The sequence below is a fragment of the Streptomyces sp. LaBMicrA B280 genome, assembly GCF_049222185.1.
Classification (GTDB): Bacteria; Actinomycetota; Actinomycetes; order Streptomycetales; family Streptomycetaceae; genus Streptomyces; species Streptomyces murinus.
The window spans coordinates 57672-114878 of record NZ_JBMJCT010000002.1; the positions used below are offsets into that span (position 1 = coordinate 57672).

At 72.9% G+C, this 57207-nt stretch carries 47 protein-coding genes, 3 pseudogenes and 5 riboswitches (2 of these 55 running past the window's edge); of the genes and pseudogenes, 26 read left to right on the forward strand and 24 right to left on the reverse strand.

Annotated features, from left to right (window positions below; translation table 11 throughout):
- The 4 genes from ACLF5H_RS01555 to ACLF5H_RS01570 form a co-directional block, all read left to right on the forward strand.
- Positions 1 to 1344 carry the 3' portion of a xanthine dehydrogenase family protein molybdopterin-binding subunit gene (locus ACLF5H_RS01555; protein ID WP_421674265.1) on the forward strand. 762 nt of this gene lie to the left of the window's left edge, so only the last 1344 of its 2106 coding nucleotides appear in the window; its start codon lies beyond the left edge, outside the window; its stop codon occupies positions 1342 to 1344.
- A gap of 2 nt (positions 1345 to 1346) precedes the next feature.
- Complete coding sequence (locus ACLF5H_RS01560; RefSeq protein ID WP_421674266.1) at positions 1347 to 3731, forward strand: glycoside hydrolase family 65 protein; 2385 nt, start codon at positions 1347 to 1349, stop codon at positions 3729 to 3731.
- Between the two features lie 87 nt (positions 3732 to 3818).
- On the forward strand, positions 3819 to 4253 hold the full coding sequence (locus ACLF5H_RS01565; protein ID WP_421674267.1) for a cold shock domain-containing protein: 435 nt from the start codon (positions 3819 to 3821) through the stop codon (positions 4251 to 4253).
- A gap of 84 nt (positions 4254 to 4337) precedes the next feature.
- On the forward strand, positions 4338 to 5087 hold the full coding sequence (locus ACLF5H_RS01570; RefSeq protein ID WP_421674268.1) for a thioesterase II family protein: 750 nt from the start codon (positions 4338 to 4340) through the stop codon (positions 5085 to 5087).
- A gap of 34 nt (positions 5088 to 5121) precedes the next feature.
- Here the strand turns inward: ACLF5H_RS01570 and ACLF5H_RS01575 are convergent.
- A pseudogene (locus tag ACLF5H_RS01575) lies at positions 5122 to 5247 on the reverse strand (dipeptidase); the annotation flags it as partial.
- Between ACLF5H_RS01575 and ACLF5H_RS01580 the strand changes: the two are divergent.
- Positions 5246 to 5539: pseudogene (locus ACLF5H_RS01580) on the forward strand (dipeptidase); the annotation flags it as partial. The pseudogenes ACLF5H_RS01575 and ACLF5H_RS01580 sit on opposite strands and share 2 nt — an antisense overlap.
- 11 nt (positions 5540 to 5550) lie before the next feature.
- Here ACLF5H_RS01580 and ACLF5H_RS01585 read toward each other — a convergent pair.
- The 4 genes and pseudogenes from ACLF5H_RS01585 to ACLF5H_RS01600 all read right to left on the reverse strand — a co-directional run.
- Positions 5551 to 5644: pseudogene (locus ACLF5H_RS01585) on the reverse strand (dipeptidase); the annotation flags it as partial.
- Between the two features lie 57 nt (positions 5645 to 5701).
- On the reverse strand, positions 5702 to 6883 hold the full coding sequence (locus ACLF5H_RS01590) for a cytochrome P450 (protein WP_421674269.1): 1182 nt from the start codon (positions 6881 to 6883) through the stop codon (positions 5702 to 5704).
- Between the two features lie 25 nt (positions 6884 to 6908).
- Complete coding sequence (locus ACLF5H_RS01595; protein WP_421674270.1) at positions 6909 to 8264, reverse strand: NAD(P)/FAD-dependent oxidoreductase; 1356 nt, start codon at positions 8262 to 8264, stop codon at positions 6909 to 6911.
- Positions 8254 to 8463: a ferredoxin gene (locus tag ACLF5H_RS01600; protein WP_046420515.1), complete on the reverse strand. Its 210-nt coding sequence runs from the start codon at positions 8461 to 8463 to the stop codon at positions 8254 to 8256. The genes ACLF5H_RS01595 and ACLF5H_RS01600 overlap by 11 nt, the downstream gene beginning before the upstream one ends.
- A 225-nt stretch (positions 8464 to 8688) precedes the next feature.
- Between ACLF5H_RS01600 and ACLF5H_RS01605 the strand changes: the two genes are divergently transcribed.
- The 4 genes from ACLF5H_RS01605 to ACLF5H_RS01620 all read left to right on the forward strand — a co-directional run bounded on the left by ACLF5H_RS01605 (position 8689) and on the right by ACLF5H_RS01620 (position 11478).
- Positions 8689 to 9411, forward strand: a complete 723-nt coding sequence (locus ACLF5H_RS01605; RefSeq protein ID WP_421674271.1) for a FadR/GntR family transcriptional regulator — start codon at positions 8689 to 8691, stop codon at positions 9409 to 9411.
- Positions 9408 to 10241, forward strand: a complete 834-nt coding sequence (locus ACLF5H_RS01610; protein ID WP_421674272.1) for a sterol desaturase family protein — start codon at positions 9408 to 9410, stop codon at positions 10239 to 10241. Before ACLF5H_RS01605 ends, ACLF5H_RS01610 begins: the two co-directional genes overlap by 4 nt.
- A 72-nt stretch (positions 10242 to 10313) precedes the next feature.
- Positions 10314 to 10637, forward strand: a complete 324-nt coding sequence (locus ACLF5H_RS01615; protein WP_421674273.1) for a hypothetical protein — start codon at positions 10314 to 10316, stop codon at positions 10635 to 10637.
- A gap of 54 nt (positions 10638 to 10691) precedes the next feature.
- A riboswitch (cobalamin riboswitch) is annotated at positions 10692 to 10827 on the forward strand.
- Positions 10828 to 10989: 162 nt separating this feature from the next.
- Positions 10990 to 11478, forward strand: coding sequence for a DUF4430 domain-containing protein (locus ACLF5H_RS01620; RefSeq protein WP_421674274.1), 489 nt, complete (start codon positions 10990 to 10992; stop codon positions 11476 to 11478).
- Between the two features lie 12 nt (positions 11479 to 11490).
- On the opposite strand, the gene ACLF5H_RS01625 is transcribed toward ACLF5H_RS01620, so the two are convergent.
- Together ACLF5H_RS01625 and ACLF5H_RS01630 are read right to left on the reverse strand one after the other, a co-directional pair.
- Positions 11491 to 12411 carry a cobalamin-binding protein gene (locus ACLF5H_RS01625; RefSeq protein WP_421674275.1) on the reverse strand — a complete coding sequence of 307 codons (921 nt, stop codon included), beginning with the start codon at positions 12409 to 12411 and terminating at the stop codon, positions 11491 to 11493.
- A 74-nt stretch (positions 12412 to 12485) separates the two neighbouring features.
- Positions 12486 to 13898: a hypothetical protein gene (locus ACLF5H_RS01630; RefSeq protein ID WP_421674276.1), complete on the reverse strand. Its 1413-nt coding sequence runs from the start codon at positions 13896 to 13898 to the stop codon at positions 12486 to 12488.
- A gap of 125 nt (positions 13899 to 14023) precedes the next feature.
- Positions 14024 to 14097, reverse strand: a riboswitch (cobalamin riboswitch).
- Between the two features lie 341 nt (positions 14098 to 14438).
- Here ACLF5H_RS01630 and ACLF5H_RS01635 point away from each other — a divergent pair.
- The 12 genes from ACLF5H_RS01635 (at position 14439) to ACLF5H_RS01690 (ending at position 29033) form a co-directional block, all read left to right on the forward strand.
- Complete coding sequence (locus ACLF5H_RS01635; protein WP_421674277.1) at positions 14439 to 17234, forward strand: prenyltransferase/squalene oxidase repeat-containing protein; 2796 nt, start codon at positions 14439 to 14441, stop codon at positions 17232 to 17234.
- Complete coding sequence (locus tag ACLF5H_RS01640) at positions 17231 to 18136, forward strand: hypothetical protein (protein WP_421674278.1); 906 nt, start codon at positions 17231 to 17233, stop codon at positions 18134 to 18136. Before ACLF5H_RS01635 ends, ACLF5H_RS01640 begins: the two co-directional genes overlap by 4 nt.
- Positions 18133 to 19293: a CbiQ family ECF transporter T component gene (locus ACLF5H_RS01645; RefSeq protein ID WP_421674279.1), complete on the forward strand. Its 1161-nt coding sequence runs from the start codon at positions 18133 to 18135 to the stop codon at positions 19291 to 19293. Before ACLF5H_RS01640 ends, ACLF5H_RS01645 begins: the two co-directional genes overlap by 4 nt.
- Positions 19290 to 20930, forward strand: coding sequence for an ABC transporter ATP-binding protein (locus ACLF5H_RS01650; RefSeq protein ID WP_421674280.1), 1641 nt, complete (start codon positions 19290 to 19292; stop codon positions 20928 to 20930). Before ACLF5H_RS01645 ends, ACLF5H_RS01650 begins: the two co-directional genes overlap by 4 nt.
- Positions 20927 to 21772: an ECF transporter S component gene (locus ACLF5H_RS01655; RefSeq protein WP_421674281.1), complete on the forward strand. Its 846-nt coding sequence runs from the start codon at positions 20927 to 20929 to the stop codon at positions 21770 to 21772. Before ACLF5H_RS01650 ends, ACLF5H_RS01655 begins: the two co-directional genes overlap by 4 nt.
- A gap of 76 nt (positions 21773 to 21848) precedes the next feature.
- A riboswitch (cobalamin riboswitch) is annotated at positions 21849 to 22022 on the forward strand.
- Positions 22023 to 22254: 232 nt separating this feature from the next.
- Entirely contained in the window at positions 22255 to 23778 is a 1524-nt protein-coding gene (locus tag ACLF5H_RS01660) for a CoA-acylating methylmalonate-semialdehyde dehydrogenase (protein ID WP_421674282.1), read from the forward strand.
- Between the two features lie 8 nt (positions 23779 to 23786).
- Positions 23787 to 24935, forward strand: coding sequence for an acyl-CoA dehydrogenase family protein (locus tag ACLF5H_RS01665; RefSeq protein ID WP_421674283.1), 1149 nt, complete (start codon positions 23787 to 23789; stop codon positions 24933 to 24935).
- Positions 24932 to 26011: an enoyl-CoA hydratase/isomerase family protein gene (locus tag ACLF5H_RS01670; protein ID WP_421674284.1), complete on the forward strand. Its 1080-nt coding sequence runs from the start codon at positions 24932 to 24934 to the stop codon at positions 26009 to 26011. The genes ACLF5H_RS01665 and ACLF5H_RS01670 overlap by 4 nt, the downstream gene beginning before the upstream one ends.
- A complete protein-coding gene (gene mmsB, locus ACLF5H_RS01675) occupies positions 26008 to 26922 on the forward strand; it encodes a 3-hydroxyisobutyrate dehydrogenase (RefSeq protein ID WP_421674285.1) in 915 nt (304 codons plus the stop codon). Before ACLF5H_RS01670 ends, mmsB begins: the two co-directional genes overlap by 4 nt.
- Positions 26919 to 27698, forward strand: coding sequence for an enoyl-CoA hydratase (locus tag ACLF5H_RS01680; RefSeq protein WP_421674286.1), 780 nt, complete (start codon positions 26919 to 26921; stop codon positions 27696 to 27698). Before mmsB ends, ACLF5H_RS01680 begins: the two co-directional genes overlap by 4 nt.
- A 221-nt stretch (positions 27699 to 27919) precedes the next feature.
- Positions 27920 to 28135: a CbtB domain-containing protein gene (locus ACLF5H_RS01685; protein ID WP_085567776.1), complete on the forward strand. Its 216-nt coding sequence runs from the start codon at positions 27920 to 27922 to the stop codon at positions 28133 to 28135.
- Positions 28136 to 28160: 25 nt separating this feature from the next.
- On the forward strand, positions 28161 to 29033 hold the full coding sequence (locus tag ACLF5H_RS01690; protein WP_421674287.1) for a CbtA family protein: 873 nt from the start codon (positions 28161 to 28163) through the stop codon (positions 29031 to 29033).
- 82 nt (positions 29034 to 29115) lie between these two features.
- On the opposite strand, the gene ACLF5H_RS01695 is transcribed toward ACLF5H_RS01690, so the two are convergent.
- Together ACLF5H_RS01695 and ACLF5H_RS01700 are read right to left on the reverse strand one after the other, a co-directional pair.
- A complete protein-coding gene (locus ACLF5H_RS01695) occupies positions 29116 to 29712 on the reverse strand; it encodes a histidine phosphatase family protein (protein ID WP_421674288.1) in 597 nt (198 codons plus the stop codon).
- A 22-nt stretch (positions 29713 to 29734) separates the two neighbouring features.
- On the reverse strand, positions 29735 to 31180 hold the full coding sequence (locus ACLF5H_RS01700) for a short-chain fatty acyl-CoA regulator family protein (protein ID WP_421674289.1): 1446 nt from the start codon (positions 31178 to 31180) through the stop codon (positions 29735 to 29737).
- Between the two features lie 195 nt (positions 31181 to 31375).
- Between ACLF5H_RS01700 and ACLF5H_RS01705 the strand changes: the two genes are divergently transcribed.
- The 3 genes from ACLF5H_RS01705 to ACLF5H_RS01715 are packed head-to-tail and all read left to right on the forward strand — an operon-like array spanning position 31376 to position 34948.
- The gene (locus ACLF5H_RS01705; protein WP_421674290.1) at positions 31376 to 32884 is read left to right on the forward strand and encodes an MmgE/PrpD family protein; all 1509 of its coding nucleotides are present in this window, start codon (positions 31376 to 31378) and stop codon (positions 32882 to 32884) included.
- Positions 32884 to 33789 (forward strand): methylisocitrate lyase, encoded by a 906-nt coding sequence (gene prpB / locus ACLF5H_RS01710; RefSeq protein WP_421674291.1) that lies wholly within the window; start codon positions 32884 to 32886, stop codon positions 33787 to 33789. The genes ACLF5H_RS01705 and prpB overlap by 1 nt, the downstream gene beginning before the upstream one ends.
- Positions 33790 to 33808: 19 nt before the next feature.
- Positions 33809 to 34948, forward strand: a complete 1140-nt coding sequence (locus ACLF5H_RS01715; protein ID WP_421674292.1) for a bifunctional 2-methylcitrate synthase/citrate synthase — start codon at positions 33809 to 33811, stop codon at positions 34946 to 34948.
- Here the strand turns inward: ACLF5H_RS01715 and ACLF5H_RS01720 are convergent.
- From ACLF5H_RS01720 to aceA, 11 genes are all read right to left on the reverse strand, one after another.
- A complete protein-coding gene (locus ACLF5H_RS01720; RefSeq protein WP_421674293.1) occupies positions 34888 to 35838 on the reverse strand; it encodes an SDR family NAD(P)-dependent oxidoreductase in 951 nt (316 codons plus the stop codon). The genes ACLF5H_RS01715 and ACLF5H_RS01720 overlap by 61 nt on opposite strands.
- A gap of 118 nt (positions 35839 to 35956) precedes the next feature.
- Complete coding sequence (gene thiI, locus ACLF5H_RS01725) at positions 35957 to 37207, reverse strand: tRNA uracil 4-sulfurtransferase ThiI (RefSeq protein ID WP_421674294.1); 1251 nt, start codon at positions 37205 to 37207, stop codon at positions 35957 to 35959.
- A 3-nt stretch (positions 37208 to 37210) separates the two neighbouring features.
- Complete coding sequence (gene nrdF, locus ACLF5H_RS01730) at positions 37211 to 38233, reverse strand: class 1b ribonucleoside-diphosphate reductase subunit beta (RefSeq protein ID WP_421674295.1); 1023 nt, start codon at positions 38231 to 38233, stop codon at positions 37211 to 37213.
- Between the two features lie 41 nt (positions 38234 to 38274).
- Complete coding sequence (gene nrdE, locus ACLF5H_RS01735; RefSeq protein WP_421674422.1) at positions 38275 to 40410, reverse strand: class 1b ribonucleoside-diphosphate reductase subunit alpha; 2136 nt, start codon at positions 40408 to 40410, stop codon at positions 38275 to 38277.
- Positions 40407 to 40838: a class Ib ribonucleoside-diphosphate reductase assembly flavoprotein NrdI gene (gene nrdI, locus ACLF5H_RS01740; RefSeq protein ID WP_421674296.1), complete on the reverse strand. Its 432-nt coding sequence runs from the start codon at positions 40836 to 40838 to the stop codon at positions 40407 to 40409. Before nrdI ends, nrdE begins: the two co-directional genes overlap by 4 nt.
- A 174-nt stretch (positions 40839 to 41012) precedes the next feature.
- Positions 41013 to 41234: riboswitch (cobalamin riboswitch) on the reverse strand.
- Positions 41235 to 41299: 65 nt separating this feature from the next.
- Positions 41300 to 41647 (reverse strand): hypothetical protein, encoded by a 348-nt coding sequence (locus tag ACLF5H_RS01745; protein ID WP_421674297.1) that lies wholly within the window; start codon positions 41645 to 41647, stop codon positions 41300 to 41302.
- 48 nt (positions 41648 to 41695) lie between these two features.
- Positions 41696 to 44014: a 5-methyltetrahydropteroyltriglutamate--homocysteine S-methyltransferase gene (metE, locus tag ACLF5H_RS01750; protein WP_421674298.1), complete on the reverse strand. Its 2319-nt coding sequence runs from the start codon at positions 44012 to 44014 to the stop codon at positions 41696 to 41698.
- A 155-nt stretch (positions 44015 to 44169) separates the two neighbouring features.
- Positions 44170 to 44392: riboswitch (cobalamin riboswitch) on the reverse strand.
- 66 nt (positions 44393 to 44458) lie between these two features.
- Positions 44459 to 44968, reverse strand: coding sequence for a GNAT family N-acetyltransferase (locus tag ACLF5H_RS01755; protein ID WP_421674299.1), 510 nt, complete (start codon positions 44966 to 44968; stop codon positions 44459 to 44461).
- A gap of 150 nt (positions 44969 to 45118) precedes the next feature.
- Entirely contained in the window at positions 45119 to 45988 is an 870-nt protein-coding gene (locus ACLF5H_RS01760; RefSeq protein WP_421674300.1) for a 3-hydroxybutyryl-CoA dehydrogenase, read from the reverse strand.
- Complete coding sequence (gene aceB / locus ACLF5H_RS01765; RefSeq protein WP_421674301.1) at positions 45985 to 47568, reverse strand: malate synthase A; 1584 nt, start codon at positions 47566 to 47568, stop codon at positions 45985 to 45987. Before aceB ends, ACLF5H_RS01760 begins: the two co-directional genes overlap by 4 nt.
- A 40-nt stretch (positions 47569 to 47608) precedes the next feature.
- A complete protein-coding gene (gene aceA, locus ACLF5H_RS01770) occupies positions 47609 to 48895 on the reverse strand; it encodes an isocitrate lyase (RefSeq protein ID WP_421674302.1) in 1287 nt (428 codons plus the stop codon).
- Between the two features lie 375 nt (positions 48896 to 49270).
- On the opposite strand from aceA, the gene ACLF5H_RS01775 reads away from it, so the two are divergent.
- Together ACLF5H_RS01775 and ACLF5H_RS01780 are read left to right on the forward strand one after the other, a co-directional pair.
- Complete coding sequence (locus ACLF5H_RS01775) at positions 49271 to 50677, forward strand: short-chain fatty acyl-CoA regulator family protein (protein WP_421674303.1); 1407 nt, start codon at positions 49271 to 49273, stop codon at positions 50675 to 50677.
- 151 nt (positions 50678 to 50828) lie between these two features.
- Positions 50829 to 51878: an alpha/beta fold hydrolase gene (locus ACLF5H_RS01780; RefSeq protein WP_421674304.1), complete on the forward strand. Its 1050-nt coding sequence runs from the start codon at positions 50829 to 50831 to the stop codon at positions 51876 to 51878.
- A gap of 32 nt (positions 51879 to 51910) precedes the next feature.
- Here the strand turns inward: ACLF5H_RS01780 and ACLF5H_RS01785 are convergent, their stop codons facing one another.
- The 4 genes in view from ACLF5H_RS01785 to ACLF5H_RS01800 are tightly spaced (at most 34 nt apart) and all read right to left on the reverse strand, a layout consistent with a single transcriptional unit that may run on beyond the window.
- Positions 51911 to 52606 (reverse strand): formyltransferase family protein, encoded by a 696-nt coding sequence (locus tag ACLF5H_RS01785; protein ID WP_421674305.1) that lies wholly within the window; start codon positions 52604 to 52606, stop codon positions 51911 to 51913.
- Positions 52603 to 53850: a cytochrome P450 gene (locus tag ACLF5H_RS01790; protein ID WP_421674306.1), complete on the reverse strand. Its 1248-nt coding sequence runs from the start codon at positions 53848 to 53850 to the stop codon at positions 52603 to 52605. The genes ACLF5H_RS01785 and ACLF5H_RS01790 overlap by 4 nt, the downstream gene beginning before the upstream one ends.
- Complete coding sequence (locus tag ACLF5H_RS01795; protein WP_421674307.1) at positions 53844 to 55631, reverse strand: beta-ketoacyl synthase N-terminal-like domain-containing protein; 1788 nt, start codon at positions 55629 to 55631, stop codon at positions 53844 to 53846. Before ACLF5H_RS01795 ends, ACLF5H_RS01790 begins: the two co-directional genes overlap by 7 nt.
- Before the next feature lie 34 nt (positions 55632 to 55665).
- A protein-coding gene (locus ACLF5H_RS01800; protein WP_421674308.1) for a non-ribosomal peptide synthetase crosses the window boundary here: on the reverse strand, positions 55666 to 57207 show its 3' portion. 273 nt of this gene lie beyond the right edge of the window; the window shows 1542 of its 1815 coding nt (coding positions 274-1815); its start codon lies beyond the right edge, outside the window; the stop codon is at positions 55666 to 55668.

Here is a 57207-nt window from a genome sequence, read left to right on the forward strand (position 1 = left end):
GCCCGCCCGGTCACCCTCGCCTACCCCCGCCGCTACCTGCCCACCGTCGTCGGCCATCGCGCGCCCACCCTGCACCGGCTGCGCCTCGGCGCCGACCCGGACGGCCGGCTGACCGCGCTGGTGCACGAGGTGACCACCCAGACCTCACGGGTCAAGGAGTTCGTTGAGCAGGCCGCGGTGCCCGCCCGCGTCATGTACGCCACGCCCAACCTGCGCACCCTCCACCGCGTGGTCGCCCTCGATGTGCCGAGCCCCTCCTGGATGCGGGCCCCCGGCGAGTCGCCCGGCATGTACGCCCTGGAGTCCGCCATGGACGAACTCGCCGAGGCGCTCGGCATGGACCCGGTCCAGCTGCGCATCCGCAACGAGCCCGAGCACGAGCCGGGCACCGGCATGCCGTTCAGCAGCCGCCACCTGGTGCAGTGCCTGCGCGAGGGAGCCCGGCGGTTCGGCTGGGAGGACCGCGAACCACGCCCGGCCGCCCGCCGCGAGGGGCCCTGGCTGCTCGGCACCGGGGTCGCCGCCGCCACCTACCCGGCCTCCGCCGTCCCGGCCACCGCCACCGCGCGCGCCCTGCCCGACGGCACCTTCAGCGTGCGGATCAACGCGACCGACATCGGCACCGGGGCCCGTACCGTCCTCGCCCAGATCGCCGCCGACACCCTCGCCACCGCCCTGGACCGGGTGCGCATCGAGATCGGGCACAGCGATCTGCCCCCGGCCTGGCTGGCCGGCGGCTCCACCGGCACCGCGTCCTGGGGCTGGGCCGTCCACGACGCCTGCGCCGACCTGGCCGCCCGGCTCACCGTACGGGAAGGCCCGTTGCCCCCCGACGGCCTCGAGGCCCATGCCGACACCGCGGGCCGCGCGGATGCCGAAGTCCCCTACGCCCGGCACGCGTTCGGCGCCCACTTCGCCGAGGTGGCCGTCGACACCGTCACCGGCGAGACCCGGGTGCGCCGACTGCTGGGCGTGTTCGCCGCCGGGCACATCCTCAACTCCCGCACCGCGCGCTCCCAGTTCACCGGCGCCATGATCATGGGCCTGGGCATGGCCCTCACCGAGAACAGCACCCTGGACCCCGCGTTCGGCGACTTTCCCGAGTGCGACCTCGCCTCCTACCATGTGCCCGCGAACGCCGACGTGCCCGCGGTCGAGGCCCACTGGATCGACGAGGACGACACCCATCTCAACCCCATGGGCAGCAAGGGCATCGGCGAGATCGGCATCGTCGGCACCGCCGCCGCCATCGGCAACGCCGTGCACCACGCCACCGGCGTCCGCTGCCGCGAACTGCCCCTCACCCCCGACCGGGTCCTCGCCGGTCTGCCGGCCGTGCGGTGACGGTGGCCGGGCCGACCTGGGAGTACGACGGATACCAGGCCGAACGGGAGCGGCTGCGGGAGTCCCTGTGCACCCTGGGTAACGGGTATGTCGCGACCAGGGGCGCGCTGCCCGAGTGCACCGCCGACGAGATCCACTACCCGGGCACGTACGCGGCGGGCCTCTACAACCGGCTCACCTCCGAGATCGCGGGCCGCCGGGTCGAGAACGAGGACATGGTCAACCTGCCCAACTGGCTTCCCCTGCGCTTCCGTCCGGCGGCCGACGGAGCCGACTGGCTGACCCCGGACACCGCCACCGTCACCGAACACCACCTCACCCTGCGGCTCGACACGGGCCTGCTGGAGCGCCGTACCCGCTACTCCCTCGGCGCTCGCGGGGCCCTGCTGGTACGGCAGTGGCGCCTGGTCCATCTCGGCGATCCCCATCTGGCCGCGCTGCGCACGGAGTTCACCGCCGAGGGCGCGGCGCTCGACCTGGACGTCGAGGCGGCGCTCGACGGCGATGTCACCAACGCGGGCGTGGCTCGCTACCGCGATCTGGACGGCCGCCATCTCACCGACGTGCGCACCGGAGGGACCGGCGCCGCCACCGTGTGGCTGGACTGCCGCACCCGCACCTCCGACATCCGCGTCGCCCTCGCGAGCCGGCTCACCATCGCGCAGCCCCCGCCGCCCGTCACCGCCACCGCCGAACCCCGCCGCGCCGTACAGACCGTGCGTCTCGCCCTTCGCCCCGGCCGTACCGTCACCGTCGACAAGACCGTCGCCCTGCACACCTCCCACGACCCCGCCATCGGCGACCCGCTGCGCGCGGCCCTCGACCGGCTGGCCGACGCCCCCGGCTTTGCGGAGCTGCGGGAGTCCCACCGCGCCGCCTGGGCGCGGCTGTGGCGGCGCACCGTCCTCGACGTGCCCGGTGAGGCCGGGCGGATCCTGCGGCTGCACCTCTTCCATGTGCTCCAGACCCTCTCCCCGCACACCGCCGACCTGGACGTCGGGGTGCCCGCGCGCGGACTGCACGGCGAGGCGTACCGCGGCCATGTCTTCTGGGACGAACTGTTCGTGCTGCCCTGTCTCGACCTCCATCTGCCCGAGGTCTCCCGGGGGTTGCTCCGCTACCGGCACCGCCGCCTGGACGCGGCCCGGCACGCCGCGGCCCGGCTCGGCAGGCGCGGCGCGTGCTACCCCTGGCAGAGCGGCAGCGACGGCCACGAGGAGACCCAGGAACTCCATCTCAACCCCCGCTCCGGCCGCTGGCTGCCCGACAACTCCCGCCTTCAGCACCACGTCGGCTCGGCGATCGCCTACAACGTGTGGCAGTACTGCGAGGCCAGCGGAGACAGCGCCTTCCGCGCGGGCGAGGGCGCCGAGATGCTCCTGGAGATCGCCCGCTTCTGGGCCGACTCGGCGGTCTACGACGACCACCTCGGCCGGCACCGCATCCGGGGCGTGGTCGGCCCCGACGAGTACCACGACGCCTATCCCGGCGCCGACCGGCCGGGCCTGGACGACAACACGTACACCAACGCCACCGCCGCCTGGGTGCTCGCCCGCGCCCTGGACCTGCTGCGCACCCTGCCCGAACCGCGCCGCCGCGAACTCACCGAAGGCCTCGGCCTCGAACCCGGTGAGAGGGAGCGCTGGGCGGAGGTCGCGCACACCCTCCATGTGCCCCGGCACGACGGTGTGATCAGCCAGTTCGCGGGCTACGGCGACCTCGCCGAACTGGACTGGGGCGCCTACCGCGAACGCTACGGCGACATCCGGCGCCTGGACCGGATCCTGGAGGCCGAGGGCGACACCGTCAACCGCTACCGGGCCTCCAAGCAGGCCGATGTGCTGATGCTGGCCTACCTCTTCGCGCCCCGCGAACTGCACGCCCTGTTCCGGCAGTTGGGTCACGACATCGACGAGGACACCTGGTCCGCGACGGTCGACTACTACCTGGGCCGCACCAGCCACGGCTCCACCCTCAGCGGACTCGTGCACGGCTGGATCCTGGCCCGCGCCCGCCGCGCGGATGCCTGGCGGTACGTCCAGGAGACGCTGCGCGGCGACATCGCCGACATCCAGGGCGGCACCACGGGCGAGGGCATCCACCTCGGCGCGATGGCCGGCACCCTCGATCTGGTGCAGCGCGGGCTGACCGGTCTGGAGACCCGCGACGGCACCCTCTGGCTGGACCCCGTCCCGCTCCCCAAGGTCTCCTCCTACGGCTTCTCGATCCGCTACCTCGGCCACTGGGGGATCGGCGTCCGCCTCGCCCGCAAACAGCTGGAGATCGCCGTGCCCGACTCCGGGGGCACCCCCGTCGACGTACGCCTTCCGGACCGGGTGGTGACGGTGCGGCCGGGGCGCACGGTGCGGCTGGTGCTGCCGGAGTGAGCACCCCGGGGGGTCGAAACCGGGCCCGAAGCTGTGTAAGTTCACCTGCGTTGGTGTTGTGCTGGTGTTGCTGGAGGTGTGTGGGCTGTGCTGATGACCGGCAAGGTGCTGCGTTTCGACGAGGTCCGCGGATACGGGTTCATCGCCCCGTCCGAACCGGGCGAGGACGTCTTCATGCACGCGAACGACCTGCTGGACGAGAAGTACCTCTACCACGAGGGCAGCGAGGTCGAATTCCACATGGAGATGGGGGAGAAGGGCCCGAAGGCCTCCCAGATCCGGCTGGTCTACCAGCCCTCCTCGCACCGCCTGCCCAACCGCCCGGTCTTCTCCGACGGCTCCGGCACCGCCGAACGCCCCGCCGCCGCACCGGCAGGCGAGGGCACCGGCGCGGCCCACTTCCGTAGCGAGCTGACCGAGGTCCTGGTCACCTCGGTCGACTCCCTCACGGCCGCGCAGATCCGCCAGGTCAGGGAGCGGGTCATCGAACTGGCCCGGGAAAAGGGCTGGTTGACCGCCTGACCGGGTTCGCCGAGCGCCCTCGGCCGGACCGGCGAGTGCCCCTGCCCCCAACTCTCTTTCTCCCGGCCCCCCTTGGAGCACACCGTGACGACAGCCTGCCCGACCGGCGACCCCTGGGTGCGCCGCTTCCACCCGGCACCCGAGGCGTCCGCCCGGCTGGTGTGCTTCCCGCACGCCGGGGGTTCGGCCACCTTCTACTTCCCGCTCTCCGCGGCCCTGCGCGGCGTGGCCGACGTGGTCGCGGTGCAGTACCCGGGGCGGCAGGACCGGCACGCGGAGAAGGGCATCGAGACCATCGCGGAGCTGGCGGACCGCGCCCATGAGGCGCTGCAGCCGTACGCGGACCGGCCGTTGACGTTCTTCGGGCACAGCATGGGGGCCATCGTCGCCTTCGAGGTGGCCCGCCGCTTCGAACGCGACGGAGAGGGCCCCGTCCATCTCTTCGCCTCCGCGCGGCGCGCCCCGTCCGCCCACGCGGGCGAGAACGTGCACCAGCGGGACGACGACGGCATCGTCGCCGAGATGCGCCGGCTCAGCGGCACCGACGCCCGGCTGCTGGACGACGAGGAGATCGTGCGGATGATCCTCCCGGCGCTGCGCAGCGACTACACCGCCGTCGAGACCTACCGGGCCACGCCCTCCACCGTGATCGCCACCCCCGTCACCGCCCTCACCGGCGACACGGACCCCCGGGTCACCCCCGAGGAGGCGCACGCCTGGCGCGGCCACACCACCGGGACCTTCGACCTCCGGATCTTCCCGGGCGGTCACTTCTACCTCTCCGAGCAGATCCCCGAACTCTCCGAGCTCCTGCGGACCCGGCTGACGGCGTAGGGCCCCCGCGCGATCAGCCGGTCCGGCCGTCCTGCTACCCGAGTTCCCTCGGGCCGTAGAGCGCCGCCGGAGCCCCGGTCGCCAGGGCCCAGTACCGGTCGCCGTACGACCAATGCCACCATTCCGTGGGGTAGTTCACCAGCCCGGCGGCGGTCAGTGCCCTCCAGCGCCGCTATTTCGAGGAGTACGGCGCGGAGTTGAGCGCCGCCCACCCCGACTGGCCCGCCGAGCTGGTGCGTTCGGCGGCGAGCCGTTACGTCTCGCCGCCCGAGATCGCGCCGCACAGCGCCGGGGCGGCCGTCGATCTCACGCTCGTCGACGCCGACGGCCAGGAGCTGGACATGGGGACGGCGATGAACGCCAACCCCGAGGACAGCGCGGGCGCCTGCTACACGGGGGCGGTCGGCATCAGTGACACGGCCCGCGCCCACCGGGACGCCCTGGGGGCGGCCCAGGGGCAGCCGGCCGTCACGGCGCACATCCACCAGCCGCTCACCGCACTCCCGCACGGGCACGGCGGCGACCTTCGGATCGGACATCAAGATGATCTCTGCCATGGGCCGATCGTCTCAGCCCCCGGCCGCCACCGGGAGGTGTTCCAGCGGTCGGAGCCGTCAGCACCTCAGCGTCAGATGGCGCGGCCCCCGCAGCATCGCGTTCTGCCGGTACGGCGGCGGGTCCTCGACCAGTTCGGCCGTGCCCAGCCGGGGCAGCAGCGCGGTGAGCGCGGACTGCGCCTCCAGCCGGGCGAGCGGGGCGCCGTAGCAGAGATGGATGCCGGAGCCGAAGCCGAGGTGCTCGTTGTCGGCGCGGGTCGGGTCGAAGCGGTCGGGATCGGTGAAGCGGCGCGGGTCGCGGTTGCCCGAGGCCAGGGCCAGGAACACCGAGGAGCCGCGGGGCAGCGTGGTGCCCCCGACGTCGAGGTCGGCGAGCGGGATGCGCTCGCGCATGTGCACCGGGGGCTCGTAGCGCAGCAGTTCCTCCACCGCCCTCGGCATCAGATCGGGTTCGCGGCGCAGCCGGTCCAGCTCCTCGGGATGGCGCAGCAGGGTCAGGACCCCGTTGGTGATGAGGTTGACCGTGGTCTCGTGCCCGGCGATCAGCAACAGCACCGCCGTCTGGGCCAGTTCCTCCTGGCTGAGCCGCAACTCGGGGTCGGGCTCGGAGACGAACGCCGACAGCAGATCGTCGCGCGGATCGTCACGGCGCTGCTCGGCCAGGCCCACCAGATACCCGCCCATCTCCTGGCGGGCCCGCTCGGCCTCGTCGCGCGGTGCCGAACTCGCGTCCGGCCGTACGTCGGCGGCCGCCACCAGCGTGTCCGACCAGGCCCGGAAGAGCGGTTCGTCCTCGTGCGGCACCCCGAGCAGCCGGCAGATCACCGTGACCGGCAGCGGATAGGCGAAGTCGTCCACGACATCGAGCTGCCCGCCCGACTCGAACGGCGCGAGCAGCTCCTTGGTGATGTTCTCGATCTCGGCGCGCATCCCGTCCACCCGGTGCGGCGTGTGCGGCGGGCCGAACGGCCGCATGGCCAGGGTGCGCAGCCGGTGGTGCTCCGGGTCGTCCAGGCGCAGGAACGGCGGCTTGGCGGTCTCCAGGCCGCGGGTGCGGGGATCCGCGCTCATCCGCGGATCGTGCAGCAGCGCGGCGACCTCGTGATAGCCGCCGATCAGCAGGCTGCCGTCGGCCTGCGGGACGACGGCCCCGGCCTCGCGCAGCTCCGCGTACAGGGGATAGGGGTCGGGGCGGCTGGCGTAGTCGGTGATCCTGGCCAGCAGGGTGCCGGGGTCCATGTCGGCTCCTCGGAGTGGGGGTGGGCTAGACCACCGTCAGCCGGCGGTCCGGCAGATAGCCGGTCAGTGCGACGGTCGGGCCGTGGGACAGCACCGACGGGTCCGGTACGTCGGACGGGATCGGGATCTCGGCCGCGAGCGCCCGGTCGGCGGCGCCCGGCGGGGGCGGGAACGGCGCGCCGGTCTCGATCAGATGCTGGTAGTAGTCGAGCGACTTGGCCATGTCGACGGTGACCGCGGCGGTGACCCGGCCCCGGTAGCCGTAGACCATGGCGAGCCGGCGCGCCTCCAGCGAGCCCTGCGCGATGACCACGTGGTCGGAGTAGGTGGGCACCCCCACCGACTTGATGTTGAGCCCGAACTGGGTCGACCAGAACGTCGGCAGCGCCAGGTGCGGGCGCCGCAGCGGACCGGGGCTGACCATGTTGTGGGCGGCCACCTCGGCCTGGGTGACCGCGTTGCCCCAGTGTTCGAGGGACAGCAGCTGGTAGCCGAAGAGCGGATGCGGGAAGCGGGAGACGTCACCGGCCACGAAGACGTCGTCGGTGACGATGCCGTACATGGTGAAGGCCCGGCACCCGGCGTCGCAGGCCAGCCCGCGCGGGCCCGCCGCGAGCCCGGAGTCGGCGAGCCACTCCACATTGCGCACCGCGCCGAGCGCCACCACGCACACGTCCGCGTCCACCTGGTTGCCGTCGGACAGCTCCACGCCGGTGAAGGTCTTCTCGCCGAGCAGCCTGGTCACCGTCACCCCGGTGCGCAGGTCCACGCCGTGGTTGCGCTGCATCACGGCCGCGAGCTTGGAGAGGGTGCCGCCGAGCGCGCCGACCAGGGGCGCCGGGCCGCGCTCGGTGACCGTGACCTCCAAGCCGCGCTCCCGGCAGGCCGAGGCGATCTCGGAGCCGGTGAACCCGCCGCCGATCACCAGCACCCGCCGCGGCCCCGCGTCCAGCCGGGCCGCGAGCCCCGCCGCGTCCTCCTGGGTGCGCACGGTGAACACCCCGTCCAGCGCGGCCTCCGCCGGGTGGGGCCAGGGCCGGGCGCGGGTCCCGGTGGCGATCAGCACCCGGTCGTACGGCAGTGACTCCCCGTTGTCGAGCAGCACCCGCTTGCCCAGCGTGTCCAGGCCGGTGGCCCTTACACCTAGTACCCACTCCGCCTCGGGGTCGCGGCGCATCGGCAGCGCGGTGGAGTCGGCGGGCGCGACGCCCAGCAGGACCTGCTTGGACAGCGGCGGGCGGTCGTACGGCGGATGGGGTTCGTCCCCGACCACGGTCAGGGAGCCGGTGAAACCCTGCTCGCGCAGCGCCTCCGCGGCCCGCAGCCCGGCCAGCGAGGCGCCCACGACGACGATCCGGCCGGCCATGAGGTCATCGGGCACCGCCGCTCACCTCTTCCCCGAGGAGGATGGCCTGCACCGGGCAGGCCGCCGCGGCCTGGCGCACCCGTTCGACCTGATCGTCGGGGACGGCCGGGGCGTACAGCAGCCCTTCCTCGCCGTGCAGTCGGAACACGTCCGGTGCGAGGAACACGCACTGTGCGTAGCCCTGGCAGCGCGTGAGGTCGACAACGGTCTGCATCGCAACCACTTCCTCCTCCGCCGTACCGCCCCCTCACGTCCAGCATGGGGCGAGACCGGGGCGCTCGCACGGCCACCAGGGCGGCGGCCGGAAGCGGCGCGCCAACGCTCCGGGGACAAGCGCCCCTTGACGGACCCGGACGAACGCCGACATATCCGCGGGCCCGCGCGGAAAGACTGGTCCAACCAGTTGACCACTGTACGAACCGCGTCCACCCTGATCGCCATGACTGAGGGACACATACGGCGCGAGGCGGTCTCCGATCAGCTCTTCGCCGTGTTGCGGGACAGGATTCTCGGCGGGGCGCTGCCGGCGGGCGGCGCGCTCACCGCCGAGCGGGAACTGGCGGCCGAGTTCGGGGTGAACCGGCACGCCGTACGGGAGGCCGTCAAACGCCTCCAGCAGGCCCGGCTGGTCGAGGTCAGCCATGGCGGCCGTACCCAGGTGCTGGACTGGCGGCGCACCGCCGGTCTGGAACTCGCCGTGGGCATCGCCGCCGCCGACAGCGGGCCCACCGTGCAGGACATCGCCCGCGACGCCCTGGAGATGCGGGCCTGCATCGGCGCGGACGCCGCCCGGCTGTGCGCGCTGCGCCGCTCCGCGCGGGCCGCCGCCGAGATCGCCGCGGCCGTCGAGGCGCACGCGCAGGCCGGGCCCGATCTGACCGAGCTGGACGAGACCTACATCGCCTGGTGGCGGCTGATCGTGGAGGGCTCCGGGAACATCGCCTATCTGCTGGCCTTCAACAGCCTGGTCGACGGACTGATCCCGGTCGCCGACGTGCCCGCCGACCTCGGCGCGGGCGAGATCCTCGACGTGGAGGCCCACCGGCGCCTCGCCGGGCACATCACGGCCCGCGAGGCGGGCGCGGCCGAGCTGCTGGCCCGCGAGCTGCTGACCCGCAGCGTGCCCGCCGCCTCCCGCGCCGGGAAGGGGGCCCGCCGATGATCCCCACCGTGGTCTACGCGATCCCGGCGTTCGTGCTGCTGGTCGTGGTGGAGGCGCTGTCGTACCGCTTCCTGCCGGATGACGAGGAGCGCGGGTACGAGCTGCGCGACACCGTCACCAGCATGTCCATGGGCGCGGGCAGCCAGGTCATCGCGGTGCCGTGGAAGGTCGCGACGATCGTGGTCTACGCCGCCGCCTACACCGCCGTTCCCTGGCATCTGCCGCCGTCCTCCGGCTGGACCTGGCTGCTGCTGTTCTTCGGCGACGACCTGGCCTACTACGCCTACCACCGGGCCCATCACCGGGTACGGGTGCTGTGGGCGAGCCATGTGGTGCACCACTCCAGCCTGCGCTACAACCTCTCCACCGCGCTGCGCCAGACCTGGACGCCGATGACCGGCCTGCCGTTCTGGCTGCCGCTGGCGCTGCTCGGCGTGCCGCCGTGGATGATCCTGGTCGAGCAGGCGGTCAGCCTCGTCTACCAGTTCTTCCTGCACACCGAGCGGGTGGACCGGCTGTGGCGCCCGGTGGAGTGGTTCTTCAACACGCCCTCGCACCACCGCGTCCACCACGGCTCCAACCAGGTCTACCTGGACCGCAATTACGGCGGCATCCTCATCGTCTGGGACCGGCTCTTCCGCACCTTCGAGCCGGAGGGGGAGCGGGTGGTGTACGGGCTGACGAAGAACATCGGCACCCACAACCTGGTGCGGGTGGCCTTCCACGAGTACGCGGCCGCCTGGCGCGACGTCCGCGCGGCGGTGCGATGGCGGGACCGGGCCGGGTATGTGTTCGGGCCGCCGGGATGGTCACCGCGCGTCAGCCGATGAGATGATGATCGTCAAGTCGAACCGGAAGCCCGGGGGGTAGAAGTGGCCGGATCGGTCCCGTGCCGTGTCGTCGTGTGCCGTGACTGCTGCTGCGGCAGCCCGAAGGTGACCGGCGTCGACCACGCGGCGCAGACCGCCCGGCTGACGGCGGAGGTGCCCACGCGCGTCTCCGACTGCCTCGACGTGTGCGACCAGGCCAACGTCATCGTCGTGCAGCCCTCCGCCACCGGCCGCGCCGCCGGTGGCCGCCCGGTCTGGCTGGGCCTGGTCAACGACCCGGAGGCGACCGAGGACGTCATCACCTGGGTGCGGTCCGGCGGGCCGGGCGTGGCACCGCTGCCGGAGATCCTCGGGCTGTACGCCTTCGCACCGCCGGGGCGCACGGCGAACCCCTGAGACCCAAGGGTCGGAGAATAAGCCGGAGTTCTGGTTCATCTTCACCAACTGCCCCTAGAATGAACACCGTTCGCACAACAACCGCATAAGTGCGTGACTGGGGGAAGCCGGTGGGAATCCGGCGCTGACCTGCAACCGTGTGCGGCCGTGGGCCGCGAGTCGGGCTGCCCGGCACGCGCTGGAACCGCTTCCCACTGTCATGGTCCGCAGCGCGAAGCCGAGAGCCATGCCCGGAGCACCGGGCCCGGCCCGTCCACCGGTCCGCGCGAGCGGAGGTGCCCGGCGCCGCCCGGGTGCGCCTCGCGCGCCCGGCGACGAGGCCGCGGGCCGCCCGCCCAGGAAGGCTCAGCTCTTGCACGGCACCTTCGCACGCCGCACCCTGATCACCGCGACCGCCCTCGGCATGGCCCTCGTCGCCGCCCCGGCGACCGCCCACGCCCGGAGCGCACCGGGCACGAACGCCCCGGTCGCGGTGACGCTCACCGTCCAGGGGCCGGACGGGATCCTCTTCAAGGGGAGGATCAGAACCCGCGGCCACGACGTCACCACCGCGACCGGCGGCACGCACACCTGCGACGGCACCAACGGCGGCGCCAACCCCTCCGCCGTGCCGACGCCCACCGCTGCCCTCGACGACGCCGCCCACCGTCGGCACTTCACCTGGGACGGCGCCTGGTACGCGTCGTTCGACGACTACTCCGTCGACACCATCAAGAACGTCAGCGGCGGCGCCTCCGCCTACTGGAACATCTCCGTCAACGGCACGCCCACCCCGGTGGGCGGCTGCCAGTTCAAGCTGAACGCCGGGGACGCCGTGGCGTTCACCTGGACCGCGTTCTGATCCCGCCCCTTCTCACCGGCCGGGGAACGGACGCGCCTCGGCCGGTGTGACCGGCTCCCCGGCCCGCACCCCGTGCAGGACATGGGCCAGCACCTCCGCCCCGCGCACCACCCGTGGCCCCGGCCGGTTGTAGTACGACGGCCCGTCCAGTACCCAGACCCGACCCGACCGTACGGCGGGCAGCTCCGCCCAGCCCGGCAGCTTCGTGAGCAACTCGGCCTCGCGCAGGGTGCGTTCGGGCGGGAAGCCGCACGGCAGGACGAGCAGTACGTCGGGCCGTGCGGCGCGCACCGCCGACCAGGGCACCGGCTCGGTGTGCGCGCCGGGCGCGGCGAGGAGCGGTTCGCCCCCGGCGGCCGTGATCTGCTCCGGCACCCAGTGTCCGGCGGGCCACAGCGGGTCCAGCCATTCGATCGCCGCCACCCGGGGCCGGTCCAGACCGGCGACCGCGCCGCGCAACCGGTCCAGCCGGGCCCGCAGTTCGGCCCGGCGGCGCAGCGCGCGCTCGCGCACGTCCAGCAGTTCACCGACGGTGACCAGGCAGTCCAGCACGTCGTCCAGGGTGCGCGGCTCCAGGCTGAGCACCCGGGTGTCCGCGTCGAGCAGCCGCACGGCCCGGCTCACCCGCTCGTACGACACCGCGCACACGGCGCACAGGTCCTGGGTGAGCACCACATCGGGCCGCAGCGCCGCCAGCGCCTCGGTGTCGAGCGTGTACAGCGACGACCCCGAGTGCGCCGACCCGCCGACGGCGGCGGAGATCTCCCGGCTGGTCAGCACGTCCTGGTCCAGCTCCGCCCCGGTCACCACCGGCACCGACGCCACCTCCCGGGGCGGCCAGTCGCATTCGTGGGTACGCCCGACCAGGCTCGCGGAGAGGCCGAGCGCGGCGACGATGTCGGTCGCGGCGGGGAGAAGGGAGACGATCCGCATGCCCTGAGCCTATGCCGGGAGCGCACGCCCGGGGCCGCGGCTGCGCCGCCCGCTCTCCCCGGCTCGGCCCCCCGTCACGCCCCCCAGCGCACCGCGATCGTGTCGCCGACGCCGATGGCCGTCTCACGGGTGGCGGTGGCGAAGGCCGAGCCGTCGACGCTGACCTTCCAGGTGCCGGAGCCGCTGTTCGCCTTGCCGTTGAGGGTGGTGACGGCGCCGGTGCCGGAGGCCGGGGTGATGTCCGTGACACAGCCGGACGGGGTGGCCGCGCTCTTGGCGGCGTCGAGGACGGCGCCCAGCGTGGTCGTGGTGCCGGTCGGCGTGAGCGCCACGGAGCACACCTTCAGGCTGCCCGCCCCGTCGTCCACGCTGAGCGCCAGCTTCGTCGCCGTCCCCGAGGTGAACGAGCCCTGGCCCACCCACTGCGGGGCACCCGGCGTCGTGGGCGCGGGCGGCGCCGCGGTGAAGCCGCCGCCGGCCACCGCGCGCAGGGCGTCGATCGAGGAGTACGCCGTCGGCGAGGTGTCACCGGGCTGGTACCGGAAGCCGCCGCCGGGGTTGAACTGCTGCGCGATCAGGAAGTCCACCGGGGTCTTCCCCGCCGAGGTGAGGAAGTCACCGGTCTGCGGGTTGATGCCGCACGCGTTGAGGCCGGACACCGCCCAGCCGTTCGAGTCGGAGTTCACGCCGAACATCGCGTTGAAGGCACCGCTGTTCGCCACCAGCTTGCTCTTCAGGAACGCCTTGGCCCGGACGATCCCGCTGTCGGTGTTCGGCACCCCGGACGTGCACAGCGCGGCCATCGCGGCACCGGTCATGTCGATGTCGCTGGTCGCGGCGAGCTGGCTCGCGTCCCCCTCGGCCTTGCCGTAGTTCCAGCCGCCGTCGTTGTGCTGGTTGGCCCGGATCCGGGCGACCACGGAGTCACGCAGCGCCCCCGGTATCCGCGCCTGCCCGGACTGCGTCTTCGCGCCGTTCAGGGCGAGCGCGGCGAAGACGGTGCCGTTGAAGTTGGCCGACGGTCCGAAGTAGCCGGTCTCCGCGGTCTGCCAGTAGCCGTAGATGTCGGCGATCAGGTCCCGGGAGGCGGACACCCGGGCCGGATCGATGCCCGCGGCGTAGGCGTTCAGCACCGCGCGCTCGTAGTCCGTGACGACGGGGGAGGCGGACGGCCAGGCGGCGGTGGAGAGCAGATCGCGGTAGACGGTTCTCGCGTTCTTGCTGGTGTCGCCCCCGGGGGTCACGTCCACCGCGGCGGTCCCGGCCGAGGCGAGCGCGCTGAACGCCCACTCGTTGGACAGCCCCGACCCGGCGTACGAACCGTCCGCCGCCTGAAGGGACTTGAGGTAGCCGACCCCGTTCGTCTTCGAGGTGGTGATCTGCGCCGGGGAGGACGTGGCGGCGGCGGGCAGTGTGGCGAGGGTGAACGCGCCGAGCGCGGCGGCCGCGACGAGCGCGGGGCGGCGGAGGGACAGCGGACGGATCATGGCCTGCTCCTTGGATGGAGGACGCCGACCCGGCCCGGTGCCACGGCCCATCGAACCGGCGGAGCAGCGGGCACCGGCCGCCGTCCGGAACGCGTGGACCGGCTTCCAAAAGTGCTGCGCCGCCTGGGCATTCGGGCTCGGAACGGCCTCGCCGTCCCATACCGCTGCGCGTCAGCCCCGGACTCCCACCGGGTTCCCCCATTCGGCAGACCGAGACGGTACCCGACGGCCAACCCGCCCGCCAGCGCCCGCCCTTGCGCCCATGGCCGGGCCGCGGGGCCGCTCTTGACGCATTCCGTGAAGCGTGCTCAAATCCGGCTGATACGCAATGAGTTCCAGGGGAAGCCGGTCGAATTCCGGCGCTGACCCGCAACCGTAGGCCCGGCACCGTCCCGGGCGAGCCGGACTGCCTGGAGCGTGACATCTGCAACAGACGCCGTCGTGGACTGCGGCGTGGTGCGACGGCTTCCGGGTTCCTGCCATGCTTCCGGGGCCCCTTGGCCACGCCCGTGCCCCCGCCGGTCGACAGAGGGGGCCGTGGTGGGGACCGGGCAGCGAAGAGAGAAGCGGGCGAGGGCGATCCCGCCCCGCGGGGCGGCACTGGCGGCGGCCCTGTGCGTACTGCTCGCGGCCTGCACGGCCTTCCTCACGATCACGATCACACCCGCGACCGCGGACGGCACCGGCGGCTGCACCGCGACCAAGGGCGCACTCGTCGCCGTGGACTTCGGGCCCTTCGGCGGCCCGGTGGAAGAGGGCTGCGACCTCACCCCCACCACCGGCTACGACCTGCTGCACGACGCCGGTTTCAGCACCGCCGGCACCCAGCACGACGGCCCCGCCTTCATCTGCCGCATCGGGTACGGCTCCTTCGACTCCGGTACGCAGTACCCGACGTCGGACAAGGAGTCCTGCGTCCTGACCCCGCCCGCCACGGCGTACTGGTCGTACTGGATCGCCTCCCCGGGCCAGAAGGACTGGACCTACAGCCCGTACGGCGCCATGGACCGCAAGCTCAAGGACGGTGACGTCGACGCCTGGGTCTACGGCGGCACCGATGTCCAGGGCTCCACCGGCAAGCCCGCCTTCACCCCCGACGACGTACGCGGCGGCGACCCCTCCGGGCCCGGCACGGGCGAGCCCACCGGCGCCCTGGGCAAGATCGACACGAAGGCCGCCGCCACCTGGCTCACCGGTCAACTCACCGACGGTGAGCGGATCGTGGACGACGGCGCCACCACCCCCGACTACTCGCTGACCGCCGACACCGCGTTCGCGCTGGCCGCAGCGAACGGCAAGAGCGCCGCCCTCGACAAGGTCACCGGCTATCTCGCCGCCCGCACCGCGGACTTCGCCTACCCGAACGGCACCGACCAGGACCCGGACGCCACCGCCCTCGCCCGGCTCGCCCTCCTCGCCGAGATCACCGGCCGCGACCCGCGCGCCTTCGGCGGCCACGACCTGCTCGCCGCCCTCACCGGCGATGTGTGCGCGGCGGGCCCGGAGTCCGGCGAGGCCACCCCCGGCTGCACCGCCAAGGGCGACTTCCGCGCCTCCTCCTACGCCGAGGGCCAGGCCCTCGCGGTCCTCGCGCTGCTGCGGGCCGGGGTGACACCCCCGGCCGCGACGGTCGACCGCCTCACCCAACTCCAGTGCAAGGACGGCAGCTTCACCAGCATCCTCATCCGGCCCGGCGAGTACTGCGACCCGGACCCGGCCACCACCGGCCTGATCGCCCTGGTGCTGCACCGGGCGGGCGGCCACGAGGACGCGGTCACGGCGGCCCACACCTACCTCAGCGGCGCGCAGCGGGCCGACGGCGCCTTCCCCGGCTACACCGGCTCGACCACCGGATCCGTCAACGCCACCGCGTACGCCGCCCAGGCACTGGCCGCCCTCGGCGACACCACCCGAGGCGGCGCGGCCGTCGGCTGGCTGTCCCGGCAGCAGCTGAAGAGCGGCGGCTTCGGCTTCGAGGAGGGCGCCACCGACGCGGCCGTCTACGCGACCTCGCCCGCCGTCCTCGCCGGCACCGGCACCAGCCTGGTCGCCCTCACCACCAGGACCACCGAACCCACCCCGCCGCCGGCCTCCCCGAGCGGCACCCCGACCACCCCCGCCCCCGCCCCGGGCGCGGGCCCCGATCTGAAGAAGGGCGTCGCCTACCTCACCAGGGCGGCCAACCTCAAGCAGGGCCAGTACTACGGCGACGGCACCACGTCAGGCCGCGCCGACTTCGGCCTCACCATCGACGGCGCCTACGCGCTCGCCGCCACCGGCCTGGACAACGCCAAGCTGCGCGGCATCGTCGACTTCCTCGACCACCGGGGCAAGGACGGCGCGGGCCGCACGGTCGACGACTGGACCAACGTCGGCACCTCGTACGCGGCGGCCGGCTCCATCGGCAAGACCGCCCTGCTCGCCGAGGCCGTGGGACGCGACCCCCGGCACTTCACCGGACACGACCTCATCGCCGCCCTCGACCAGGCCGTCTGCGCCAAGGCCAGCACCGGAAGCGACCGCTCCTGCGCGGCGGCGGGCGCCTACACCTACGCGCCCTCCGTCTTCGCCCAGTCCCTCGCCGTCATGGCCCAGCTGCGCGCGGGCGACACCACGTCGGCCCAGCGGCCGATCGCCTACCTGGCGAGCCTCCAGGAGAGCAGCGGTGCCTGGCCCAGCCTGATCCCGTCCACCAAGGACTCCGACGTGGACTCCACCGCCATCGCCGCCATGGCCCTCGACCTCGCGGGCGGCGACACGGCGGACAAGGCCGTGGACAAGGCGCTGACCTGGCTCGCCTCCCGGCAGCTGGCCGACGGCGGCTTCCCCGGCACCGCGGGCGACTCCGTCAACTCGGCGGCTCTCGCCGTACAGGGCCTGTCGCTGGACGCGCCGAAGTACGCCGAGCAGATCGCCGAGGCCCGTAAGTTCCTCGCCTCCCAGCAGAACAGCGACGGCGGATTCGTGGTCGCCAAGGGCGGCGACGACCGCCGCTCCGACCTGCGCGCCTCCACCCAGGCCGTCGGCGGCGCCACCGGCATCTCCTTCGGCACCCTCGATCGGAGCCTGACCGGCACCTCCCCGCAGCCCGTCCCGAGCCCCAGCGGCAGCGCCCCGGACATCGTCACCACCGGAGACACGGGAGGCACCGGAGACACCGGAAGCTCCGGCGGCGCGGGCGACGGCGGGGCCACCGCGAGCGGCGGAGGCGGCATCCTCGCCGCCACCGGCGTCCAGGCCGGGGCCCTCGCCGCGATCGCCGTACTGCTGATGCTCGCCGGCTGGCGCACCGTGGTCGTCGCCCGCCGCCGCACCGGCACCGGGGGCGGACGATGAGGGCGGCGGCCCGCCCGATACGGGCCCTGGCCGCTCTCGGCCTGGGCGCCGCCGCGGTCGTGGCCACCGGCACCCCGGCCGCCGCCGACCCCCAGCCGATGGGCCGCTGCACCACCACCTCGGGCGTCGTGCTCGCCGTCGACCTCAGCCACTGGGGCGGCCCGATCCTGCGCTCCTGCGGCACCACCCCGACCACCGGCTACGAGCTGCTCAACCAGGGCGGCTGGAGCACCACCGGCACCGGGCACGACGGCCCCGCCTTCATCTGCCGCATCGGCTACAGCGGTTACCAGCACGGCCGGCAGTACCCGACCCCCGCCCAGGACGACTGCGTGCTCACCCCGCCCGCCTCCGCGTACTGGTCGTACTGGCACGCCGATCCCGGCGCCACCGACTGGACGTACAGCCAGCTCGGCGCGATGCTCTACAAGCCCAAGCCGGGCAGCGTCGACCTGTGGGAGTTCGGCGGCACCAACATCCAGGGCACCGAGGGCCGCCCGAAGGTCAGCCCCGGCCAGCTGCGCGCCCACAACACCGCGCCGCAGGGCGACGCGGGCAAGCCCGCCTCCACCAGCAGGGCCCCCCAGCTGCCGCCCGGCGTGAACACCGGACCGGCCCCGGAGAAGCGACCCGCCCCCTCCGCGCCGCCGTCGGCGAAGCCGAAGCCCGAGCCGAAGCCCAGCAAGAGCGCGAGCCCGTCGCCGTCGCCGAGCACCACCACGAGCGCCCCGGCGACCCCGGCCCCGTCCCCGAGCGGCGGCACCCGGGTGGTCGACGCCGCCCCCGCCGCCGAGGCCCGGCACGACGCCGGCTCGATCGTCCCCGTGGTCGCGGGCGCCGGTCTGGTCGCCCTGATCGGCGGCGCGGCCTACGCGGCACACCGGCGCCGCCGCTCCGAGTGACCGCCGTGTCCCGTACGACCGTCGAGGCACCCGCCGCCGAGGCGGCACCGGACCGGGGCGGCCGGCGGCTGCCCCGCACCCTGCACCCCATGGCCTGGTGGGTGTGGGCGCTCGCGCTCGCCACCGCGGTCAGCCGCACGGACAACCCGCTGCTGCTGCTCCTGGTGCTCGCCGTCCTCGGCTACGTCGTCACCGCCCGGCGCACCGAGGCGCCCTGGGCCCGCGGCTTCGTCTACTACCTCTACCTCGCCCTGTCGGTGGTCGCGATCCGCGTCGCCTTCCGGGCCGTGTTCGCCACCGGCATCACCCCGCACGACCACTTCCTCTTCTCCCTGCCGCACCTCCCCACCCCCGACTGGTACGCGGGCATCCGGATCGGCGGCCCGGTCTCGCTGGAAGCCCTGCTGTCCTCCGCCACCGACGGGCTGCGTCTCGCCTGCATGCTGGCCTGCGTCGGCGCCGCCAACACCCTCGCCAACCCCAAGCGCGCCCTGCGCGTCCTGCCGGGCGCCCTGTACGAGCTGGGCGTGGCCGTCACCGTCGCGATCAGCGTGGCGCCCCAGCTGGTGCAGAGCGTCCAACGCGTCGCCCGCGCACGGCGGTTGCGCGCGGGCCGGGCCAAGGGCGTCAAGGCGCTGCGCTCCATCGCGGTGCCGGTCCTGGAGGACGCCCTGGAACGCTCCCTGCGGCTGGCCGCCGCCATGGACTCACGCGGCTACGGCCGGGCGGGCAGCGCCACCCGCCGCTCCCGCCGGGTCACCGGCGCGCTGATGCTGCTCGGCATGTGTGGTCTGTGCGCCGGGGCGTACGGGCTCCTCGACGCCACCGCGCCCACCCTCCTCGGGCTGCCCGCGATGTCCTGCGGGGCCGCGCTGTGCGTGGCGGGCCTGCGGCTCGGCGGCCGGCGCGTCACCCGCACCGCCTACCGGCCCGACCCCTGGCGGCTGCCCGAGTGGTGCGTCGCGGGCAGCGGACTGCTCTCGGCCGTGCTGCTGTTCAGCGATCTCGGTTACGACCCCGCCCAGCTCAACCCCACCTACTATCCTCTCACCTGGCCGGGTCTGCCGCTGGTGCCGACCGCCGCCGTCCTGCTCGCCGGCACCGCCGGCTTCCTCGCCCCGCCGCCCGGCCCCGTCCCGAGAGCCACCGCACCGTGATCACCTTCGACCAGGTCACCGTCCATTACGACGACATGCCCGAGCCCGCACTGCGGGACGTCGCCCTCACGGTGGACGAGGGCGAACTCTGCCTCGTCGTCGGCCACACGGGCGTCGGCAAGTCGACCCTGCTCGGCGCCGTCAACGGGCTGGTCCCGCACTTCACCGGCGGCACCCTGTACGGCCGGGTCACCGTCGACGGCCGGGACACCGCCCACCATCCGCCCCGCGAACTCGCCGATGTCGTCGGCGTGGTGGGCCAGGACCCCATCGACGGCTTCGTGACCGACACCGTCGAGGAGGAACTCGCCTACGCCATGGAGCAGTTGGCGATCCTGCCTGCGACCATGCGCAAGCGGGTCGAGGAGACCCTCGATCTGCTCGGCCTCGCCGACCTGCGGCACCGCGCGCTGCACACGCTCTCCGGCGGACAGCAGCAGCGCGTCGCGATCGGCTCCGTGCTCACCGCCCACCCGCGCGTGCTGGTCCTGGACGAACCCACCTCCGCCCTGGACCCGACGGCGGCCGAGGAGGTCCTCGCCGCCGTCACCCGGCTCGTGCACGACCTCGGTGTCACCGTCCTCATGGCCGAGCACCGCCTGGAGCGGGTCGTGCAGTACGCGGACCGCGTCATCCATCTGCCCGGCGACGGCCGGGCCCGCATCGGCCCACCCGCCGAGATCCTGCGTACGGCCACGATCGCGCCGCCGATCGTGGAGCTGGGCCGGGCCGCGGGCTGGTCCCCGCTGCCGCTGTCCATCCGCGACGCCCGCCGCGCCGCCGCCCCGCTGCGTACCCTGCTGGCCGGGCGGACCCCGGCCCCCGTACGGCCGCCGGTCCCGGACGGCAAGGGGAACCGGCTGCTGGCCGCGCGCGGTGTCACGGTCGCCTACCGGGACGTCGCCGCCGTACGGGCCGTGGACCTCGATCTGCACGCGGGCGAGGTCATCGCGCTGATGGGCCGCAACGGCTCCGGCAAGTCCTCCCTGCTGTGGGCCCTCCAGGGCTCCGGACCCCGCCGGGCCGGAAGCGTCCGGGTGGACGGCGGACACGGCACGCGGGACCCGCACGCGGTGTCCGCGGCCGAGGCCCGCCGACTCGTCGGACTGGTCCCGCAGACACCCGCCGACCTGCTCTATCTGGAGAGCGTCGGAGAGGAACTCGCCCAGGCGGACGCCGAGTCGGCGGCCGGGGTGACGGCGCGCGAGCTGCTCGACCGGCTCGCGCCCGGCATCGAGGACGCCACGCACCCCCGCGACCTGTCGGAGGGGCAGAAGCTCGCCCTCGTCCTCGCCGTCCAACTGGCCGCCGCGCCCCGGGTCGTACTGCTGGACGAGCCGACCCGGGGCCTGGACTACCGGGCCAAGACGGCACTGACCGGCATCGTGGACGCGCTCGCGGCCGAGGGCCGTGCGGTCGTCATCTCCACCCATGACGTCGAGTTCGCCGCCCGCGCCGCCGACCGCGTCGTCGTCATGGCCGAGGGGGACATCGTCGCCGACGGCCCCACCACCGAAGTCATCGTCTCCTCCCCGACGTTCGCCCCGCAGACGGCCAAGATCCTCGCACCGCTGCCCTTCCTGACGGCGGATCAGGTCGCACGCGAGCTCGCGGACCCGGGCGAGGCGCGGTCATGAGCGGACGCGCGCGGACCGGCGGACCCGCCATCCGGCTGACCGGCCGGGCCGGGGTGGTCATGGCGCTGGCCGCCCTCCTCGGACTCGTCGCGTTCTTCTGGCCGTTCGTCGTCGCACCCGGCACGTTCGGCTCCTCCTACGCACCCCCGCTGATCTTCGGCGTGCTGCTGGTGCTCGTGCTCTGCGTGGTGCTCTCGGAGATCGCCGAGGGCGGCATCGACTCCAAGGCCCTCGCCATGCTCGGCGTGCTCTCCGCCGTCGACGCCGCCCTGCGCCCCCTCGGGGCCGGTACGGCGGGCATCGAGACGGTCTTCTTCGTCCTGGTCCTGGCCGGCCGGGTGTACGGTCCGGGCTTCGGCTTCGTCCTCGGCTGCACCTCGCTGTTCGCCTCCGCGCTGATCACCGGGGGAGTGGGGCCCTGGATGCCGTACCAGATGTTCGGCTGCGCCTTCGTCGGCATGCTCGCCGGATTCCTGCCCCGGGCGCGCGGCCGCCGCGAGGTGCTGATGCTCGCCGTCTACGGCTCGCTGTCCGGCTACCTCTTCGGCTTTCTGCTCAACCTCTCCTTCTGGCCGTTCTCCCTGGACCCGAACAGCTCGATCGCCTATCTGCCGGGCCTGCCCTTCACCGAGCAGTGGCACCGCTACGTCGCCTTCGACCTCGCCACCTCGCTGGGCTGGGACACCGGCCGGGCCGTCACCAACTTCGTGTGCGTGCTGCTGGCCGGTCCCGCGGTGCTGACCACCTTCCGGCGCGCCGCCCGCCGCGCCCGCTTCCGCGCGCCGGTGCGCTTCGCCGGACCCCGCGAGCGGCCCGCGGAGAGCGCGGACGGCGTGGCCTGAAGAGGCGTACCGGATCCCGTGAGGACGCACCGAATCCCCGGGGACACTGGATTTACTAGGACGTCCAACTATATATTCGGGGGAGAAGGCCCGCGGTGCAGGGAAGCCGGTGTGAATCCGGCGCGGTCCCGCCACTGTGACCGGGGAGTACGCCGTCGAGCAGGACGCCACTGACGAGCAGGATGTCGGGAAGGCGGACGGCGCGCGCTGATCCGGGAGTCAGGATACCGGCCGCGGGATGTTCCGTGTTGTCCACGAGGATGGAGCCGACACGCATGGCACCCCTGCGCACCCATGATCCCGGCGCGAGCCGACGCGGGCCCTCCCCGCGCGGCAATCCCGCCGTACCGGTCTGAGGGCTCGTCCCGCCACCGCGTCTTTCGCGCCGCCCCGGCACGCCCGCGTGCGCCCTCGCGCACCCGGCCGTGTGCCGCTGCCGCGCGCCATCCCGGATCACCCCCACCTGACGAGAGCAGGCAGCCATGATCCGTCCCCAAGCACCCTCCGCCGTACGCGAGTTGACCCACTTCGTCGACGGCAAGCACGTCCCGGGCACCTCCGGGGCGCACGGCGAGGTGTACGACCCCAACACCGGCGAGGTCCAGGCCCTGGTGCCGCTCGCCGACCGGGGCGAGACCGAGGCGGCGATCGCCTCCGCCGCCCAGGCGCAGCGCGCCTGGGCCGAGTTCAACCCGCAGCGCCGCGCCCGCGTCCTGCTGCGCTTCCTCCAGCTCGCCGAGCAGGAGAAGGACGCGCTGGCCCGGCTGCTGTCGGCCGAGCACGGCAAGACCGTCGCCGACGCCCACGGCGACCTCCAGCGCGGCCTGGACGTCGTGGAGTTCGCCGCCGGCATCCCGCATCTGCTCAAGGGCGAGTTCAGCGACAACGCCGGCACCGGCATCGATGTGCACTCCCTGCGCGCGCCGCTCGGCGTCATCGCGGGCATCACGCCGTTCAACTTCCCCGCCATGATCCCGCTCTGGCAGGCCGCACCCGCGCTGGCCTGCGGCAACGCCTTCGTCCTCAAGCCCTCCGAGCGCAACCCCTCGGTGCCGCTGCGGCTCGCCGAACTCTTCCTGGAGGCGGGCCTGCCGCCCGGCGTGCTCAACGTCGTCAACGGCGCCCGGGACGCCGTCGACACCCTCTTGGAGGACCCGCGCGTCGCCGCCCTCGGCTTCGTCGGCTCCACCCCCATCGCCGCGCACGTCTACGCCACCGCCGCCGCCCACGGCAAGCGCGCCCAGTGCTTCGGCGGCGCCAAGAACCACCTCATCGTGATGCCGGACGCCGATCTGGACCAGGCGGTGGACGCGCTGATCGGCGCCGGGTACGGCTCGGCCGGTGAGCGCTGCATGGCCATCTCCGTCGCCGTGCCGGTCGGCGAGGCCACCGCGGACGCCCTCGTCGCCCGGCTCACCGAACGCATCGCCGCCCTGCGGATCGGCCGCAGCGACGACCCCGAGGCCGACTTCGGCCCGCTGGTCGCCCCCGAGGCCCTGCGCAGGGTCCGCGAGTACGTCGACCTCGGGGTCCAGGAGGGCGCCGAACTCGTCGTGGACGGACGGGACTTCGTGCTCCCCGGCCATGAGAACGGCTTCTTCGCCGGAGCCTCGCTCTTCGACCGGGTCACCCCCGGCATGCGCGTCTACCAGGAGGAGATCTTCGGCCCGGTCCTCTCGGTCGTCCGCGCCGCCGACTACGAGGAGGCCCTGCGCCTGCCCAGCGAGCACCTCTACGGCAACGGCGTCGCGATCTTCACCCGTGACGGGGACACCGCCCGCGACTTCACCCGCCGGGTGAACACCGGCATGGTCGGCGTGAACGTGCCCATCCCGGTGCCCGTCGCCCACCACACCTTCGGCGGCTGGAAGCGCTCCGGCTTCGGCGACCTCGGCCAGCACGGCCCGGACGCGATCCGCTTCTGCACCCGCACCAAGACCGTCACCTCCCGCTGGCCCGCCGGCCGCCGCGAGGGCGCCTCCTTCACGATCCCCACGATGGGCTGAGCGCCGCTATGACCACCACCCTGCTCACCGAGGACCAGCAAGCCCTCGTCGAGGCCACCCTCGACTTCACCCAGGACCACCTCGCCCCGCACGCCCTGGACTGGGACCGCGACAAGCACTTCCCCGTCGACGTCCTGCGCAAGGCCGCCGGGCTCGGCCTCGGCGGTGTCTACGTCCGCGAACAGCACGGCGGATCCGCGCTCGGCCGGGCCGACGGCGTGCTCGTCTTCGAGACCCTCGCCACCGGCTGCCCCGCCATCGCCGGATATCTGTCCATCCACAACATGGTCGCCTGGATGATCGACCGCTACGGCGACGACGCCCAGCGCGAGCGGTGGCTGCCCCGGCTGTGCGCGATGGACGACCTCGCGAGCTACTGCCTGACCGAACCCGGCGCAGGCTCCGACGCCGCCGCCCTCACCACCCGCGCCGTACCCGACGGCGACCACTACGTGCTCACCGGCGTCAAGCAGTTCATCTCCGGCGCGGGCGCCGCCCAGGTGTACGTGGTGATGGCCCGCACCGGCGAACCCGGCCCCCGCGGCATCTCCGCGTTCCTGGTCGACAAGGACGACCCCGGCATCTCCTTCGGCCCGAACGAACGCAAGATGGGCTGGCACGCCCAGCCCACCCGCCAGGTCGTCCTGGACGGCGTCCGGATCCCCGCCGACCGGCTCCTCGGCCGACCCGGCGAGGGCTTTAGGATCGCGATGAACGGCCTGAACGGCGGCCGCCTCGGCATCGCCGCCTGCTCCCTCGGCGGCGCCCGCAGCGCCCTGGACCGGAGCCTCGCCCACCTCGCCGACCGGGAGGCGTTCGGCGCCCGCCTCCTCGACGCCCAGGCCCTGCGCTTCCGCCTCGCCGACATGGCGACCGAGCTGACCGCCGCCCGCGCCCTGGTCCAGCAGGCGGCCCGCGCCCTGGACGCCCAGGACCCGCAGGCGCCGTATCTGTGCGCCATGGCGAAGCGGTTCGCCACCGACACCGGGTACTCGGTCGCCGATCGCGCCCTGCAACTGCACGGCGGATACGGCTACCTCGCCGAGTACGGCATTGAGAAGATCGTCCGCGACCTTCGCGTCCACCAGATCCTGGAAGGAACCAACGAGATCATGCGCGTCATCGTGGCCCGCGGCCTGACGGAGGCCCTCGGATGAGCAACGACACCGAGGAACCCGTTCTGCTGCGCACCGGCGGCCGGGCCGCCCGGATCATCCTCAACCGGCCCCGGGCCCTCAACGCCCTCACCCATGAGATGGTCACCCGCATCGACGCGGCGCTGACCGGCTGGGAGCACGACCCGGCCGTGCGGACCGTCGTCATCAGCGGCGCCGGAGAGCGCGGACTGTGCGCGGGCGGCGACATCCGCGCCATCCACGACGACGCCCGCGCGGGCGACGGCACCGCCTCGGCCGCGTTCTGGCGGGACGAGTACCACCTCAACGCCCGTACCGCCCGCTACCCCAAGCCGTACGTCGCCCTCATGGACGGCATCGTGATGGGCGGCGGGGTCGGCGTCTCCGCGCACGGCGCCGTCCGCGTCGTCACCGAGCGCTCGCGGATCGCGATGCCGGAGACGGGGATCGGCTTCATCCCGGACGTCGGCGGCACCTACCTCCTGTCCCGCGCCCCCGGCGAGCTGGGCACGTACCTCGCCCTGACAGGCGATCAGATCGGCGCCGGTGACGCCCTGTTGTGCGGGCTCGCCGACCACTACGTGCCGTCCGACGCGCTGGGCGCCCTGCTGGACGACCTCGCCGAGCTGCCCGTGGCCGAGGCCCTGGCGCGGCACGAACGGCCCGCACCGCAGGGGGCGTTGGCCGAGCGGCGGAGCTGGATCGACGCCTGCTTCTCCGCCGACTCCGTCGAGGAGATCGTCGAGCGGCTGTGCGCGCACGGCGGCACGGAGGCCAAGGAGGCGGCCGAGACCCTCCTCGCCAAGTCGCCCACCGCGCTCAAGGTCACCCTGGCCGCCCTCCGCCGCGCCCGGCGGCTCGGCACCCTGGAGGAGGTCCTCGACCAGGAGTACCGCGTCTCGTGCGTCGGGCTGAGGAGCCCCGACCTGGTGGAGGGCGTCCGCGCCCAGATCATCGACAAGGACCGCGACCCGCACTGGTCACCGGCGAGGCTGGCCGAGGTCACCGACGCCGACGTGGAGCGCTTCTTCGCCCCGCTCGGCGACCGGGAACTCGGCCTCGCGGGGCCCGGCGGCACGACGGAGGCGACGCGGTGAGCGGGGACGGCGGGGCGCGCGCGACCGTCGCCTTCATCGGGCTCGGGCACATGGGCGGCCCGATGGCGGCCAACCTGGTCGGGGCCGGGCACCGGGTGCTCGGCCACGACCTGGTGCCCGAGGCGCGGGCGGCCGCCGCGCGGGCGGGGGTGGAACCCGCCGGATCCGCGGCCGAGGCGGTGGCCGACGCAAACACGGTGATCACCATGCTCCCGGCCGGCCGCCATGTCCTTGACCTCTACGACACCCTCCTGGAGGCGGCCCGGCCCGGCACCCTCTTCGTCGACTGCTCCACCATCGACGTCGCCGACGCCCGCACCGCCCATGAACGCGCCGTCGCCGCCGGGATGCGGGCGCTGGACGCACCCGTCTCCGGCGGAGTGGTCGGCGCCGAGGCCGGCACGCTCACCTTCATGGCGGGCGGTGGGGAGGCCGAATTCGCGGGCGCCCGGCCCCTGCTGGACGTCATGGGCGGCAGGGCCGTGCACTGCGGGGGCCCCGGTGCCGGGCAGGCGGCGAAGATCTGCAACAACATGATCCTCGGCGTCTCCATGATCGCCGTGAGCGAGGCGTTCGTCCTCGGCGAGCGTCTGGGACTGTCCCACCAGGCCCTGTTCGACGTCGCGTCCACGGCGTCCGGGCAGTGCTGGGCGCTCAGCGTCAACTGCCCCGTCCCGGGCCCGGTCCCGGCGAGCCCCGCCAACCGGGACTACCGGCCCGGCTTCGCCGCCGCGCTGATGGCCAAGGACCTGGGGCTCGCCGCCAACGCGGTCAAGGCGGGCGGTGTGCAGGCCGAACTCGGTCTCAGGGCGGCTGCGTTGTACGCCGAATATGCCGAACGGGTCGGTGCCACCGAGGACTTCTCGGGCATCGTACGCACCATCAGGGAACAGAGCGGAGAGTGCGCATGAGCACCGAGTACGAGACGATCCGGGTCGAGCGCAAGGGCCGTACCGCCCTGCTCACCCTCGACCGCCCGAAGGCCCTCAACGCGCTGAATCTCCAGGTCATGAACGAGGTCGTGGCCGCGACCGAGGCCCTGGACCGGGACCCGGAGTGCGGCTGCGTCGTGATCACCGGCTCGGCGAAGGCGTTCGCCGCGGGCGCCGACATCAAGGAGATGAGCCCGCAGGGGTACCTGGACATGTACCTGGCCGACTGGTTCACCGCCTGGGACCGGCTCGGACAGCTGCGCACCCCGACCATCGCCGCGGTCTCCGGATACGCCCTCGGCGGCGGCTGCGAGCTGGCCATGCTCTGCGACATCCTGCTCGCCGCCGACACCGCCGTCTTCGGGCAGCCCGAGATCAAACTCGGGGTGATCCCCGGTATCGGCGGCTCCCAGCGGCTGACCCGGGCCGTCGGCAAGGCCAAGGCCATGGAGCTGGTGCTGACCGGCCGCACGATGGACGCAGCCGAGGCCGAGCGGGCCGGACTCGTCTCCCGGATCGTCCCCGCGGCCGAGCTGCTCGCCGAGGCCCTCGCCGTCGCCGAGGTCGTGGCCGGGATGTCGCTGCCGGTGGCGATGATGGCCAAGGAGGCGGTGGGCCGGGCCTTCGAGACCACCCTCGCGGAGGGCGTCCGCTTCGAACGGCGGCTGTTCCACGCGGTGTTCGCGACCGCCGACCAGAAGGAGGGGATGGCCGCCTTCGTGGACAAGCGGCCGCCGGAGTTCCGGCACCGCTGACCGGGGAGGGTGCGTCTCCCAGCCACTTGTCTGATTGACGGACGATGCTCGTTTCCGTACGCTCCGCTTGTAGTGATGGCCTGAGGAAGCTGGTGGGAATCCAGCACGGTCGCGCCACTGTGTACGTGCCCCTCCGCGAGGGCGGGCACGAAGTCAGACACCGGGCCATCGCGACGCTCCACTGGCTGAGGGACGCACGATCCCCTGAAGGAGGCTCACTCATGAGCAGTCTGTCCGCGCCCGCCGCACTCCCCACACCCGTCGTCCTCCCGGCGACGAAGGCCGTGTTCTGGCTGGTCGGGACCGCGCTCTTCGCGCTGGCGATCTACTACTTCATCGGGGTCGACCAGGGCGCCTACTCCGTCTTCGGCAAGGACATGCACGTCCACGAGTTCGTGCACGACGCCCGCCACTTCCTGGGCTTCCCCTGCCACTGACGAGAGTAAGCACGGACATCTGAACATGGAAAAGAGACTCATTCTGCGCGGCGTCATCGCCGGCGCAGTCGCCGGGCTGCTCGCGTTCGTCTTCGCACGGATCTTCGCCGAGCCCCAGATCGCCAAGGCGATCGACTACGAGAGCGGCCGCGACGCCGCGCAGGCCGTCCTCGACAAGGCCGCCGGGATCACGGCCGAGGCCGAGGGCCCCGACATCTTCAGCCGGACGATCCAGGCCAACGTCGGCATCGGCGTGGGCATGGTCCTCTTCGGCGTCGCCATGGGCGCGCTCTTCGCCGTCGCCTACGCGATCTGCCTCGGCCGCGTCGGCAAGCTGCGCCCGCGCAACCTCGCCATGCTGGTGGCGCTGGGCGGCTTCGTCGGCATGTACCTGGTGCCGTTCATCAAGTACCCGGCCAACCCGCCGGCCATCGGCCACCCCGAGACGATCAAGGACCGGGGCAATCTGTATCTGGCCATGGTGGTCTGCTCGGTGGTCTTCCTCGTCGCCGCCGTCTGGCTCGGCAAGCGCCTCCAGCCGCGCTTCGGCAACTGGAACGCCACGCTGCTCGCCGCCGGCGCCTATGTGGTGGCCATCGGCATCGTGATGGCCCTGCTCCCCGCGCTCGGCGAACTCTCCGCCAACGTGAAGGAGTACGGCCACCACGCCACCGAGACCCCGCTGCCCCTGACCAACTCCAAGGGCACCATCGTCTACCCGGGCTTCCCGGCGGACGTCCTGGCCTCCTTCCGCTTCTACTCCGTCGCCGCCCAGGCCCTGCTCTGGGCGACCCTGGGCCTCGTCTTCGCCCCCATGGCCGAGCGGCTGCTCGACCCGGCGGCGCGGGCGGCCGCGAAACCGGCTCCCCGGCAGCCGGAAGAGGTCGGCGCCGCCTGACCCAGGCCGACCGGCATCGCATCACCCACGCCGACCGGCGCGCAGGACGCACCGAGGGCTGCACCCCAACAGGGTGCGGCCCTCAGTGCGTTGGTGCCCGTGTTCCTGCCTCCGGCGCGGCCAAGGGTCCCCCGAGCCGCAGATTCCACCGCCCGGCCCGCCCGCTGAGTTCCGTCGCCGTCAACGGCACCACGTCCAGCCGCCAGAACGCGCTCGGGGGCAGCCCCAGCACCCCGACGACCGCGGCCCGTACGATCTCCGGCTCGACCACGGCCACCGTACGGCCGTCCCGCGCGCCGTCCAGCCAGGCCCCGACCCGTGCGCACACCGCGCGCACCGACTCCCCGCCGTGGCCCGCCCATTCGGGGTCGGTGAGCCAGTGGCCGAGGGCCTCCGGCTCGGCCGCCGTCACCTCGTCGAGGGCCCGACCGCGCCAGCGGCCCACGTCCACGCCCCGCAGCGCGGGCGCCTCCTCGCCGTCCTCCAGGCCGAGGGCGTGCGCCGTCTCCCGGCAGCGCGCACTCGCGGAGAGCACCACCCGGGTCGGCGCGGGCAGCGACCCGGCCGCCGAGCGGGCCCGCGCCGCGCCGAGGTCCTCGAGGGAGTCGCCGTCGTAGAAGCGCGCCTGTCGCAGTGCGGGGGTCATGGCGGGGGAGACGAGAAGGACACGGCTGGTCACGCGGGACACTCCTGCGGGGTCGTCATGGGGTACGGGTCTCCACCGGGTACGGCACGTACGTGCGCCGGTCCGGGTCGATGGCGAGGTGCCCGCCGGCCGGGGGACGGGCCCGCTGGGCGCAGTCGCGGCGCTCGCAGATCCGGCAGCCCAGGCCGATCGGGGTGGCGGCCCGCGGGTCGTCCAGGGCGATGCCCTCGGCGTAGACGAGCCGGTGCGCGTGGCGCAGTTCGCAGCCGAGGGCGACGGCGAACTCGGCGCGCGGCGCGTGATGCCCGAAGCCGCCCCGGGTGATGGTGCGCGCCACCCAGAAGTACCGCTTGCCGTCCGGCATCTCGGCGACCTGGGTGAGTATCCGGCCGGGCGCCGAGAACGCGTCGTACACCGTCCACAGCGGACAGGTGCCGCCGAGCCGGGAGAAGTGGAAGTCGGTCGCCGACTGCCGCTTGGAGATGTTGCCGGCCCGGTCCACCCGCAGGAAGGAGAACGGCACGCCTCGGCGCCCGGTGCGCTGGAGGGTGCTCAGCCGGTGGCAGACGGTCTCGAAGCCGACGCCGAAGCGGGCGGACAGCAACTCGATGTCGTAGCGCACCTCCTCGGCCGCCGCGTGGAAGGTGGTGTACGGCATCAGCAGGGCGCCCGCGAAGTAGTTCGCGAGGCCGATGCGGGCCAGGGCGGTGGACTCGGGCGAGGTCAACTCGGTCGCGTGATCGGCGAGTTGGCCGAGCAGCGCGCCGTGTTCCAGCAGGGCGAGCTGGGTGGCGAGCTGGAAGGCGCGGCGGCCGTCGCTGAGCCAGGGGGAGAGGAACAGCAGCCCGGACTCGGGGTCGTAGCGGCGGGCGTCGGCGAGGCGGCCGGGACCCGCCTGCACCACCCGTACCCCGTGCCGCTCGGCGAGCCGGGCCACCAGCGGCTCGGCGGCCCGGCCGGGGCGCAGCGCCAGGTCCTCGGCGATCCGCTCGGCCTCGGTGTCCAGCGGCTCGAAGTGGTTGTGGTGGGCGTAGAAGAAGTCCCGTACCTCGTCGTGCGGTTCGCCTGGCGGCAGCCGGGCGCCGCCGCCCGCGCCCGGTGTGGCCAGCGCGGCGGCCTGCTCGGCGGTGTCCCGGTAGCGGCGGTGCAGGGCCACCAGGGCGCGCGCCACCTCCGGATGGGCGCGGGCGGCCTCGGCGAGCTCCTCCTCGGGCGGCAGCGGCACCCCGCACGCCTCGTCGGCGAGCGCGGAGCGCAGCTCGGTCGCGAGGCGGTCGCCCTCGGCCTCCGAGAAGAACTCGGTGTCGACGCCGAAGACCTCCGCGATCCGCAGCAGCACGGGCGCCGTCAGCGGGCGCTGGCTCTGTTCGAGCTGGTTGGCATAGCTGGTGGAGATGCCGAGCGCACGGGCCATGTCGACCTGGTTCATCCCGTGCTCGCGGCGCAGCCGGCGCAGCTTGGCGTGGGCGTAGACCTTCCGTTCGGCCGTTCGCCTGGCCATGCGCACCACCTCCTGACTCTGGGTGCCTCTCCTGCGAACATAGCATTCGCAGGATTCGCAGATTTCACAGATTCGCAGGTCCGCGCTGTACGGAATCCGCACTGTGGGGTGGTGGCCGGGGGGTCGTCGGCGGGGCAGGCTCGATCATGTCCGCCAAGGTCCTTCCGGCCAGGCCCCGACACCGCGAGGAGTCCCGTGATCGAGCATCACGTTCGTGTCCACCCCAGCGCCGACCGCCTGCCCCGCGAGGAGCAGCTCGCCTGGAAGCTCGCCGCCGTGGCCACCGGCACCGAGGAGCTGGCCCCGGACAGCGCGGCCATGGCCGTCAACCGGGTGATCGACAACGCCTCCGTCGCGGTCGCCTCCCTGCTGCGCCGCCCGGTCGCCGTCGCCCGCGCCCAGGCCGCCGCCCACCGCGCACCCCGCCGCGGCGCCTCCGTCTTCGGCGCCCCGCACCGGGTCAGCCCCGAGTGGGCGGCCTGGGCCAACGGCACGGCGGTGCGCGAACTCGACTACCACGACACCTACTTGGCGGCCGACTACTCCCACCCCGGCGACAACATCCCGCCGCTGCTCGCCGTCGCCCAGCACACCGGCCGCACCGGCGCCGACCTGCTGCGCGCCGTCGTCGCCGCCTACGAGATCCATGTCGCCCTGGTCAAGGGCATCTGCCTGCACGAGCACCGCATCGACCATGTCGCCCACCTCGGCGCGGCCACCGCCTGCGGCCTGGGCGCGCTGCTGCGGCTGCCCACCGAGACGGTGTACCAGGCCGTCCAGCAGACCGTGCACACCACCACCTCGACCCGGCAGTCCCGCAAGGGCGAGATCTCCAGCTGGAAGGCGTACGCCCCCGCCTTCGCCGGAAAGGCCGCCATCGAGGCCGTCGACCGGGCGATGCGCGGCGAGACCTCGCCCTCCCCGATCTACGAGGGCGAGGACGGCTTCCTGGCCCGGATGCTGGACGGCCCCGGGTCCGACTACACCGTGTGGCTGCCCGAGCCGGGCGAGCCGCGCCGCGCGATCCTCGACACCTACACCAAGGAGCACTCCGCCGAGTACCAGGCGCAGGCGATCATCGACCTGGCCCGGCGGCTGCGCGAGAAGACCGGGCCGCTGGACGAGGTGCGCTCGGTGGTGCTGCACACCAGCCACCACACCCACCACGTCATCGGCTCCGGCGCGAACGACCCGCAGAAGTACGATCCCGCGGCCAGCCGCGAGACCCTCGACCACTCGGTGCCGTACATCCTCGCGGTCGCCCTGGAGGACGGCGCCTGGCACCACGAGCGCTCCTACGCGCCCGAGCGGGCGCGGCGCCCGGAGACCGTGGAGCTGTGGCGGAAGATCAGCACCGTCGAGGACCCGGAGTGGACCCGCCGCTACCACGACCCCGACCCCGGGCGCCGGGCGTTCGGCGGGCGGGCCGTGATCACCCTGGCGGACGGTACGGTGATCGAGGACGAACTGGCCGTCGCCGACGCCCACCCGGCCGGTGCCCGCCCCTTCGACCGGGCCGCCTACACGGGCAAGTTCCGTACCCTCGCCGAGAACGCCGTCGCCCCCGCCGCCCAGGACCGCTTCCTCGCCGCCGCCGAGCACTTGGCCGAGCTGTCCGCCCCCGACCTGGACGGCCTGTTCCCCGCCGTGGACACCGGGGCCGTCGCGGAGTACGACGCGCGCCTGCCGAAGGGCCTGTTCTGATGCTGCACACCCGCACCACCCCCGCCGAACGCCGCCGCGCCCTGCGTCAACGGCTCGCGGAGAACCGGCTGTTGATGATGCCGGGCGCCCTCAACCCGCTGTCCGCCCGGCTGATCCAGGACACCGGCTTCGAGGCCGCCTATCTCTCCGGTGCCGTGCTCGCCGCCGATCTGGGCCTGCCCGACATCGGCCTGACCACGTCCACCGAGATCGCCGCCCGCGCCCAGCAGACCACCAGGGCCACCGACCTGCCCGTCCTGATCGACGCCGACACCGGCTTCGGCGAACCGATGAACGCCGCCCGCACCGTCCAGCTGATGGAGGACGCGGGTCTGGCCGGGCTGCATCTGGAGGACCAGGTCAACCCCAAGCGCTGCGGCCACCTCGACGGCAAGTCGGTCGTGGCGCGCGCGGAGATGACCCGCCGGATCCGGGCCGCCGCGGACGCCCGCCGCGACCCGGACTTCCTCCTGATGGCCCGCACCGACGCCCGCGCGATCGAGGGGCTGGACGCGGCGATCGACCGCGCCAAGGCGTACGTGGACGCGGGCGCCGACGCGATCTTCCCCGAAGCCCTCGCCGACGAGCGGGAGTTCGAGGCGTTCCGGGCGGCGGTCGAGGTGCCGCTGCTCGCCAACATGACCGAGTTCGGCAAGTCCCGCCTGCTGGACGCGCGCACCCTGGAGAACCTCGGCTACGACATCGCGCTCTACCCCGTCACCCTGCTCCGCCTCGCCATGGGCGCGGTCGAGGACGGGCTGCGCACCCTGGCCGCCGAAGGCACCCAGGAGAGCCTGCTGCCCCGCATGCAGACCCGCTCCCGGCTGTACGAACTCCTCGGCTACGCCGACTACTCGGCCTTCGACTCGGCCGTCCACGACTTCACGCTGCCGCCCGGCGCCTGACCCACCGGAGACGATCCCCATGACCATCCATCGCGGACTCGCCGGTGTCGTCGTCGACACCACCGAGATCTCCACCGTCATCCAGGAGACCAACTCCCTCACCTACCGCGGCTATCCGGTCCAGGACCTGGCCGCCCGCCGCTCCTTCGAGGAGGTCGCGTATCTGCTCTGGTACGGCGAGCTGCCCGACGCCGGTCAACTGCGGGCGTTCCAGGCCCGCGAGCGCGCCCTGCGCCCGCTCGACCGCACCACCGCCGAACTGCTCGCCCGGCTGCCCGAGACCTGCCACCCGATGGACGTACTGCGCACCGCCGTCAGCTTCTTCGGCGCCGAGGACCCGACCGAGGACGACGGGAGCCTCGCCGCCAACCGCGCCAAGTCCCTGACCCTGCTGGCGAAACTGCCCACCGTGGTCGCCGCCGACCAGCGCCGCCGAAAGGGCCTCGCCCCGATCCCGCCCGACCCGGACCTCGGGTACGCGGAGAACTTCTTCCACATGTGCTTCGGCACGGTGCCCGACCCCGAGACGGTCCGCTGCTTCGAGATCTCCCTCGTCCTGTACGCCGAACACAGCTTCAACGCCTCGACGTTCACCGCCCGCGTCGTCACCTCCACCCTCTCCGACCTCTACAGCGCGGTCACCGCCGCCATCGGCGCCCTCAAGGGCCCCCTGCACGGCGGCGCCAACGAGGCCGTGATGCACATGCTGGAGGAGATCGGCGACCCGCGCCGCGCCGAGGAATGGCTGGACCGCGCGCTCGCCGAGAAGCGGAAGATCATGGGCTTCGGCCATCGCGTCTACAAGGAGGGCGACTCCCGGGTCCCCATCATGCAGGGCGCCCTGGACCGCCTGGTGGCCCGCGCCGCCGACCCGGACACCACCCGGCTGGCCACCCTGCACGCCGCCCTGCGGCACGCCATGCTCCAGCGCAAGGGCATCCACCCGAACCTGGACTACCCGGCCGGCCTCGCCTACCACCTGATGGGCTTCGACATCCCGGCCTTCACCCCGATCTTCGTGATGAGCCGGATCACCGGCTGGACCGCCCACATCACCGAGCAGCTCGCCCACAACGCGCTGATCCGCCCCCTCGCCTCCTACGCGGGACCGGACCAGCGGGCGGTGCCGGTCAGCTCCTCGCTGACGTCCCACAGCTGAGCGGCGACGGCCGGGTCGGCCATGTGGGAGGGGACGGGCTCACGGCGCGGGGTGCCCCGCAGCCCGAAGACCCGGGGCCCCCACAGCTCCCCTCCCGCCACCTCCGGATCGAGGACGGCACGGACGACGGGCCACGCTCCGGCGTCCTTGCCCTGCACCAGCAGCGCGGCGGGCAGCGCGCGAAGCCGCTCGCCGGGGGCCGGGACGTGGACCGGCGGGCGGGGCGGGGTGAGGGAGTCCAGCGCGCCACCGGGGTGGGCCACCACACTGAGCACCGTGCTGCCGGTGGCACGCAGCCGGCGGTCCAGTTCGAAGCCGAAGCACATCTGCGCCAGCTTCGACCGGCCGTACGTGCGCTTGGGCCGGTAGTCCCGGGTCGACTGCAGATCGCCGAGGTCCAGTCGCTCGGACCGCGCGGCGAAGCTGCCCACCGTCACGACGCGGCCCGCCCGCGCCGCGGACAGCAGCGGGGCCAGCCACCGGGTCAGCGCGAAGTGGCCGAGGTGGTTGGTGCCGAACATCAGCTCATGGCCGTCCGCGGTCGCCCGGCGCGGCGGATCGTCGAGCGCGACCCCCGCGTTGTGCACCACCGCGTCGAGCCGATCGAGATCCAGCCCCTCCACGGCATTCTTCAGGGACGACAGGTCGGCGAGGTCGAGGCGCAGGTGCCGCACCCGGGCGCCGGGAACGCGCGAACGGATCGAGGCCATGGCGGTCTCGGCCTTCGCGCGGTCCCGGCAGCCCAGTACGACGACGGCGCCGGTGGCCGCGAGCTGCTCCGCGGTGAAGTAGCCGATCCCGGCGTTGCCCCCGGTGACCAGGAAGGTCCGGCCCTCGGCGGACGGCGGGCGGCGAACGTCCCACGGCCGGGCATGGGGTGCGGAAGACACGATGACAGGCTCCTTGCGCTCTGCGGCGGCATGCTCAGGGCGAGCACCCCGACCCGCCCAAGGTCGCAACCCGCACCGACATACCGCCGACAGCTCACGCGCGCCGCCCACAGATCTCCTACGCGGGCGCCGCCGCCGGAGCCGGACAGCCGGTGGACTGCGCGGGCACCTCGGCGGTGTCCTCGCCGGGCAGCAGCACCTGGGCGCCGTCCAGGAGGGCCGCCGTCACCTCGTCGAGGTCGAGCCGCCGCTCCACGGCGTGCAGCTGCGGCAGCCCGGCCCGGGTACTGGCCCGGGGCGGGGCGAGCAGGGAGCAGCAGTCCTCGTCCGGCAGCACGGAGATGTCCGCGGTGCCGATGGCCCTGGCCTCGTCGATGATCTCCTGCTTCTCCCGGCCGATCAGCGGCCGCAGCACCGGCAGTTCGGCCACCTCGTCCACCGCGACCAGATTGGCCAGCGTCTGGCTCGCCACCTGCCCCAGGCTGTCGCCGGTGACCAGCGCCTGCGCCCCGATCCGGTCGGCCAGCGCACAGGCCGTGCGCACCATCAGCCGCCGCTGCGCGACCACCTGGAGCCGGCCCGCACCGGCCACCGCCAGCTGCTTCTGGGCCTTGCCCAGCGCGATGACGTGCAGCTTGCCGGGCGGCTGGTACCGGTTCAGCTCCCGGGCCAGCGCGTACGCCTTGTACACGGAGGCGGCGTTCGTGTAGGGCGCCCCGCTGAAGTGCACGAAGTCGCAGGCCAGGCCCCGGCGCATGATCCGGTGGGCGGCCACGGGGGAGTCGTAGCCGCCCGAGAGCAGCACCAGGGCCCGCCCGCTGGACCCGACGGGCAGACCGGTCAGCCCGGGGTGGCGGGCCCAGGACAGATAGGTCTCCTTGCGGTCGATCTCCACGGTCAGCACGACGTCGGGCCGGGTCAGATCGACGCGGGGCCCCTCGACCTCCGCCAGGATCCGCGCCCCGAGGTGCCCGGCCACCTTCGAGGAGGTCAGCGGGAACTGCTTGTCCCGCCGCTTGGCCCGCACGGCGAAGCGGAGCCCCGGCCGCTCCGCGTTCAGCGCCCGCAGCGCGGACACGGCCGTCGCGGTGATGTCCGCCAGGGTGCTGGGCACCCGTACGGCCGGTTCGACCGAGGCGAAGCCGATCACCCGGCGGGCCCGCTCCACCAGGACCTCCTGCGGGACCTGACCGCCCAGCACCGTGACGTTCTGCGCGACCTTGATCCAGGTCGAGCCGCCCACGCCGCGCAGCGCGAGCCGCAGATTGTCGTGCAGCCGCTCGGTGAAGCGGTGCCGGTTGTGCCCCTTGAGGAACACCTCGCCGTGCTTGAGCAGCACACAGGTGCTGCCGGAGTCGTCCATGCGCATCTCTCAGAAGTCCCAGTCGTCGTCGGCGGTGTCCTCGGCCTTGCCCATGACGTAGGAGGAACCGGAGCCGGAGAAGAAGTCGTGGTTCTCGTCCGCGCCCGGCGAGAGCGCCGCCAGGATCTCCGGGTTGACCTCGGTCTGCGCCGCGCCGAACCGGGCCGGGTAACCCAGGTTCATCAGCGCCTTGTTCGCGTTGTAGCGGACGAAGACGGCCACGTCGTCCATCAGGCCCAGCGGCTCGTACAGCTCGCCCGAGTACCGCATCTCCAGCTGGTACAGCTCCTCCAGCAGGGCGTGCGTGAACTCCCGCATCTCCTCCTGCCCGGCCGGTGTCAGCTTCTCCAGGCCGCGCTGGTACTTGTAGCCGGAGTAGTAGCCGTGCACCGCCTTGTCCCGCAGGATCAGCCGGATCATGTCGGCCGTGTTGGTGAGCAGCGCGTGGGTCGAGAAGTGCAGCGGCAGATAGAAGCCCGCGTACAGCAGCAGGGACGACAGCAGGGTGGAGGCCACCTTGCGCTTGAGCGGGTCGTCGCCGTAGTAGTGCGCGAGGACCGTCTTGCAGCGTCGCTGGAGGACGTCGTTGCCGACCGCCCAGCGGTAGGCGTCGTCGATCTCCGGGGTGGTGGCGAGGGTGGAGAACACCGAGGAGTAGCTGCGGGCGTGCACCGCCTGCATGAAGGCGATGTTGGTGTACACCGCCTCCTCGTGCTCGGTGCGCGCGTCCTGGATCTGCACGATCTCGCCGACGGTCGCCTGCACGGTGTCCAGCATGGTCAGACCGGTGAACACCCGCATGGTCAGGGTGCGTTCCTCGGCACTGAGCCGCTGCCGCCAGGCACCGAGGTCGTTGGAGAGCGGGACCTTCTCGGGCAGCCAGAAGTTGGCGGTGAGCCGGTTCCACACCTCCAGGTCCTTCTCGTCGGTGACCCGGTTCCAGTTGACCGGGCGCAGCCGGGCGGCGGGGTCGTGCCGGTAGGACGGGGGCGTGACCGACAGTTCGGTCAGGGGCGCGGGGGTGGTGGTCATCGTGGGCTTCCTCGGAGCGTGCGGGATCGGAACGTGCGGGATCAGAGCGTGCAGGAGAGGCAGTTCTCGATCTCGGTCCCGGCCAGGGCCTCTTGGCGCAGCCGGATGTAGTAGAGGGTCTTGACGCCCTTGCGCCAGGCGTGGATCTGCGCCCTGTTCAGATCGCGGGTGGTGGCGGTGTCCCGGAAGAACAGCGTGCAGCTCAGCCCCTGGTCGACATGCTGGGTGGCCGCGGCGTACGTGTCGATGATCTTCTCGGGGCCGATCTCGTACGCGTCCTGGAAGTACTCCAGGTTGTCGTTGTCCATGTGCGGCGCCGGGTAGTAGACCCGGCCGAGCCTGCCCTCCTTGCGGATCTCCACCTTGGCGGCGATCGGGTGGATGGAGGCGGTGGAGTCGTTGATGTAGCTGATCGATCCGGTGGGCGGTACGGCCTGGAGGTACTGGTTGTAGATGCCGTGCTCGCGCACCGACCGCCGCAGCTCGCGCCAGTCGTCCCGGGTCGGGATGCGCACCCCGGCCCCGGCGAACAGGGCGCGCACCCGCTCGGTGGCCGGTTCCCACGCCCGCTCGGTGTACTTGTCGAAGTACGAGCCGTCCGCGTACGCCGAATTCTCGAACCCGTCGAAGGCCGTGCCGCGTTCGATCGCGATCCGGTTCGAGGCGCGCAGGGCGTGGTAGGCGACGGTGTAGAAGTACATGTTCGTGAAGTCGACGCCCTCCTCGCCGCCGTAGTGGATCCGCTGGGAGGCGAGGTAGCCGTGCAGGTTCATCTGGCCGAGCCCGATGGCGTGTCCGAGGCGGTTGCCGCGGGCCACGGACGGCACCGCGTCGATGTCCGACTGGTCGGAGACGGACGTCAGGCCGCGCACCGCGCTCTCCACCGTGGCGCCGAGGTCGGGGGAGGCCATCGCGGCGGCGATGTTGAGCGAGCCCAGATTGCAGGAGATGTCCCGGCCGACCGTCTCGTAGCCGAGCGCCGCGTCGTACGTGCTGGGCGTGTTGACCTGGAGGATCTCCGAGCACAGGTTGGACATGTTGATCCAGCCGGGGATCGGGTTGGCCCGGTTCACCGTGTCCTCGAACAGCAGATACGGATAGCCGGACTCGAACTGGAGCTCCGCGATCGTCTTGAAGAACTCCCGTGCGCTGATCGTGGTCTTGCGCACCCGCGGGTTGGCGACCAGGTCGTCGTAGTGCTCGGAGACGGACAGATCGGCCAGCGGCCTGCCGTACTCGCGCTCGACGTCGTACGGCGAGAACAGGTGCATGTCCGCGTCGCGCTTGGCGAGTTCGAAGGTGATGTCGGGGACGACCACACCGAGCGAGAGGGTCTTGATGCGGATCTTCTCGTCCGCGTTCTCCCGCTTGGTGTCCAGGAACCGCATGATGTCCGGGTGATGGGCGTGCAGATACACCGCGCCCGCGCCCTGGCGCGCGCCCAGCTGGTTGGCGTACGAGAAGGAGTCCTCCAGCAGCTTCATCACCGGGACGACACCGGACGCCTGGTTCTCGATCCGCTTGATCGGCGCGCCCTGTTCGCGCAGGTTCGTCAGCAGCAGCGCCACGCCGCCGCCCCGCTTCGACAGCTGGAGCGCGGAGTTGACCCCGCGCCCGATGGACTCCAGGTTGTCCTCCACCCGCAGCAGGAAGCAGGAGACCAGCTCGCCGCGCTGCGCCTTGCCCGCGTTGAGGAAGGTCGGGGTGGCCGGCTGGAAGCGGCCCGTCATCATCTCGTCCACCAGCCGGGACGCCAACTCCTCGTCACCGGCGCCGAGATACAGCGCGGTGGCGACGACCCGGTCCTCGTACCGCTCCAGATAGCGGGAGCCGTCGAAGGTCTTCAGGGCGTACGAGGTGTAGTACTTGAACGCGCCGAGGAAGGTGCGGAACCGGTGCTCATGGGCGTACGCCTGCCGGTACAGCCGCTCGGTGAACTCCCAGTCGTGGCGCCGGAACACCGCCTCCTCGTAGTAGTCGTTCTCGATCAGATGGCCGATCTTCTCCTTCAGCGTCGCGAACACCACCGTGTTCGGGTTGACGTGCTGGAGGAAGTACTGGCGCACGGCCTCGCGGTCCTTGTCGAACTGGATGCGCCCGTCGCAGTCGTACATGTTCAGCATGGCGTTCAGCGCGTGGTGGTCCTTGCGCGTCCCGACCGGCTCCCGGGTGCTCATGCCGCCGGCCGCCCCGCCGTCGAGGAGTGTCGTGTCCAAAACGTCCGCAGTCCTTCCCGTACGGCACGGACATCGCGGTCCGTGCCCAGCAATTCGAATCGGTACAGCTCCGGGACCCGGCACTTCGCCGAGATCACCCGGCCGGCCAGGCAGTAGTCGGCGCCGAAGTTGGTGTTGCCCGACGAGATCACCCCGCGCAGCAGCGCCCGGTTGGCCTCGATGTTCAGGAAGCCGATCACCTGCCGGGGCACCGCGCCCGCCCGCTCGCCGCCGCCGTACGTCGGGGTGATCAGCACATACGGCTCGGTGACCTGCGGCATGCCGGTGCGGCGCGGGTGCAGGGGGATGCGCGTCGCGGGCAGACCCAGCTTCTCCACGAAGCGCCGGGTGTTCTCCGAGACGCTGGAGAAATACACGAGACCGCTCATCGGTCCGCCGCCTCCTCTCGCTCGTTCCCGTCCGGCTCCGAGAACCGGGAGGAGGGCACGGCGGCACGCGAGGCGGGCGTCGGGGCGGTCGGCGGAGAAGACACGCCGGACCCCGGGGTCCCTGCGGCGGCCACGCGGCCCTCCCTCGGGGCCTCGAAGCGCGCACGCCGTCCGTCGGCGTACGCGCCGGTGGCAGGTCTTCGGACTCGCGGGCGCGCCCTCACCACGTGAGGACTCCTACGGGCCGTCGCTTCCCAGCCCCGTTCACCGGGTCCAGTGCGTATGACGGCGGTCGTTCCCGCTCACCGCTGCGGGGCAGTCCCGGATTCCCACCGGGTTCCCTCTTGCCTCGCCGGACACCACTGCGCCCGGCGAACCACCAGCGCGTTCAACACTACATCTAGAACTCGCCTGGGGTGCACAGCCCCAGATGTTGTGTCGCGGGTGGAACTTAGGTATACCTAAGTGTGTCGGGCGGGGCGGGTCCGGCGGTCCTTCGCCGCGCGCCCCGCGCCCGTGACGGCGCGGAGGTCCCGGGCGCGCCGCCGTATGCCCGCGACCAGTTCGGCGTGCCCGGCCCCGGGTTCCGCGGGCGGCTCGTGCGGGGCGGGCTCCCGCTCACCGGCCAGGACCTCGGCCAGCTGCTCCAGGAACTCCACCGTGTCGAAGAGCGTGTCCCGCAGGGCGCGCATCCGGGCCGTCTGACTGCCCAGTTGCCGGCGCATCGCGAGCAGGCTCTCCAGATCCTTCGCGGGCACGGCGACCAGGGGCCGCCCGTCCACCACGACGTCCTGCGGTTCGTGTCTCACCGTCGGGCCCCCTCCTGCTCCTGCGGTGGCTGTGCTGCCGGGTGCGGATCAGGACCCGGTCAGCTCCTCGCGGACCGTGCGCGCGGCCGTGACCAGGTTCTCCAGGGACTCACGGGTCTCCGGCCAGCCGCGGGTCTTCAGCCCGCAGTCCGGGTTGACCCACAGCCGCTCCGCCGGGATCGCCCCGAGCCCCGTGCGCAGCAGACCGGCCGCCTCCTCGGCGCTCGGCACGCGCGGGGAGTGGATGTCGTAGACACCGGGACCGGCCTCGCGCGGATAACCGTGGTCGGCCAGCTCGCGGGCGACCTGCATATGGGAGCGGGCCGCCTCCAGGCTGATGACATCGGCGTCGAGATCGTCGATGGCCCGCACGATGTCACCGAACTCGGCGTAGCACATGTGCGTGTGGATCTGGGTGTCCGGGCGCACCCCGCAGGTGCTCAGCCGGAACGCCTCGGTCGCCCAGTCCAGGTACCCGGGCCGGTCGGCGGCGCGCAGCGGCAGCGTCTCGCGCAGCGCGGGCTCGTCCACCTGGATCACCGAAGTCCCCGCCAGCTCAAGGTCATCGACCTCGTCCCGCAGCGCGAGGGCCACCTGCCGAGCGGTGTCCCCGAGCGGCTGGTCGTCGCGGACGAAGGACCAGGCGAGCATGGTGACCGGACCGGTGAGCATGCCCTTGACCGGGCGGTCCGTGAGCGACTGGGCGTACGACGTCCAGCGCACCGTCATCGGCCCGGGGCGGGAGATGTCACCGGCCAGGATCGGCGGCCGCACATACCGGGTGCCGTACGACTGGACCCAGCCGTGCTGGGTGGCGAGGTAGCCGGTGAGCTGCTCGGCGAAGTACTGCACCATGTCGTTGCGCTCGGCCTCGCCGTGCACCAGGACGTCGAGACCGGCCTTCTCCTGGAAGCCGATCACCTCCCGGATCTCGGCCTTGATGCGCTCCTCGTACCCGGCGGTGTCGATCCGGCCCGCCCTCAAGTCGGCGCGCGCGCTGCGCAGTTCGCCGGTCTGCGGGAACGATCCGATCGTCGTCGTGGGCAGCAGGGGCAGCCCGAGCCGGGCCCGCTGGGCCGCGGTGCGCTCGGCGTACGGCTGGGAGCGGCGGGCGTCGGCCCCGGTGACGGCGGCGGCGCGGGCGCGCACGGCCGGGTCATGGGTGATGGGGGAGCCGGCCCGGGAGGCGAGGTCGGCCCGGTTCGCGGACAGCTCCGCGGCGATGGCGTCCGTGCCGAGGGTGAGGCCCTTGGCGAGCGTGGCGATCTCCGCCGTCTTCTGCTCGGCGAAGGCGAGCCAGCGCAGGATCTGCGGGTCGATGTCGCGCTCGGCGGCCGCGTCGAGGGGGACGTGCAGCAGGGAGCAGGAGGCCGCGACGTCCACCCGGTCGGCCAGGCCCAGCAGGGTGCCGAGGGTGGCCAGGGACTTCTCCAGGTCGTTGACCCAGATGTTGCGGCCGTTGACCACGCCCGCGACCAGCCGCTTGCCGGGCAGCCCGCCGACGGCGGCCAGCGCGTCCAGGTTCTGGGCGGCGGCCTCGGTGAAGTCCAGGGCCAGGCCCTCCACCGGCGCCTTCGCGAGCACCGGAAGGGCCTCGCCGAGCCGGTCGAAGTAGGAGGCGACCAGCAGCTTCGGGCGGTCGGTGCGGGCGCCGAGGTCCCGGTAGGCGCGCTCGGCGGCGTTCAGCTCGGCCGGGGTGCGGTCCTGGACCAGGGCGGGCTCGTCGAGCTGCGCCCAGTCGGCGCCGGCCGCCCGCAGATCGGCGAGGATCTCGGCGTACACCGGCAGCAGCCGGTCCAGCAGGGTCAGCGGCTCGAAGTCCGCGGGCACGCCGGGCGCGGGCTTGGCCAGCAGCAGATAGGTCACCGGGCCCACCAGCACCGGGCGGGCGCTCAGCCCGAGGGCGAGGGCCTCCGTCAGCTCCGCGACCTGCTTGGCGGAGTCCGCCGTGAATACCGTGTCCGGACCCAACTCGGGCACCAGGTAGTGGTAGTTGGTGTCGAACCACTTGGTCATCTCCAGCGGCGCCACCTCCTGGGTGCCGCGGGCCATCGCGAAGTAGCCGTCCAGCGGATCGGCGGCGACGGCCGCCCGGTGCCTGCTGGGGATCGCGCCGACCATGACGGTGGTGTCCAGGACATGGTCGTAGTACGAGAAGTCGCCGGTCGGCACCTCGTGCAGGCCGGCCGCGGCGAGCCGGCGCCAGGTGGCGCTTCGCAACTCGGCCGTGGTGGCGCGCAGTTCGGTGGCGGTGACGCGGCCCTTCCAGTAGCCCTCGACCGCCTTCTTCAGTTCCCGGTTCGCCCCCTGGCGGGGGTAGCCGTACACGGTGGCCCGTGCCGCCGCGGCTGCGGACTTCGTGGTCACGGAGATCTCCTTCGCGAGATGAATCCCTGAGATCCCGGGGACGGGACGAGAGCGCGAAGGGGTGACGGACCGTACGGCAGCGGCCCACGGCCGTCCGTTCGGTTCTGTGTCGCCGACCCGCCCTCGAGGTCACCGGGATGCCGCGCACGGGATGTCCCGGGCACGGGCAGTTGGCAGGTCTTCGGACTCACGGGCACGCCCTCACCACTTGAGGACACCTACTGGCCGTCGCTTCCCAGTCCCGTTTCACCGGGTCCAGTGCGTATGACGGCGGTCGTTCCCGCTCACCGCTGCGGGGCAGTCCCGGATTCCCACCGGGTTCCCTCTTACGACGCTCCCGCCTGGCGGACGGGGCGAACCAGCTGCACGGGCCAGCCTACGGGCCGAAGGGCGCGCGTGGTGGATCAGGTCCAGCATTCGGATGGCGCGCCGAGACGGACGGCCTCAGACCAGATCGCGTCCCGGCTCCATGACCCAGTGATTGCTGCGCAGTGCCCGCCCGGCGAAGTCCACGTCGATCTCCGCGAGGAAACGGAAGCCGAGGGAGCGGCAGATCCCGTTCGACGCCGCGTTGCCGGTCGCCGGGAAGGCGTGCACCACACCCCAGCGGTCCTGGTCGCGGGCCTGCTCCAGGAGGGCCCGGACGGCCCGCTTGCCGAGCCCGCGCCCCTGGAACCCGGGCAGCACCATCCAGCCGATCTCGGAGACCGGCCCCTGCGCGCTCTCATGGGTCCACAGGGTCACCGTGCCCGCCACCACATCGGGCCGCGCCGGGTCGGGCACGATCATCTTCAGCCAGGCACGGTCCGCCGCGGCCTCCTCGGCGTCCCGGCGCACCTTGTCCGCCATCCCCTCCCGGGGCAGCGGCCCGCCCAGGTCCGCCATCATGCGGGGATCGCACCGCATCCGTACATAGGCGTCCACGTCGTCCGGTGTGACATCGCGCAACTGCACGTACTCCTCCAGGGGTTCGCCCGCGATGCTGCCACACGCAGAGGGCGGGAAGCGCCGCACACGCGCTTCCCGCCCTGCCCTCCGCGCGGCCTCCGGACCCTCGACCGGTGACCGCGGACCGGGCCCCTCAGCCCGGCCGGACCAGGTTCCTCAGCCCTGGTCGTACACGTGGAACCCCCGGCCGCTCTTGCGGCCAAGCAGCCCCGCCTCGACCATCCGCCGCAGCAGCGGGGGCGGGGCGTACAGGGGTTCGCGGAACTCGTCGTGCAGCGACTCGGCGATCGCGGCGACCGTGTCCAGGCCGATCAGGTCCGCGAGCCGCAGCGGCCCCATCGGGTGGGCGCAGCCGCGCTCCATGCCCGCGTCGATGTCCGTGGCCGAGGCGAAGCCGGACTCCGCCATCCGGATCGCGGCCAGCAGATACGGCACCAGCAGCGCGTTGACGACGAAACCGGCCCGGTCCTTCGCGTGCACGACCGTCTTGCCGAGCACCTCGGTGGCGAAGGTCTCCACCTCGGTCACGGTCCGGGCCGAGGTGTGCAGCGAGGCGACCACCTCCACCAGGGGCAGCACCGGTACCGGGTTGAAGAAGTGCAGTCCGACGACCCGGTCCGCGCGCGAGGTGGCCATGCCGAGCCGCATCACGGGCAGCGAGGAGGTGTTGGTGGCCAGCACCGCCGCCGGATCCGTCACGATCTTGTCGAGCGCGGCGAACACCTCGGTCTTGGCGTCCGCGTTCTCGGTCACGGCCTCGATCACGAGCTGCCGGTCGGCCAACGCGTCGAGATCGCCGGTGAAGACGAGGCGCGCGAGGGCGTCCCGCGCCTCGGTCTCGGCCAACTTGCCGCGCCGTACCGCCTGTTCGAGGGAGGCGGCCACCCGGTTTCGGGCCGCGCGGGCGGCCACCGCGTCCGCCTCGCAGACCACCGTGTCCAGACCGGCCCGCGCGCACACCTCGGCGATGCCCGCGCCCATCCGGCCACCGCCGACCACTCCGACGCGTGCGAAGCGCCCGCTCATGACGCCCGCCGCACGAGGTGCCGGGAGTAGGCGTCGGGAGTGAAGAACAGCGGCAACTCTCCCTGGAGCGCGGTGCGTTCGAACAGCGCGCGCACGTCGTCCACCGGTGCCCACGGATACTCCGCGCCGAGCGCCGCCGTCTCCTCCTCCAGCAGCCCCGCCACCGTCTCCCGCTCGATCACCCGGTGCCGCAGCCACTGCCAGATCTGCACCCGGGCGATCTCCGCGGTGGCCGCGTCCTCCATGAGGCCGTCGAGCGCGACGGCACCCCGGCCGTCCAGCCAGGCGGCGAAGTAGCGCAGCGCCACCCGGAGGTTGGTGCGCACCCCCTCCGCCGTGGGAGGCCCGGCGATCCGCCGCACCGACAGCAGCTCGGCCGCCGTCACCGCCACGTCCTCGCGCAGCCGGTCCAGTTGGTGCGGCCGCTCACCGAGGACGCCGTCGAACACCTCCCGGCACACCGGGACCAGACCCGGATGCGCCACCCAGGAGCCGTCGAAGCCGTCCTCGGCCTCCCGCTCCTTGTCCAGCCGGACCGTCGCCAACGCGGCCTCGCGGGCGGCCGGTTCCGAGCCCGGCACCTGCGCCGCCATGCCGCCGACGGCATGCGCGCCCCGCTTGTGGCAGGTGCGCACGAGGAGTTCGGTGTACGCCCGCATGAACGGGGCCGTCATGGTGACCTTCGCCCGGTCCGGGAGCAGGAAGTCGGTGCGGTGGCCGAACGTCTTGATCACGCTGAACAGATAGTCCCAGCGGCCCGCGTTGAGGCCCGAGCTGTGCTCGCGCAGCTCGTAGAGGATCTCCTCCATCTCGAACGCGGCCGTGATCGTCTCGATGAGCACGGTGGCGCGGACGGTGCCCCGGGGGATGCCGAGCAGCTCCTGGGCGAGCAGGAAGACATCGTTCCACAGCCGCGCCTCGTACCGGTTCTCCAGCTTGGGCAGATAGAAGTACGGGCCGTGCCCGGCGTCGATCTGCCGCTGGGCGCAGTGGAAGAAGTAGAGACCGAAGTCCACCAGCGCCGCGGGCACGGGCCGGCCGTCGTACTCCAGATGCTCCTCCTCCAGGTGCCAGCCGCGTGGCCGTACGACGATCGTGGCGAGCCGGTCGCCGAGCCGGTACTCCCGGCCGTCCGCGGCGCTGAAGTCGATCCGCCGCTCGATCGTGTCCAGCAGGGTCAGCTGGCCGCCGATGACATTGCCCCAGGTGGGCGCGGTGGCGTCCTCGAGGTCGGCCATCCACACCTGGGCCCCGGAGTTGAGCGCGTTCACCGCCATGCGGCGCTCCGGCGGCCCGGTGATCTCCACGCGGCGGTCGCTCAGACCGGGCGCGGGCGCGGCCACCCGCCAGCCGAGGTCGGCGCGCACGGCGGAGGTGACCATCGGGAAGTCGAGCGGGGTACCGGCGGCCAGCCGCAGGGCCTGCCGGCGCCGCTCCTTCATCAGCTCCTGGCGGCGCTCGCCGAACGCGGCCACGAGGGCCCCGACGAAGTCCAGGGCGGCGGGCGTGAGGATCTCGTCGTGCCGCTCGCCCGCGGGGGCGAGCACGCGGACCCGGTGGGTCAGTGCACTGGTGGTCATCGGTGTCTCCTGGAGGAGGTGCGCGGAGGTGTGGGGCGGCCTAGTGGAACTGCTCGGCCTCCGTCGAACCGGCCAGCGCGGTGGTGGAGGAGGCGGGGTTGACCGCGGTGGAGACCAGGTCGAAGTAGCCGGTGCCGACCTCGCGCTGGTGCTTGACGGCGGTGAAGCCCTGCGCCTGGGCGGCGAACTCCCGCTCCTGGAGGTCGACATAGGCGGTCATGCCGTGCTCGGCGTAGCCGCGGGCCAGGTCGAACATGCCGTGGTTCAGGGAGTGGAACCCGGCCAGGGTGATGAACTGGAACCGGTAGCCCATCGCGCCCAGCTCCCGCTGGAACTTGGCGATCTGGTCGTCGTCCAGCGCGGCCTTCCAGTTGAAGGACGGCGAGCAGTTGTAGGCCAGCATCTGGTCCGGGTAGCGGGCGTGGATCGCCTCGGCGAACTCACGGGCCTGCGCGAGGTCCGGGGTGCCGGTCTCCACCCAGATCAGATCGGCGTACGGCGCGTACGCCAGACCGCGGGCGATCACCGGCGCCATGCCGGGCCGCACCCGGTAGAAGCCCTCCGCCGTGCGCTCGCCGGTGACGAACTCGGCGTCCCGCTCGTCCACGTCGGTGGTGAGCAGGTTGGCGGCGAGCGCGTCGGTGCGGGCGATGACGATGCTCGGCACATCGGCGATGTCGGCGGCGAGACGCGCCGCGTTCAGGGTGCGGATGTGCTGCGAGGTCGGCACCAGGACCTTGCCGCCGAGGTGGCCGCACTTCTTCTCCGAGGCGAGCTGGTCCTCGTAGTGGATGCCGGCCGCGCCCGCCGCGATCATGGCCTTGGTCAGCTCGAAGGCGTTGAGCGGCCCGCCGAAACCGGCCTCGGCGTCGGCGACGATCGGCGCGAGCCAGTCGGTGGTGTCCCCGGCGTCCTCGGCGGTGGCGATCTGGTCGGCGCGCAGCAGCGCGTTGTTGATCCGACGCACCACCTGGGGAACGGAGTTGGCCGGGTACAGGCTCTGGTCCGGATAGGTGTGCCCGGCCTGGTTGGCGTCGGCGGCGACCTGCCAGCCGGACAGGTAGATGGCCTGGAGACCGGCCTTGACCTGCTGGACCGCCTGCCCGCCGGTGAGCGCGCCGAGGGCGTGGATGTAGTCCTGCTCGTGCAGCTGCCGCCACAGCCGCTCGGCGCCGCGCCGGGCCAGGGTGTGCTCCTCGCGGACGCTGCCGGACAGCCGAATCACGTCCTCGGCGCCGTAGGTACGCTCGATGCCCTGCCAGCGCGGGTCGGTGGCCCAGCGCCGCGCGAGTTCCTCGGCCGCCTGCGTCCTCGTCGCCTCTGCCATGACTGTCTCCTCGGTCTGTACTGGCTGCCAACGTCCCCGTTCGGGCGAACAGGTGTGGCACTACGTGTCGAAAAGTTGAGATACGGCCCGCCGGTACCTGGAGGCGGAGCTGAGCAGTGCTGCCGGTGACGACCCCCACCCGTGCCGGGAAACCCGATGTCAGGGCCTGATTCGAGCCCCCGGCCGCGAGCGGTGGCCGCCGGTGTCCGGCGGGCCGTACCCACACTCTGACAGTGGCACTGAGTGCCATCAATGGTGGACGTCTGCCAACTTCTGCGAATCTTCCGGCCGTCATTTGCCAACTTTGCGAAGGACCTTCCGAGGTGCCGATCACCTAGGCTGGCCGGAAACGGAGGGACGAGGAAGGACCCGGGGATGAGCAAGACGTACGCGGGCGCGCGGCTGCGGCGCCTGCGCGAGGAGCGGCGCCTCAGCCAGGCCGAGATGGCCCGCGTGCTCGCCATCTCGCCGAGCTATCTCAACCAGATGGAGCACGACTCCCGGCCGCTCACGGTCCCGGTGCTGCTCCGGCTGACCGAGACGTTCGGCGTTGACCCGGGCTTCTTCTCCGAGCGCGACACCACGCGCCTGGTCGCCGACCTGCGCGAGGCCCTGGCCGGGGAGCTCGCCGAGGCCAGCCTGTCCGCCGCCGACCTCGCGGAACTCGCCGCCCGGATGCCCGCCGTCGCGCAGGTGCTGCTCGGCCTCGGCCGCCGCAACCAGCTGCTCGCCGAACGGCTCGCGCAGGCCACGGACAGCCGTGGCACCGACCCCGAGCTGCCCCGCTCACCCCACGAGGAGATCCGGGACTTCTTCTACCGCCGCCGCAACTACCTCCATGACACCGACCTCGCGGCCGAAGCCCTCGCCCGGGACATCGGCATCGGCCCCGGCGAGGTCCTCCCCGCCCTGACCGCCCGCCTCGCCGACCGGCACGGCGTCCGGCTGTCCGTCGGGGCCGCCGACCACCTCCACCACTACGACGCGCCGACCCGCACCCTCCACCTCTCCACCCGGCTGCGCCCCGGCCAGCGCGCGTTCCGGCTGGCCACCCAGCTCGCCCTGCTCGAACACGGCGCCGAACTCGACCAGTTGGCCGCCGAGGACTTCACCTCGGGTTCACCCGCCCACGCGCTCGCTCGCATCGGCATCGCCAACTACTTCGCGGCGGCGCTCGTCCTGCCGTACCGCGCCTTCCACACGGCCGCCGAGGAGGTGCGCTACGACATCGAGCGTCTCACCGACCGCTACGGCCTCGGCTACGAGACCGTCTGCCACCGGCTGAGCACCCTCCAGCGCCCCCGGCTGCGCGGGGTGCCCTTCTCCTTCGTCCGGGTCGACCGGGCCGGCAACATGTCCAAGCGCCAGTCGGCCACCGGCTTCCACTTCTCCCGGGCGGGCGGCACCTGCCCCCTGTGGAATGTGTACGAGGCGTTCGCCGCGCCCGGCCGCATCCATGTCCAGGTCGCCGAAATGCCGGACGGCCAGCGCTACTTGTGGACCGCGCGGGCCGTCGCCCGGCACCGCGGCGGCTGGGGCGAACCCGGCAAGACCTTCGCCATCGGCCTCGGCTGCGAGATCCGCCACGCCCACCGCCTCGTCTACTCCGACGGCCTCGACCTCGCGGGCAGCGCCGCCGCCACCCCCATCGGCATGGGCTGCCGGGTCTGCGAACGCCTCTCCTGCCCCCAGCGCGCCGCCCCGCCGCTCGGCCACCGGCTGCACATCGACCAGGACACCAGCACCTTCGTGCCGTACCGCGTCACGGAGCCCGAAGGCTGAGGGCCCCGGCCCCGCCGCGCCCGCCTCCGCGAAGAGTTCCTCCTGGATGAGGCGTCACCCCCTTCGCGCCGCCTTCGGGGAGCGGGGGCCGGACGGTAGCGTCGCGGACGAACTGACCGCACCGCGCGCAGCGGACGACGGAGGGTTTCAGATGATCGACAGGCGTACCTTCGGGAAGGCCGTCGGCCTGGGGACCGGCGCGGCCGCGCTCTCCCTGACCGGCGCGCAGTCCGCCGACGCCGCCCAGGCCGCTCCCGGCGGGGCGGACGAGGCCCCCGCGTCCCCCGCGCCCGGGGCGCACACCACGTTCCCCGCGCTCAAGCAGGTCACCGCGGGCGTGCTCGACATCGGGTACGCCGAGGCGGGCCCGGCCCACGGCCCCGTCGTCATCTGCCTGCACGGCTGGCCGTACGACATCCACAGCTACGTCGACGTCGCCCCGCTCCTCGCCGGGCAGGGGTACCGGGTGATCGTGCCCTACCTCCGCGGCCACGGCAGCACCCGGTTCCGGTCCGGCCGTACGGTCCGCAACGCCCAGCAGTCCGCCATCGCGCTGGACATCGTCGCGCTCATGGACGCGCTGGAGATCCCCGGGGCCGTCCTCGCCGGCTTCGACTGGGGATCGCGCACCGCCGACATCATCGCCGCGCTGTGGCCGGAGCGGGTCACCGCCCTCGTCTCCACCAGCGGCTACCTCATCACGAACGTCGAGGCGCAGCAGTCGCCCATCGCACCCGCCGACGAGCACAACTGGTGGTACCAGTACTACTTCGCCACCGAACGCGGCCGCCGGGCCATGGAAACCCCGAAGCTGCGCGACGAGTTGTGCCATCTGGTGTGGCAACTGGTCTCACCCACCTGGAAGTTCGACGACGCCACCTTCCGGCGCACGGCGGCGGCCTTCGAGAACCCCGACTACGCCGCCGTCGTCATCCACAACTACCGCTGGCGCCTCGGCCTCGCGGACGGTGAACGCCGTTACGACCGCTACGAGAAGGAACTCGCCGCCCGGCCCGTGATCCACGTCCCGACCATCACCCTGAGCCCCGAGCTGGACCCCTTCACCGCGCCCGGCGACCCGACCCGCGACCGCTTCACCGGCCCCTACGAGCACCGGGTCGTGGCGGGCGCCGGCCACAACCTCCCGCAGGAGGCACCGGCCGTCTTCGCCCGCGCGGTGCTGGACGCCGGCCGGCTCTGACGGGAGGCGGGGGCCCCGCCGGGCCCCCTCGCTCACTCCCCGTGCAGCGCCCACCTGCTGCCGTCGACGGGTTCCGAGCCCGGCAGGGCGATGAGTTCGGGTTTGAACAGCGGGGGTGCGCCCATGGCGGGTTCCCAGGTGGCCAGCTTGTCGTCCTGGGGGACCTCGACGCGGCGGCCCTTGGCGAGGTCGGTGACCACCCGGACCAGGAGACGCACACCGAGGGGGGCGAGGTGCTCGCGCCACAGGGTCCCGGCGGTCGAGCCGGGCGGCACGAACAGATGCTCCTGGGCGGCGATGGGGCCGCCGTCGGTGCGTTCGGTGAGGTGGTAGACGCTGCCGCCCGTCACCTTGTCGCCGTCGCGGATCGTCCACCGGATCGCGTCCCGGCCGCGGTGCAGCGGCAGCAGACTGGGGTGGTAGCCGATGGCCGCGACGGCGGCGCGGGCACGCGTCCGGCGGCCGATGAAGGCGTGCGAGTGGGCGGCGACGATGAGGTCCACCCCGTCGGGGACATGCATCGCGCGCAGCTCGGCCGAGTCCGTCCAGGGGACGCTCCTCGGGTACGCCCACGCGCGCAGCCGGTCCCAGGACAGCGCGTTGCCCTCGTCGGAGTGCCCCCTGCGCAGCCGGGGGGCGGCCACTCCCGCGATCCGGTGGCCTTCCTCTCCCAGGGCGTCCGCGACCTGGACCGCGAACGCCCCCTGTCCCGAAAGGTAGATGTTCACCGGGTTGCCGCCTCCTTCGTCGAGCGGGGATCGGGCCGAAACCGCACCGGCAGCGTGGAGAACCCGGTCAGGAAGTTCGACCGGATGCGCAGCGCCTCACCGGTCTGCTCGAAACCGGTGGTGAAGTCCCGTAGCGCCAGGAGCAGTTCGGCGATCTCCACCTTGGCCAGATAGGAGCCGAGGCAGAAGTGCGGGCCATAGCCGAAGGCCAGATGCTTGTTGGGGGCGCGGCCGAGGTCGAACTCCCCAGGCCGCTCGAAGACCCGCTCGTCCCGGTTGCCGGAGGCGTGCCAGAGCGTGACGATCTCGCCCGGACGCAGCCGTACGCCGTGCACCTCGGTCTCGCGGACCACGGTGCGCCCGAAGTGCAGGGTGGGGGAGGCCCAGCGCAGCACCTCGTCCACGGCGGTGTCGATCGCGACCTCGCCGTCCTTGAGGCGGCGCCACTGCTCGGGCCGCGCCGCGAGGGTGTGCACACCGTCGATCATCGTCAGCCGACTGGTCTCGTCGCCGCCGATGATCAGGCTGTAGCAGTTGAGCACGATGTCCTCGTCGGACAGCGGCACCCCGTCGATGGAGCTCGCGACCAGCAGGCTGATCACATCGTCGCCCGGCGCCGCCCGCCGCTCCTCGACCATGTCCATGAAGTACAGCAGGATCTCGTTGCGGGCCATCTCGGAGTCGACCTCGTCGACGTCCTCGGTGTCGGCCGACAGCGCGGCCTTGGTCTGGGCGAGCAGATGGTCCCGGTCCTGCTCGGGCACCCCGAGCAGATTGGAGATCGTGGTCATCGGGATGCGGCTCGCGATCTCCGCGGCGAAGTCGCAGCCGCCCGCCTCGACCGCCTCGCGGATCAGCCGCCGGGTGTTGGCCCGCACCGCCGCCGCGACCTCGCTGAGCACCCTCGGCGAGAGCACCCGCTGGAGGATCTTGCGCAGCTCGTGGTGGCGGTGCCCGTCGGTCACGGCCAGCATCCGCCCGGCCCCTGCGTCACCCCCGCCCAGCAGCGTGACCAGCACATTGCCGTGCTCGGAGGTGAGGTTCAGATCGTCCCGGTAGGCGGCCATGATGTCGTCGTACCGGGACAGCACCCAGAACCCGCGGCGGCCGCCGACCGGCGGGTTCCAGTACACCGGCGCGGTCTCCCGCAGGGTGCGCCAGAACCCGTCGAGGTCATGGTTCGCGAAGGTGTCCGGGTCGCCCAGGTCCACGGTGGCCGGCGCCGGGGCGCCCGCGGTCACCATTCGGTGCGCCAGAACCGGCGCGGCTGGAACGGGTAGGTGGGCAGCGGTACGCGGTGGCTCGCCTCCCCCTTGTGGAGCGGGCGGAAGTCCACCCGCCGGCCGTTCACCCAGGCGGCGGCGAGCGCGGCCAGCGCCCGGTCGTCGTCCGGAGCGGCCGGGACGATCCCGTGGTCGCTCTGCGGGAGGGCGTCGACGTCCAGCTGCGGCGCGGCACCGGTCGTGACGGCCGGGCCGCCCGCGGAGTCGGCGGACAGCGCCTCGATCAGCTCCTCGCGGCTGCGGACCACGGCCGCCCACCGGCGGTCCATCGTCCGGCGGCCCAGGTTGAGGCTGAAGCACACATCGTCGAGCCGCAGACCGGGGTCGGCCAGCAGCCGGTCCCGCAGCCGGGCGCGCTGCCGGGCGAGCGCGTCGTCGTCCAGGGCGGACAGGGTGGCCAGGCGCGGCCTGCCGACGGCCTCGGGGGCGCGCTCGGCGAGCGTCGGCGCCTCTTCGAGCACCAGGTGCCCGTTGTAGCCACCGCCCCCGATCGCGGTGATCCCGGCGCGCCGGATCCCGGCCTCCGGCTCCCAGTCCGCGGACTCCAGCTGGGGCACGAACGGGGTGCTGGGGAAGTCGATCTCGGGATCGGCCTCGGTCAGGTTGATCGTCGGCGCCAGCGTCCGGTGGTACAGCGCCATGGTGGCCTTCATGGCGCCGAAGCCGCCCGCCACCACCCCGCCGTGCCCGACGTTGCCCTTGACCCCGCCGATCGAGCAGGTACCGGTCTGCTTGCCGAACGCCATGTTCACGGCGTGCACTTCGAGCTGGTCGGTGATCGGCAGCCCGAGCCCGTTGGCCTCGTACATCGACACCGTGTCCGGGGTGACGCCGCCGACCTGCATGGCGGCCGCGATGCACGCGCTGAGCCGCTCGGGCTGCGCCAGCCCGTAGGCCATCGCGCTGACCCCGTTGTTGTTGATGGCCGAGCCCTTGACCACGGCGTAGACGTGGTCCCGGTCGGCGACGGCCTGGGCGAGCGGCTTGAGCAGCATGGTGACGACACCGCTGGACAGCGCGGCGCCGGTACCGGCCGCGTCGAACGGGCGGCAGTGGCCGTCCCGGGACAGGATCCGGCCCTCCTCCCACAGATGACCGCGCGGATGCGGCAGCCGGACCATCGCGCCGCCCGCGATCGCCATGTCGGTCTGCCCCAACAGCAGTGACTGGCAGGCCAGATGCACCGCGTAGTGGAAACCGGCGCACGCCGTGGTGACGGTGACGGCCTCGCCGGTCAGCCCGATGTAGTACAGCGCGTTGGACGTCATGGTGTCCGGCGACCACGCCAGACCGTGCTCGATCGCCTCGGGGCCGACCGAGACCCGGTCCGGCGGAGTGCCGTAAAGGGCCGCCGTCTGCGGGTTGTTGGCGCCGTAGATCCCCATCTCGCCCGGCACCCGGTCGGGGTCGTAACCGCCGTCCTCCAGCGCCTCCCAGGCGCTCTCCACGAACAACCGGTTCTCCGGGGTCATCGCGGCCGCCATCCGGTCGCTGATGCCGAACACCGACGGATCGAACGCGTCGTACCCGTCGAGCGTGCCGCAGGCCCGCACGTAGTACGGGTTGTTGATCAGGGTCTCGTCGACCTTGATCTCGTCCTTCTCCAGGAACCGCACGGACTCCCTGCCGTGCACGAGGTTGTCCCAGAACTGTTCCTTGGTGCGGGCACCGGGCGCCTTGCACGAGATGCCGATGACGGCCACGTCGCCCGGGTCGTAGTCCTGCTCGGGACTTTCGGACATGAAGGGCTCCTGCTCAAGAGGGTTGGGGGAACGCTCAGTTACCGGTGGCGGAGGCGCGGCCGCGCAGTGCGGCACGGCGTACGGCGGCGCGTCGGCGGGCCGACTCGACCACCTCGGGGGTGGCGTCGCCGTCCTCGTCGAGCCAGCGGCCCAGCGAGTGGATGTCACGGAAGCGGAAGAGGTCGGGAACCCGGACACGGCGGTCGAAGCGCCGGGTCATCAGCCGGGCCAGCCGCACCAGCAGCAGCGAGTCGCCGCCGAGGTCGTAGAAGGCGGCCCGGACGTCGATGCCCGCCGGTTCCAGGCCGAGCAACTGGCCCCAGATCTCGGAGAGCGCCACCTCCGTCGGCGTACCGGCGGCCGTCACCGGCCCGCCCTCGGCGGCCGGTGGCTCGGGCAGCGCGGCGCGGTCGAGCTTGCCGCCCGGCGTCAGCGGCAGTTCGTCCAGGACCACGATCGCCCCCGGCACCATGTACTCGGGCAGTTCGGCGGCGAGCTTGCCGGTGATGGTGGCCTGGAGCCCGGCGTCCAGCCGCGCGCCGCCCCGGGGCCCGCCCTCGGCCACGACGTAGCCGACGAGCCGGCGCCCGCGCACGACGGCCGCGGCCTCGCGGACCTCGGGGCAGCCGGTCAGCCGGGACTCGACCTCCTCCAGCTCGATGCGATGGCCGCGCACCTTGACCTGGTTGTCGGTACGGCCGACGAACTCCAGTTCGCCGCTGCCGGTGAGCACGACGACATCGCCGGTGCGGTACAGCCGCCCGCCGTCCTGGAACGGGTCCGGCACGAACCGTTCGGCGGTGGTCTCGGGCCGGTTGAGATAGCCGCGGGCGACGCCGGTCCCGCCGAGGTACAGCTCACCGGGGACACCGGCCGGCACCGGCTCGCGGTTCTCGTCCAGCACATGGAGCACCGCACCGGCCGCCGCCGCGCCGATCGTGGGCTCGCCGGTGCCGTCCCTCGGCACCGGGCCCAGCGTGCAGAAGACGGTGCCCTCGGTGGGGCCGTAGGCGTTGAAGACCTCTGCGCCCGTCTCCGCGTACACCCGGTCCACCAGCTTGCGCCGCAGGGGCTCGCCGCCGAACACGACCGTGCGCAGGTTCGGCGGCAGCCCGCCCGCGTCGAGCAGGGCGTTGGTCACCGACGGGATGGCGTGCAGCAGGGTGACCCGGTCGGCGTACGGGCTCTCGGGCAGATGGACGGTGCTCTCCACGAGCACGAGGGCGCCGCCCCGGCTCAGCGCCGGGAAGATCTCCATCACGGACATGTCGAAGCAGATCGAGCTGGCCGCGCAGACTCCGCCGAGGTCGCGGTCGCCGAGGACCAGGTCCCAGGCGGACAGCATGGCCGCGCAGCCGCTGTGCCGGATCGGCACGCCCTTGGGCTTCCCCGTGGAGCCCGAGGTGTAGATCACATAGGCGGTGTCGGCGGGTACGACCGGTACGGGCCGCGCGCCGGACTCGGTCGTCACGGCCCCGTCCAGCACCACCAGGGTCGGACCCGCCGGGCAGCTCTCCCGGGACGCGGGCGTGGTCAGCAGCAGATTCGTGCCGCTGTCCCGGACCATGAACTCCAG

Coding starts and splice junctions, on each gene's coding strand:
- ACLF5H_RS01625 (WP_421674275.1), bottom strand. CDS start 12,411: ATGCGGATCGTCTCCCTTCTCCCCGCCGCGACCGACATCGTCGCCGCG.
- ACLF5H_RS01690 (WP_421674287.1), top strand. CDS start 28,161: ATGGAAAAGAGACTCATTCTGCGCGGCGTCATCGCCGGCGCAGTCGCC.
- aceA (WP_421674302.1), bottom strand. CDS start 48,895: ATGGCAGAGGCGACGAGGACGCAGGCGGCCGAGGAACTCGCGCGGCGC.
- ACLF5H_RS01640 (WP_421674278.1), top strand. CDS start 17,231: ATGAGGGCGGCGGCCCGCCCGATACGGGCCCTGGCCGCTCTCGGCCTG.
- ACLF5H_RS01790 (WP_421674306.1), bottom strand. CDS start 53,850: ATGGTGACCGCGGGCGCCCCGGCGCCGGCCACCGTGGACCTGGGCGAC.
- ACLF5H_RS01775 (WP_421674303.1), top strand. CDS start 49,271: ATGAGCAAGACGTACGCGGGCGCGCGGCTGCGGCGCCTGCGCGAGGAG.
- ACLF5H_RS01780 (WP_421674304.1), top strand. CDS start 50,829: ATGATCGACAGGCGTACCTTCGGGAAGGCCGTCGGCCTGGGGACCGGC.
- ACLF5H_RS01700 (WP_421674289.1), bottom strand. CDS start 31,180: ATGGCCAGGCGAACGGCCGAACGGAAGGTCTACGCCCACGCCAAGCTG.
- ACLF5H_RS01600 (WP_046420515.1), bottom strand. CDS start 8,463: ATGCAGACCGTTGTCGACCTCACGCGCTGCCAGGGCTACGCACAGTGC.
- nrdF (WP_421674295.1), bottom strand. CDS start 38,233: ATGACCACCACCCCCGCGCCCCTGACCGAACTGTCGGTCACGCCCCCG.
- prpB (WP_421674291.1), top strand. CDS start 32,884: ATGCTGCACACCCGCACCACCCCCGCCGAACGCCGCCGCGCCCTGCGT.
- ACLF5H_RS01590 (WP_421674269.1), bottom strand. CDS start 6,883: ATGGACCCCGGCACCCTGCTGGCCAGGATCACCGACTACGCCAGCCGC.
- ACLF5H_RS01665 (WP_421674283.1), top strand. CDS start 23,787: ATGACCACCACCCTGCTCACCGAGGACCAGCAAGCCCTCGTCGAGGCC.
- ACLF5H_RS01670 (WP_421674284.1), top strand. CDS start 24,932: ATGAGCAACGACACCGAGGAACCCGTTCTGCTGCGCACCGGCGGCCGG.
- ACLF5H_RS01660 (WP_421674282.1), top strand. CDS start 22,255: ATGATCCGTCCCCAAGCACCCTCCGCCGTACGCGAGTTGACCCACTTC.
- ACLF5H_RS01610 (WP_421674272.1), top strand. CDS start 9,408: ATGATCCCCACCGTGGTCTACGCGATCCCGGCGTTCGTGCTGCTGGTC.
- ACLF5H_RS01685 (WP_085567776.1), top strand. CDS start 27,920: ATGAGCAGTCTGTCCGCGCCCGCCGCACTCCCCACACCCGTCGTCCTC.
- aceB (WP_421674301.1), bottom strand. CDS start 47,568: ATGACCACCAGTGCACTGACCCACCGGGTCCGCGTGCTCGCCCCCGCG.
- thiI (WP_421674294.1), bottom strand. CDS start 37,207: ATGCGCATGGACGACTCCGGCAGCACCTGTGTGCTGCTCAAGCACGGC.
- ACLF5H_RS01655 (WP_421674281.1), top strand. CDS start 20,927: ATGAGCGGACGCGCGCGGACCGGCGGACCCGCCATCCGGCTGACCGGC.
- nrdE (WP_421674422.1), bottom strand. CDS start 40,410: ATGAGCACCCGGGAGCCGGTCGGGACGCGCAAGGACCACCACGCGCTG.
- nrdI (WP_421674296.1), bottom strand. CDS start 40,838: ATGAGCGGTCTCGTGTATTTCTCCAGCGTCTCGGAGAACACCCGGCGC.
- ACLF5H_RS01715 (WP_421674292.1), top strand. CDS start 33,809: ATGACCATCCATCGCGGACTCGCCGGTGTCGTCGTCGACACCACCGAG.
- ACLF5H_RS01795 (WP_421674307.1), bottom strand. CDS start 55,631: ATGTCCGAAAGTCCCGAGCAGGACTACGACCCGGGCGACGTGGCCGTC.
- ACLF5H_RS01760 (WP_421674300.1), bottom strand. CDS start 45,988: ATGAGCGGGCGCTTCGCACGCGTCGGAGTGGTCGGCGGTGGCCGGATG.
- ACLF5H_RS01680 (WP_421674286.1), top strand. CDS start 26,919: ATGAGCACCGAGTACGAGACGATCCGGGTCGAGCGCAAGGGCCGTACC.
- ACLF5H_RS01605 (WP_421674271.1), top strand. CDS start 8,689: ATGACTGAGGGACACATACGGCGCGAGGCGGTCTCCGATCAGCTCTTC.
- ACLF5H_RS01630 (WP_421674276.1), bottom strand. CDS start 13,898: ATGATCCGTCCGCTGTCCCTCCGCCGCCCCGCGCTCGTCGCGGCCGCC.